This window comes from Nonomuraea sp. NPDC049709, assembly GCF_040674815.1.
Taxonomy (GTDB): domain Bacteria; phylum Actinomycetota; class Actinomycetes; order Streptosporangiales; family Streptosporangiaceae; genus Nonomuraea.
Genome location: NZ_JBFANM010000037.1, coordinates 1 through 57,209 on the forward strand (window position 1 = coordinate 1; position 57,209 = coordinate 57,209).

A 57,209-nucleotide genomic window follows, 5' to 3' on the forward strand; every position below is an offset into this window, starting at 1 on the left:
GAACTCACCCGCACCTACGTGGCCGCCTTCCTCGACCAGCACCTCAAATCGCGACGACAGCCCCTCCTGGACAAGCCCTCCGCGCGCCACCCCGAAGCCAAGTTCTGCCCCGCGAGCTGCGCCCCCCCGCCTGAGGCCACGGGCACCGTCTTCTGCTGATCCACCGTGACCAGGGCCTACTCATGGAGGTCAGCGGCGTTGCGCTCGGCTTCCCGGTGCCTGGACGAGCTTCCGCGCACGGCGCCGGGCGGTGCGGGCCGGCCTCCGGGAAGGCCTGTCCGCGGTGTGGCGCGCGGACAGGCGGGGGTGCTTCAGACGAGCGGACCGAGCTTTCGCTCCATCACGCATCGGTTCGGGAACTCCGCCCGGTACGACACCGGCATGTCGTACCAGTATCCGGCCACCTCCACCCGCACCGGATCGATGTGGAGCGGGCAGGGCCCGGGATCGACGTTCAGCGCGTCCATGTGGCCGTCCACGTCACGCAGGACGGCGCAGGCCGCCTCCGGGCGTGGATGCAAGCCGCCGTCCGGGTCGCAGGTCAGACGCATCGAGTACGCCCCGTCGGCGATGGGAGTGACGGTGATGAAGAGCTCGGCTCCCGTGGCGGCGCCGGCGGGGAGCGCCGTGAACGGCATGGCGAGGGTCGCGGCCGCGCACAGTCCGAGCGCGGCCAGCCTGCGGGCGGCGGTCAGCAGGAGCGTCATGGGGATCCTCCCTGGTCAACGGACGTCCCGGGCCTGGGACGACGCACCCACCATGACTACAGTCGGTGATGTCCATGTGACTACTGGTGCTGCGGTCAGCTCGGGGTGCTCGGGTGGCTACAGAGAGCTGTCCGCGCAGGTCATGGACCTGGAGTGGTCGCCGGGCCTGTCGTGCCGGGGCGGAGGGGCGTGCGTAAATGGGGGGATGAGCAGTCAGGATGAGGCGGCGGCCGTGGCCGGTGTGGTGATCAGGGAGTTGCGCGAGATCGGCGAGTTCGAGCAGGTCTACCGGCTCTTCGACGAGATCTGGCATCCGCAGCCGACGAATGTGCCGGTGACGCTGGAGTTGATGGTCGGGTTCGCGCGCACGGGCAACTACGTCGCGGGGGCGTTCTCCGGGGAGACGATGGTGGGGGCGTCCGTCGGGTTCCTGGCCAGGGAGCGGGCGTTGCACTCGCACGTGACCGGGGCCGTCGCCGGGCAGGGGGTGGGGTACGCGCTGAAGCTCCACCAGCGGGACTGGTGCCTGGAGCGGGGGCTGGAGAAGATCACCTGGACCTTCGATCCGCTCGTACGGCGTAATGCCCGGTTCAACCTGGTCAAGCTGGGCGCCCGACCGGAGGCGTACTTGACGGATTTCTACGGCGTCATGGCGGATGCGATCAATGAGGGGGACGCGTCCGATCGGTTGCTGGCGGTGTGGCACATAGGGGAGGGGCGTGGAGAGGGTTGCCCGGACGTGGGGGCGGCGCGGCCTGTGCTGGAGGAAGGGGAGGACGGCGGGCCGGTGCTCGTCGGTGGGGCCGGTCCGGGGAGTGCGGTGAACGGAGAGCCGGGGGCGCGGGTCCTGGTGGGGACGCCGCACGATGTCGAGAGGCTGCGGCGGGCGGATCCGGGGGCGGCGAAGGCGTGGCGGATGGCCGTCCGGGAGGTGCTCGGCGGGGCGATGGAGGCCGGTGGGCGCGTGGTCGGATTCACCGATCGCGGAGAATACGTGGTGTCGATCAACTAGCTATTCCACTAGCGTTTCGGGTCTCTGTAATGTGACGGATAGGTAAGTCGAACAAGGGAGATCCGCATGGCGGAGTTCACCCCCACCGTTCCTTCGCGCGTCCTACCCCCCGTCGCCGTCCGCGACCTTCCCGAACCGCCCCGATCGACCTGGCGCATCATCGGCCCCGGCCTTGTCGGTGCCGGTGTGGGGCTGGCGTCGGGCGAGTTCATCCTCTGGCCGTACATCGCCTCACAGGTCGGCCTCATCTTCATCTGGGGTGCCGCGATCGGCATCATCACCCAGTGGTTCCTGAACATGGAGATCGAGCGCTACACGCTGGCCACCGGCGAGACGGCGCTCACCGGGTTCAGCCGGATGTGGAAGCACTGGGGCCTGGTCTTCGTGCTGATGACGCTGGCCTCCAACCTCTGGCCGGGCTGGGTGACCACGTCCGCGACCATGGTCACGTACCTGACGGGCACCGGCCAGGGCTCCGTGCGGTGGATCGCGATCGCGATGCTGATCATGATCGCGCTGGGGCTGACGCTGGCGCCCGTGATCTACACCATGCTGGAAAAGGTGATCTTCGTGAAGATCGCCCTGGTCGCGACGCTGGCCGTGGTCGCGGTCCTGGTCGCCATCAGCGCCGAGAGCTGGCTGGAGCTGGGCAAGGGCCTGACCGTCGGCGCCCGGTTCCCGGTGCCGCCGCTGGACTTCGCGGTGCTGATGGGCGCCATCGCGTACGCCGGCGCGGGCGGCGGCCAGAACCTCTGTCAGAGCAACTGGATCCGCGACAAGGGCTTCGGCATGGGCCTGTACGTGCCGCGCCTGGTCAGCCCGGTCACCGGCCACGAGGAAGCGGTGTCCTCGACCGGCTACCAGTTCGCGCCGACGAAGGAGAACCTGGCGCGCTGGAAGCAGTGGTGGCGCTTCGCGAACGTCGAGCAGGCGTGGACGTTCGCCATGGTGTCGTTCGTGACGATCGCGCTCATGTCGATGCTGGCCTACTCCACGGTCTTCGGCCGGTCGGGGCTGGAGAACAGCATCGCCTTCCTCGAGGTCGAGGGCCAGGTGCTGCAGGAGACGGTCGGCACGTGGTTCGGGCTGCTGTTCTGGGTGATCGGGGCGCTGGCCCTGTTCGCCTCGGCCATGGGCATCGTCGACTACACCTCGCGGCTGGCCTCCGACACGATCAAGACGGTCTACCTGCGCGACAAGTCCGTCTCCGTCAACCGGGTCTACTTCTTCGTGGTCTGGGCGATGGCGCTGATCGGGACCGGGATCCTGCTGGCGGGCCTCGACCAGCCGCTCATCCTGCTGGTGTTCTCGGCGTGCTTCGCGGCCGTGATGATGTTCGTGTACTCGATCCTGCTGATCATCCTCAACCGGCGGGCGCTGCCCGAGGGCATCAAGGTCCGCTCCTACCGGCTGGGGGCGCTGATCTGGTCGGTGGCGTTCTTCGGCACGCTGACCGTGATCGTGCTCATTCAGCAGGCACAAAGGCTGTTCGGCGGATGATGTACAGATGATCAACGGCGCTCATCTGATCATCTACAGCCGGGACGCGGACGCCGACCGGGCGTTCATCCGTGACGTTCTCGGCTACCCGCACGTCGACGCGGGAGGTGGCTGGCTGATCTTCAAGCTGCCTCCCGCCGAGGTGGCCGTCCATCCCACGGACGGCGCCGACATCCACGAGCTCTACCTCATGTGCGACGACCTGGACCAGACGATGGCCGAGCTGGGGGCCAGGGGCGTCGAGTTCGCCGCGCCGGCCAGCGAGGTGAGCTGGGGGCGGGTCACGGCGATCAACCTGCCGGGCGGCGGGCGGCTCTGCCTGTACGAACCGCGCCACGAGACGGCGTACGACCTGGAGTGACTTGACCTCAATCGAACTTGAGGTACCAGACTCGGCGCCATGAACGTGGTCGAGGTAACGAAGTTCGGCGGCCCCGAGGTGCTCGTGGCCGGTCAGGCACCGGATCCCGTCGCGGGGCCGGGTCAGCTGGTGATCGGCGTGTCGGTGGCGGACGTCATGTCCATCGACGCGCAGTTGCGCGGCGGGTGGGGGCGCGAGTGGTTCCCCGCCGAGCCGCCCTTCGTGCCGGGCACCGGGGTGGCCGGGCACGTGTTGTCCGTGGGCGACGGGGTGGACGCGGGGTGGGTGGGCCGGCGGGTCGCCGCGCAGGTCCCCGGTGGCGGGTACGCCGAGCGGGTGGTGGCGAGTGCCGAGACGGTCGTCGGGGTGCCCGATGGGGTGCCGTTGTGGCGGGCGGCGGCGCTGATCCAGGTGGGGCCGGCCGCGCTGAGCCTGGTGGAGGCGGCCGGGCTGGAGCCCGGGGCGAGAGTGCTGGTCACCGGGGCCGGTGGGGCGCTGGGGCTGGCGATCGTACGGCTGGCGGCCGCGGCCGGTGCCCGCGTGACGGCCGCGGCGCACGGCCCGGCCAAGCGCGCGGCGGCCCTGGAGGCGGGCGCGGTGGAGGCCGCCGACTACCCGGATCTGAGCACGGGGGCCGCGGACGGACCGGCTCCTGAGCCGGGTTCGGGGCGGTTCGACGTGGTGTTCGACGGGGTCGGTGGTGAGGTCGGCGGGACCGCGTTCGAGCTGCTCGGGCGCGGCGGGAGGTTCCTCGCCTACGGCGTTCCGAGCGGCTCGACCGCCCTGGTCGACCCGGCGATGGCCGAGCGGCGCGAGGTGCGGCTGGTCGGCATGGAACAGGTGCAGTTCGCTCCCGCCGAGTTCCGGCGGCTGGCCGAGCTGACCCTGCGGGAGGTCGCGGCCGGCAGGCTGACCGCCGCTGTCGGCCTGGCCGTGCCCCTGGAGCGGGCGAGCGAGGCGCACGCCGCGCTGGAGGCCCGGGAGCTGGTCGGCAAGGCCCTCCTGCTGGTCACCGCCCAGGCCGTCCGCTACCGCAGGCACGGCGGCCCCGAGGTGCTGGAGCTGGACGAGGTCCCGCTCCCCCAGCCGGGCCCCGGCCAGGTACGGGTGGCGGTCAGGGCGGCGGGCGTGAACCCCATCGACCGGAAACTGCGCACGGGCTTCCTCAGCCCGCCGATCGAGGGCCCCCAGGGCACGGGCATCGAGCTGGCCGGGACGATCGACGCGCTCGGCCCCGGGGTGACCGGGTGGCGGCTGGGCGACCCCGTGTTCGGCCAGGTGGCGCAGGGCGCGGCCGCCACGCATGCCATCGCCGAGGCGGACGCGCTGGTGCCCAAGCCGGACGACCTCACGTACGAGGAGGCCGCCGCGCTGCCCGTCGCCGTCGAGACGGCGAGCCGCACGCTGCGCGAGCTCGGCCTCCGGGAGGGGCAGACGCTGCTGATCCACGCCGCCGCGGGCGGCGTGGGCCTGGCCGCCGCGCAACTGGCCCGCGCGCTCGGCGCCACGGTGGTCGGCACGGCCGGCGAGCGCCACCACGCCTTCCTGCGCGGGCTCGGCGTGCACCCCGTCACCTATGGCGAGGGGCTGAAGGAGCGCCTGCCGGAGACCGTGGACCGGGTGCTGGACGCCTCGGGCAGGGGCGAGCTGGAGCTGTCGGTCGAGCTCACCGGCGACCCGGAGAAGGTGGTCACGATCGCGGACCCGGCCGGGGCGGGCCGGCTCGGGGCACGGTTCTCGACGGGCAGGGGGGTCGGCGCCGTCGCCGCGGCGCAGGCGCTGCGCGATCCCGTGGCGGCCGCCCTGGGCGAACCGGCGGCGGAGAACGGGCGAACGGCCGCGGGTGTGCGGGTGCCGGTAGCCGAGGTGTTCCCCCTGGAGCGTACGGCCGACGCCCATCGCCGTAGCGAGGACGGCCACTTCCTGGGCAAGCTGATCATCATTACGGAAGCGTCCTTGCCGCATTAGCGGGCACACTGGTGCGCATGCTGGAAACCTCGGCTCGCCTGCTGAAGCTCCTGTCTCTCCTCCAAGCGCACCGGGACTGGTCGGGACCCGAGCTGTCCGCCCGGCTCGGCGTCTCGACCCGGACGATCCGCAACGACGTCGAGCGCCTGCGCTCGCTCGGCTACCCGGTGCACGCCACACCGGGCGTGGCGGGCGGCTACCGGCTGGGTGCGGGGGCCGCGCTGCCGCCCTTGCTGCTCGACGACGAGGAGGCCGTGGCGGTCGCGGTCGGGCTCGGCCGCGCGGCCGGGGGCGGCGTCGAGGGCATCGAGGAGACCTCCGTACGGGCGCTGGCCAAGCTGGAGCAGGTGCTCCCGTCCCGGCTGCGGCGGCGGGTGAACGCGCTCAACACGTACACGGTCCAGATCCCCGGCAACGCGCCCGCCGTCGCGCCGGACGTGCTGACCACGATCGCGAACGCCGCCCGCGACCACGAGCGCCTGCGCTTCGACTACACCGGCCACGAGGGCGGGTCCACCGTGCGGAACGTCGAGCCGCACCGCCTGGTGCACCGGCACGGACGCTGGTACCTGGTCGGCTACGACGTCGACCGGCAGGACTGGCGCACGTTCCGGGTCGACCGGGTCAGCCCGCGCACGCCGTCCGGCCCCCGGTTCACCCCGCGCGAGCTGCCGGGGGACGGCGACGTGGCGGCGTACGTGGAGCAGGGCGTCAACACGGCGATGTGGCGCCACCGGGCCACGGTGCTGCTGCACGCCTCCGCCGAGCGGGTCCGGGCGCTGCCGCTGGGCCTGGAGATCGAGCCGGTGGACGAGGCCACGTGCCTGCTCAAGCTGGGCGGCGACGACCTGAACGGGATTGCGGTGTGGATCGGCTTCATCGGCGTGGACTTCGAGGTACTCGACCCGCCGGAGCTGGCCGAGCACGTACTGCGGCTGTCAGAGCGCTACCGGCGGGCGGTCAGCGGCCGGTAAGGCGCCGGTCAGCGCGCCCGGGCAGGCTCGGGGACATGAAGAACATGACGCACGTGGCGGGGAGCAAGGACGACTTCCAGCTCGTCACCCACCTGACGCTCACCGGCAGCCAGGTCGAGATCGGCCGGACGCTCACCGAGGAGGCCCGCCGGCTGGGCTGGGCCCCCGCACCGGCCGATCCCGTCGTGAACCGGGCCCGGCGCTCCTGGTTCGAGCGGCACTGGCCGCAGCACCACGCCCGCATGGACGGCGCCGCGGCGGCCCTCGGCCTCGACCCGGACCAGGACGAGCTGGCCCTCGACGGCCTGAGCTTCATCCCCGAGGGCTCCGGATGCTCGGCGATGTGGGTCCCGCCGTCGGCCGCCACCGACGGCCACGGCCGGGTGGGCCGCAACTACGACTTCTTCCCGACGACCGCGAGCGAGATCATGGGCGGCACGCCCCGGCCCGGCGAGCTGCCCATGTCGTCCCGGCCGTACGTGATCACGACGATCCCCGACGAGGGACTGTCCTCGACGGTGATCACGATGAACGACCTCGACGGCTGCATGGACGGCATCAACTCGGCGGGCCTGGCGGTCATGCTGCTGATCGCCGACTTCGAGACCGCGGCGCCGCCGGAGGGCCCGATAGCGCCGCAGGTGGGCCTGGCCAGCGTGCAGCTGCCCAGGTTCGTCATCGACACCTGCGCGAACGCCGACCAGGCCAAGCAGGCGCTGCTGGGCGCCAAGCACTACGACTACGGCACGCCCCTGCACTACCTGATCGCCGACGCGCACGGGCAGGCGTTCGTGTGGGAGCGGGGCAGGGACGGCAGCGAGCACATCATCGAGTTCGGCGACGGCCCGCTCTGCGTCACCAACCACCTGCTGCACCGCCACCCCGACCCGATGGACCTGCCCCGGGACAGCGAGTCGAGCTTCGAGTCCTTCGCCCGGCTGCGCTCGCTGTACGAGCGCAGCAAGGGCGCCACCCTGTCACCGCGGGAGCTGCGCGACAGCCTGCGGGCGGTCCGGCCGGCCGAGGATCCGGCCGTGCCGTTCCGCACGCTGTGGACCACGGTCTTCGACACCGCCGACCGCACCCTGTCCACCCGCTTCTACCTGGGTGACGGCGACCGTTACAGCGAGGAGCTGGTGTTCCCCGCCTCCGCCAAATAGTCCTCGCGCACCTTCGAGCGCGACAACTTGCCCGTGGGGGTACGGGGCAGCACCGCGCGATATTCGATCACCTTGGGCTGCTTGAACCGGGCGATGCGCGGCCCGCAGTGCTCCAGCAGCTCGGCGGTCAGCTCGGGGCCGGGCGGGTACCCCTCGGCGGGCTGCACGAGCGCGACCACGTTGTGGCCCCATTCCGCGTCGGGCACCCCGATGACGGCCACGTCGGCCACCGCGGGATGTTCGAGCAGCGCGGCCTCGATCTCGGCGGGGTAGATGTTCACCCCGCCGGAGACGATCAGGTCGGTACGCCGGTCGCACAGGAACAGGAAGCCGTCGGCGTCCAGGAAGCCGATGTCGCCGGGCGTGTACCACTCCCCCAGCATGCTGGCGGCCGTCTTGGCCGGGTCCTTGCGGTACTCGAACGAGCCCATGCCCGACTTGACGTAGATCATGCCGGGCTCGCCCGTGGGCAGCTCCATGCCGTTCTCGTCGCAGATCTTGGCCTCGAACGTGGGCGCGGGCCGGCCGACGGTGCCCGGCTTGGCCAGCCAGTCGTGCGGCTTGACGGAGAAGGCGATCGTGGACTCGGTGGAGCCGTAGTACTCGTACAGCACCGGGCCCCACCAGTCCATGATCTGCTGCTTGACCGCGACCGGGCAGGCGGCGGCGGTGTGGATGACCTGGCGCAGGCTGGACACGTCGTACTTGCCCCTGACCTCCTCCGGCAGCTGCAACATCCGGTGGAACATGGTCGGCACCATCATCGCGTTGGACACCCGGTACCGCTCGATGAGCTCCAGGATGTTCAGCGGCTCGAACTTGGGCGTGATGACCACCGTGTGCCCCAGGTGCAGGGCGAACTGGGCGTGGGCGCACGGCGCCGAGTGGTACATCGGCGAGGTCACCAGATGCACCTCGTCGCCCGCCTTGAGGTCCACGACCTCGCCGAAGAACCACGTGTAGAGCGGCACGAGCGCCTCCGGCTCGGCGCCGGCCAGCGGGCGCTGCACGCCCTTGGGGAAGCCGGTGGTGCCGGAGGTGTACCACATGACGGCCCCGGAGGTACGGTCGCCGGGCGCGTCGGAGGGCTGTCCCGCCGCCAGGCCGTCGGTCCCGATCTCCCCTCCGGGCACGGCGTGGTCGGGGCCGGTGACGACGACCTTGGCGTCGCAGTCGCCCAGGATGTACGCCACCTCGGAGGCGGTCAGGTGCCAGTTGATCGGCACGTAGTAGAGCCCGATCTGCCCGGTCGCCATGACCATGACCAGGGCGTCGATCCCGTTGGGCAGCACGCCGGCCACGACGTCACCGGTGCCGAGCCCGCGGGCCCGCAGTCCGTGCGACACCTGGTTGACCCGGGCGAGGAGGTCGCCGTACGACGTCTCGGTGCCGTCGGTGTCGATCACGGCGAGGCGGCCGGGATCGGCGGCGGCGATGGCGTAGAAACCCGGCAGCTCGCTGATGTCCATTCAGAGCTCCAGCAGTTGTGCGAGTCGGGCACGGTGGATCCGGGGCGGGCCCAGCAGCACTTCGTCCGCCTTGGCCCTCTTGTAGAACAGATGCGCGTCGTGCTCCCAGGTGTAGCCGATTCCGCCGTGCAACAACAAGTGGTCGCGGGCCACCTCGAAGCAGGCGCGGCCGACGTACACCTGGGCGAGCGCGGCGGCCTCGGGCAGCTCGTCAGGGGACTCGTCGGCGGCCCAGGCGGCGTACCGGACGATGGACTCGGCCTGTTCGAGCTTGCAGTGCATGTCGGCGAGCTTGTGCTTGACGCCCTGGTAGGAGCCGATGTAGCGGCCGAAGGCCACCCGGATCTTGGCGTAGGCAACGATGGCGTCCAGCGCCGCCCGCATCACCCCGAGCTGCTCGGCCGCCAGCGCCACGCAGAGCCGGTCGAAGACGCCGGTCTCCGGCGCCGCCCCCAGCACCCGCGCGGGAGCGCCCTCCAGCACCACCGTCGCCTGGCCGCGGGTGAGGTCGAGCGTCTCCAGCGCGGTCCTGGTGACGCCCGGCCCGGCCAGCTCGACCGCCACCATGAGCAGGCCGTCGGCCCCGCGCGCGGGCACGACCAGCACGTCGGCGTCCATGCCGGAGAACACCTGGGCCAGCGTGCCGCTCGCGGCCGTGCCGTCGAGGGAGACCTCGGTGCCGTCGATCGTGGCCGCCACGCGGCCCTCGGCGATGCCGGTGCACAGCTCCTTGTCGGGCACGAGGGACAGCGCGAGCGCGGTGAACGCGGTGGCCAGGAAGGGGCCGGGCAGCAGGGCGGCGCCCGTCTCCTCCAGCGCGACCGCCAGCTCGGTCATCCCGGCGCCGGCGCCGCCGTACTCCTCGGGGATGACCAGCCCCGACAGGCCGAGCTCGCCGTTGAGGCGGGAGTACACCTGCGGGTCGTAGCCCTCGCGGGCCTTGCGCAGGGGCGAGGCGGTGCGCAGGAAGGCGCGTACGGTCTCGCGCAGCTCCTGCTGTTCCTGGCTGAGTACGAGCTTCACGCCTGCGTCCCCACCTTCAGGTCCTTGAACGGCACGGTCTTGTCCACCCGCGGCTCCGGCGGCAGTCCGAGCACGCGGTCGCCGACGATGTTGCGCATGATCTCGTTGGTGCCGCCGCCCAGCGCCATGCCGGGGGCCATGGAGATCGCGCGGGCGAGGGGGTGGCCGGCCAGCGCGGCCTCCGGCCCGACGAGCTGGGTGGCCAGGTCCGCCTGGAACAGGGTCAGCTCGGCCAGCAGCAGCTTGGCGGCGCTGCCCCGCGCGCCGGGGAAGATCCCGGCCTTGGTCTCCTGGGCCAGCCGCTGGTTGAACAGGGCCAGCGCGCGGCTGCGGATGTGCAGCTCGACGAGCTGGTCGCGGACCAGCGGATCCGCGGTGTCGACGGCCCGGCGCAGCGCCTCCAGCGAGGTGGGGTTGTCCTTCTGCCCGCCCATGCCGACGCCCGCGGAGATCGACAGCCGCTCGTGCAGCAGCGTCGTGACGGCCACGCTCCAGCCGTCGTTGACCTCGCCCACGCGGTGCTCGTCGGGGATGGTGACGTTGTCGAAGAAGATCTCGTTGAAGTTGGCCCTGCCGGACATGTCCTTCAGCGGGCGGACCGTCACGCCGGGGTGGTGCATGTCCACCACGAACATGGTCAGGCCCTTGTGCTTGGGCACCTCCACGTCGGTGCGGGTGAGCAGCAGGCCCCAGTCGGCGTGGTGGGCGACCGAGGTCCACACCTTCTGGCCGTTGACGATCCAGTGGTCGCCGTCGCGTTCGGCCCTGGTCTGGAGGCTGGCCACGTCGCTGCCGGCGCCGGGCTCGGAGAAGAGCTGGCACCAGATCTCCTCGCCACGCAGCAGCGGCCGGACGAACCGCTCCCGCTGCGCGTCGGTGCCCCGGTCGACGATCGTGGGCCCCGTCATGCCGAGGCCGATCGAGAAGACGTAGGTAGGCAGGGTGTAGCCGGCGGCCGCCTCGGCGAAGGCGCGCTCCTCCGCCTGGGTCAGCCCCTGGCCGCCCCACCGTTCCGGCCAGGTGATGCCGGAGTAACCGGCATCGTAGAGCTTGGCCATGAAGTCCTTGGCGTGGGCGATCCCGTCCGTCTCCGGATAGTCGTCGGATGGAGCGTTCTCCTGCAGCCAGGCCCCGGCCGCACGCCGGTAATCAGCAAGATTCACATCGACTCCTCGGCATCAGTGACCACTTACTCTAGTCAGGCCACCGCGGCCCGCATAGAGCATTGCTCTGGAGGTCTTTAACGTGGTTTGTCATGGAATCTCCGCAAATTCGAGCCGGATGCACCTAGTGTGATCACCTGATCGCCAGGGGGATGGGTGTGATCGCACGGCTGGGCCGGTCCATTCGCGCGCGGCTGGCGTTGTTCGCCAGTGCCGCCATGGTGCTGCTCTGCCTGGCGACCGGCACGCTGCTGCTGTGGGCGGTGCACAGCACGGTCGTGGACATCCGGACCCGAGAGGTGGTCAGCACCGCCCTGCGCGTGGTCCACCTGATCAAGGAGCACGACCTGCCCCGCGTGATCTCCTTGGAGTTGCACGGCCTCCAGGTCGTGGACGCGAACGGCCGCGTGGTGTCCTCGACGCCCAACCTGGCGAGCTCGCCGCGCCTGACCTACGCGAATCCCGAGCCGGCCGACGCCAACCGCATCGGCTCCCTCTGCGACCGGCCGGAGTTCGGCGGCGAGTGCCAGATCATGATCGCCTTCCGCGTGTACGAGCCGGACGGCGACTTGATCGTCTACGCCTTCGGCCCCATGCCGCCCTGGTACATCAGCCCCGCCGTGGTCATCCTGCTGGCCGCGATCTGCGCGGCGGTGGTGGTGCTGACCTGGTTCGGCGTCTCGCGGGTGGTGGCCAGGACGCTGGCGCCCGTACACCGGATCACCGAGAAGCTGGCCGAGATCACCGCCGGCGACGGCACGCTGCGGGTGCCCGTGCCCGAGAACGCCGAGGAGATCAGGGCGCTCGCCCAGACCGCGAACCAGACGCTCGCCCGGCTGGAGCAGGCGGTGGAGCAGCAGCGCAGGTTCGCCTCCGACGCCTCCCACGACCTGCGCAGCCCGATCACCGCCATGCGCGCCGAACTGGAGGCGGCCCTGCTCGACCCCGAGCAGACCGACTGGCACGCGGCCGGCGACAGGCTGCTGGGCAGCCTCGAGCGACTGCAGCACATCGTCGCCGACCTTCTCACACTGACCAGGCTCGACGCGGGCGAGCCCGGCCGGCTGGAGCCCGTCGACCTGGCCGAGCTGGCCGCCTCCGAGACCGCCAGGCCGCGGTCGAAGCAGATCGTGACCACGCTGCAGCCCGAGGTCGTCGTCACGGGCGACCGGCTCAGGCTGGCCCGCCTGCTGACGAACCTGCTGGACAACGCCGAGCGGCACGCCGAGGGCACCATCCTCGTCACCGTGCGGCGGGACGACCTGGCCGTGCTGGAGGTGCTCGACGACGGGGCCGGCATCGCCCCGGAGCAGCGCGAGGTCGTCTTCAGGCGCTTCACCCGGCTGGACGCCTCGCGCAACCGCGACGCCGGCGGCACCGGGCTCGGCCTGCCGATCGCCCGCGAGATCGCGGAGGCGCACGGCGGCACGCTGCGGCTCGAGGATTCCGAGAAGGGCGCCCGTTTCGTCCTGCGGCTGCCGGTAAGGAATGAGTGAGGCGGATCTTGGGACCCCCACCGAAAGCCGTTCGGCGCCGCTGGTTACCATGATCAACGTGACTGTCGGTGAAGAGTGGAGCCAGACCGGTATGGGGGCTCCACCCACCAGAACAACCGGCGTCCGGTTTGTCCTATAAATAATAGTGATCAGAAGTTAGAGTTACTCGCTGTGACAACTGGTTTCAGCCGATTACGGCGCGAGGATTTGCTCAAGACGGCCTGCGAGGTGATCGCGGAGCGGGGATTCGGGCACACCAGAACTCTGGACATCGCCAGGGCCGCCGGTGTCAGCCAGGCGCTGCTCTTCTACCACTTCGAGACCAAGGAGCGGCTGCTCGCGCAGGCCTTCGGCTACGCGGCCCGCCTGCACCTCGACGCGCTCGCCGACGTCGAGCGGTCCACGGGCACGCCGCTCGACCGCCTGCGCACCCTGCTCAGGCTCTGCTCGCCGGCGATCCCGACCGAGGGCTGGCGGCTGTGGATCGACGCCTGGTCCGAGGCGATGCGCAGCCCGGAGCTGGAGGAGACGTCGCGGCGGATCGACGCCAGGGGCCGCACGCTCATGCGCGGGATCATCGAGGACGGCGTGCGGTCCGGCGAGTTCGAGTGCGCCGATCCCGACGCGACCACGTGGCGGCTCTTCGCGCTCATCGACGGGCTGGCGGTCCAGACGCACACGCATCCCAAGGTGTTGTCACGGCGCCGGGTGAACGTGCTGATCCGTACGGCGGCGGCGTACGAGTTGGGGGTGCCCGCGGAAAAGCTGTGATCCTCACCTTCCCAGTACTATTGGATTCTCCGTACAATTACTGGGCGAGGAGAGGAGTGCACGCGATGACATCCGCACCGAGCTCTACCGCCGCCAGGGAACGCGACGAGCAGGTCGCGAGCAAGAGCGCGTACCGAGCGGTCATCGATCGCCTCTCGAAGGCGTCGGTGGACAAGCACTGGGAGCCCTACCGCGACATCCCGTGGGACGACCCGGAGTTCCACGTGGACCCGGTCGACCCGCGGTGGGAGCTGCCCGATGTCGACAAGCTGGGCGGCCATCCGTGGTACCGCAGCCGCTCCCCCGAGGTGCGCGCGCGGATCGGGCTGTGGCGGGTGGCCACCGCCATGAAGATCGGGCTGCAGTTCGAGAACCTGCTCAAGCGCGGGCTGCTCAACTACGCCTACCGGCTGCCGAACGGGTCCCCGGAGTTCCGGTACGTCTACCACGAGACCATCGAAGAGGGGCATCACGGGATGATGTTCCAGGAGTTCGTGAACCGTACCGGCATGCCGATCCGCGGCATGCCCGGGCCGCTGTCGGTGATCGCGCAGGTCGCGCCCTGGATCCCGCTGATCTCGACCGAGCTGTTCTTCATTTTCGTGCTGGGCGGCGAGGATCCGATCGACCACGTGCAGCGCAAGGTGCTCAAGGACGGACGGGCGCACCACCCGCTGGAAGAGACCATCATGCGCATCCACATCGCCGAGGAGGCCAGGCACATCTCCTTCGCCCGGCACTACCTGCGCAACCGGGTGCCGCGGATGCCCGCGTACCGCCGCCTCATGCTGGGCATCGCCTCGCCGATCATCCTCGGCGTGATGGCGCGCATCATGCTCGCGCCGCCGGGGCCGATGATCCGGCGCTTCAGGATCCCGGCGAACGTGGTGGCCGAGGTCTACCTGCGCAATCCGGGCGCCAAGCGGGAGATCCGCGACTCGGTCGGCAAGACGCGCGAGCTGTGCGCCGAGATCGGGCTGATCAACCCGCTCACCCGGCGGATCTGGCAGGTCATGGGGATCTGGGAGGGCGCCGCGCGGTCAGCACCTCGGTGACCGCCACCAGCTCCCACGTGCCCGCGGGGTTCTGCGCGAGCAGCTCCCGCCTGGCCGCCTCGACGAAGGCCGGGACCCGGTCGCCGAGGCGGGCGGGCGCGGTGTAGGAGTAGGACAGCTGCAGGCCGATCACGGCGTCGAGGTCGTACGTCAGGTGTTCCACGTAGCGGGCCGCGTCCAGGTCGCCGAAGGGGGAGGTGGCCAGCACCTCCTCGTGGTGCTCGCCGGTGGCCTGGTAGGAGTTGCTCGCGGTGAACGTGTTCACGCCGAACTCGTCGCGCACCCGTCGCATGGCGGGCTCCCAGGGCTGCTCCCTGTCCTCGCGGGTCGGGCCGAGGAGCGCCACGACGCCGTCCGGCGGCAGCAGCTCGTCCAGCTCCGCCAGCACCGCGCGGCGGTCCATCCAGTGGAACGACCTGCCCATCACGACGTGGTCGAACGCCGGCAGCTCGCGCAGCCTCGTCGAGTCGCCCTTCAGCCAGCGGATGTTCGCCCGATCGGACGCCTGGCGCCGGCCTTCGGCGAGCATCTCCTCGTCGGGGTCCACGGCCAGCACCTCGCGTACGCGCCGGGCCAGCGGGATGGCCACGGTGCCCGGGCCGCAGCCGAGGTCGAGCACCGTGCTGTCGCTCCCGAACGTCATGGCCAGGTGTTCGATCGCCGGATCGCCGTGTCCTGACCGGTATTTCGCGTAGTAGGGCGCCGCGCCGCCGAACAGGTCCTCCATGGATGGGACCATATACAGGTTCTGGACGTGTTCGATGGAAGGTTCTGATCTGTGAGGCGGCTACTCACGGTCCTGCTGCTCGCCTGCGCCGCGGTGGGGGTGGCGTACTCCCCGGCTCAGGCGCACAACGTGCTGATCGGCAGCGACCCGAAGGACGGCGCCACGCTGGCGGCCTCGCCCGAGCGGGTGACGCTGGTGTTCGACCAGGCGGTGCGCCAGGGGTACGCGTCGGTGGGCGTCACCGGGGCGGACGGGTCGGCGTGGGCCGACGGGAGCGCCGTCGTCGCGGCCGAGCGGGTGTCGGTGAAGGTGAAGCCACTGCCGGCCGGGGGGTCCTACGTGGTGGGTTACCGGATCCTGTCGGCCGACGGGCACCCGGTGACCGGGAAGATCCGCTTCAGCCTGGCCGCGGACGCCTCCGGGGTGGCGGCGGGGGCGGCCGGCGGCGGCACCAGCGCGGAGGCCGCCGAGGCGGCGGCCAACGGCGGGGCCGGGATGGCCGTGGTGTGGGTCGTGGGAGCACTGCTGATCCTGGCCGCCGGCACAGCCGTCGCCCTGCGCCGCTCCGCCCCGGGCTCCCGCACCGGAACGGCCGAGTCCGAGACGGGCCAGGCCGAGACGGGCCAGGCCGCGACGCCTGCGGCCGGGACCGCGGAGACCGAAGGACCGGCGGCCGAGGGGTCGACGGCTGGGAGATCGGCGGCCGCGGCTCAGGGCGAGGATGACTCCTCCCGGGCCGAGGGGGCGCGGGCGTGAGCGTCGCCGCTCCTTCCCTCGCCCGGCAGCGCGTCGGCGGGCGGCTCGTCGTGGGCGCTTTCGGCGTGTGCGCGGTCGTCGCGGCCGTGGCGGCGAGCTCGTTCACCGCCCAGGAGTCCGTCCCCGGCATCCCGATGCCCGGCCCGGTCGTGTCGATCGGGCTGCCGATCGTGCGGGTGCTGCTCGACCTGGCCGCCGTGGCCGTGGTCGGGCTCAGCCTGCTGCCCAAGCTGCTCGGCTTCGACGCCCCCGACCGTACCGAGCCGGTCCTGATCAGGGTCCGCCCGCTGGCCGTGATCGCCGCCTGGGCGTGGGCGATCTGCGCGCTGCTCACTATCGTCTTCCAGACCGCCGAGCTCAATCCCGGCAGCGTGCCGACGTTCGGGATGATCGCCGGTTACGTCGGGAGCGTCGGCACGGGCCAGGGGCTGCTGTTCAGCGCGGCATGCGCGCTGGCGGCGGCCGGCATCGGGCTGATGGCGGTGCGGTTCGGCGAGAAGGTGCCGGCCGAGCTGCGGGTGATCGTGGCGCTGTTCGGGCTGCTGCCGATCCCGGTGACCGGCCACGCGGTGAACTCGGTCTGGCACGACCCCATCATGATCTCGATGGAGATCCACGTCATGGGGGCCGCGGCGTGGACGGGCGGGCTGGTGGCCACGGCCGTGTTCGTGGCCCCGCACCGTGGCCTGCTGGCCGTGGTGCTGCCGAAGTTCTCCAGGATGGCCACCGTGTGCCTGCTCATGGTGGGGCTGTCCGGCCTGGTCACGGGGCTGGGGACGATGGCGCTCACGCCGGGCGTGACGCTGCCGGACGCGATCGTGACCAGCCACTACGGGCTGCTGGTCGTGGTCAAGACGGCGCTGGTGGCGCTGCTGGTGCCGCTGGCGGCGCACATCCGCTTCCGGCTGCTGCCCGCCGTACGCCGGGGGCGGGCCACCGCGCTGGTGGGCTGGGCTGCGGCCGAGGTGGGGGTGATGGGGCTGGCGTACGGCGTCGCGGTGGCGATCACCCGCGCCTCGATAGCCTGACAGCCCCGACCCCGGCCCCAGCCCAGCCCCGGCCCCAGCCCCCGGCGCCGGCCGGTCTCCATGCCCTCCGGCACCCCCCGGACGCCCCGTGCACCGAGCATCCTGACTGACCGACCGGACGCCGACGGACCGGAGGCCGACCCATCCGAGCGTGCGGTCCCGGCCGTACGCCGGCCGGCCGGACGCCAACCACCCGGGACAGCAACCGGCCGGGTGGGCGGCGCGGTCGGGTGGGCGGCGCGGTCGGGTGGTGAGGGGCGTTTCTAGGTTGTGGCCGGGGCGGCCACGTGTGGGGGTGGGGAGGTGACCGGCCGGAGGCCGCGGCGGGCGGCGATCCATTCGATGGCCAGCCAGACGACGAGCAGCCCCATCCCGGCCCACACCGCCGACGACGTGGCCGGCGGGGGCGCCCCCAGCAACCCTTCCTGCCCCTTGAGCGCGCCGTACACCGGCCCCATCACCGCGCTCTGCACCACCAGCGCGCCATAGGCGGCGGCCGTCACGACGACCGCGCCGAGCACCGCCCGGGCGGCGGGCATCCGTACCAGGAACGCCACGTCCACCAGCACCCCGGCCACGACCAGGAAGAACGGCACCGCGGACGGCGGGAACCCGGTGAAGGTCAGCAGCGGCCAGATCAGCGTCCTGAACCCCACGTAACCGGCGGCGACGAGGGTGGCCGCGCCGAACCGGCCGATCAGCATCCTGGCCGCCACCAGCACCGACAGCCCGGCCACCACCGCGTAGACCGGGTAGAGGTAGTCAGGCACCGGCAGCGTGAACCCGGCCATCATCGTCCGGTCCACCGGCCGGTCCATCTGGTCGGCCGCGAACTGGAGCAGGATCTGCTCGGCGTAGGTGGCGTTGTTGTCCCAGGCGCCGAGGGACAGGATGCCGTACTCCTGGTGCTGCTCGGGGAAGTGCACGTTCTCCAGGAAGAACGCCAGGAGCGCGCCCAGCACGACCGTCCGCTCGCGGCCCGGCGGTGCGCCCATGAACCAGCCGCGGACGACGCCCGCGATCATGAAGAACGTTCCAACGTAGAGCATGATGTGCGACGGGCTCCACGAGGTGATGTCGAGCCCGTTGACGCGGTGGTTGATCAGGTCGAGCGGCACCGCGACGAGGAAGATCCCGGTGCCCCACTGGATGAGCCTGAGCGCCGCCTTGTCCACGCCGTAGCCGGTGTAGCCGTGGATGAGGGTCAGGGCGACGGCGAGCGCCGTGCCGGCGGAGTTGAGCAGGTGGGGCGGCGCCAGGTCGTCGCGCAGCCACTTGAAGTGCCACGAGACGTCCCAGGCGGAGCCGAGCAGCTTGAGCGTGAGCGCCAGCAGCCAGCCGAAATAGAGCACCCTGAACAGGTCTTGCGGCGTCTCGCGGCCTGCCTGGCCTCTGGTCCAGTACGGCAGGGCCCACGCGGCGGCCTTCTTGAACGATGCTGGAGACTTCACGGCAGAGAATCTTACGGTCTTCCGTACCCCTGACCCGCGACGACCCGGTCCCCAGCCCCATGGGCCGCTGTGACTGCCACTATGCCGCCCATGTCGTTCGAAATCCGCCCCGCCCTCCCCAAGGACTCCGCGGCCATCGAAGCGGTGCGGATCGCCACCTGGCGCGTGGCCTGCAGCGGGGTCACGCCGGAGGCGTACCTGGCCGGGCTGGAGGTGCTGCCCGCCGAGTTCTCGACCGGCATGGGACGGGCCCTGATGACCGCCACCACGGAGGCGATGGCGGCGGCCGGCCGCGCGGAGGCCGGGCTGTGGGTGCCGGGCTGTGGGTGCCGGGCTGTGGGTGCCGGGCTGTGGGTGCCGGGCTGTGGGTGCCGGCGCGCAACGCCCGGGCGCGGCGGTTCTACGAGCGGTACGGGTTCACTCGGTCGGAGCGGGCGAAGGTGTTGCCGGATCCGCCGCTGGAGGCGGTGCACCATCGGCTGAGGCTCGCAGGGAGAACATGAGGGGGAATCCGGGGGCCTCGCCGGGCGAGCGGTACACGCCTCCGTCCTCGACGAGCGTGGCGAAGCGGCGGAACAGCGTGTGGTCGTGCTCGTGCAGGAACTCCACCCGCAGCCCGGCCGCCGCGACGGCGCTGACGATCTCGCCGAGGCCGTGCCGGAACTCCATCGTGGTCCGGTGTTCGAGGGGCTCGGCGCCGGTGTAGGTGTACGGCACTTCCCAGATGTGGGGGCCGCGGTGGAAGTAGTCGTACGTGACGGTGGTGCCCGTTTCGCTATCCAGGATGTCGGCGAATGGGTGGAATTCAGCGACATAGAGGAATCCGCCCGGTTTGAGGAGGGCGGCGACCGTCTCGGCCCAGCGGGTGAGGTCCGGCAGCCAGACGAGGGCGCCGATGCCCGTGTAGACGATGTCGTAGGTCTCACCGAGCGCCTCGGGGGCGTCGTACACGTCGGCGGTGACGAACCTCGCCGGAATGCCGCATTCGCCGGCGATCTTCCTGGCCTGCTCGACGGCGGGATCGGAGAAGTCGAGGCCGGTCACCTCGGCGCCGAGCCTGGCCCAGGAGAGGGTGTCGAGCCCGAAGTGGCACTGCAGGTGCACCAGGCGGCGCCCCGCCACCTCACCGACCTCTTCGACCTCGAACTCCCGCAGCCGGCTCCGGCCCGCCTTGAAACCGTCGACGTCGTAGAAGGCGCTGCTCACGTGGATGGGGACGCGGGCGTTCCAGTTGGCCCGGTTGACCTGCAGGTAGTCGTCCATGGCCGTGATCGTAGGCACGCGACCGGCGTCGGCGCACCAGCATTTCCACGTGTCCCACGGTCTCCTTCACCGGCTTCCCGGCCGGCCTTTCAGCGGCGGCGGCGGAGTCGTACGGGGAGGTGTTTGAGGCCGTTCTGGAAGTTGGAGGTGAGCCGTCGCGGGCTGCCGGCGAGCTCCACGTCCCAGGCGAGCAGTTCCCTGAAGATCGAGCGGAACTGGGCGCGGGCCAGGTGGGCGCCCAGGCAGAAGTGCGGGCCGAAGCCGAAGCTGACGTGGTCGTTCGGGGTGCGGGCGATGTCGAAGCGGTCCGGATCGGGGAAGACGGACGGGTCGCGGTTGGCGGCGGCGTGGTAGACGACCACCTTGTCGCCCGCCCGGACGGGTTGCCCGGCGAGGGTGAGGTCGCGGGTCGCCGTACGCCGGAAGTGCATGACCGGGGGCCAGAAGCGGAGCATCTCCTCGATCGCGAAGTCCAGCAGGGAGGGGTTCTCGCGCAGGCGGGCCAGCTCGGCGGGGTGCTGGAGGAGCGTGAGCAGGCCACCCGGGATGCCGTTGCGCAGGGTCTCGTTGCCGGCGACGGCGAAGAGGAAGAACATGTTCTCGAACTCGGCCTCCGTCAGGCCGCCCTTCCGCATCGCCGACATGACGGATTCGCCGTCCGCGGGGGTCTCGGCCAGGGCGTGGGCGTACGCGAACATGTCGGTCAGGGCCGCCCTCGATCGCGGGTTGACACCCGGCCGGAGCTCGGGCCTGGCCGCGAGGGCGAGCCGGCCCATGGGGCTGAGGGACTCGACGTCGGCCGTGGACAGGCCCGCGTAGTCGTCGTCCTGATAGCCGATCACGCGCGACGCCCAGTCGTACAGCAGCCGCTTGTCCTGCGCCGGGACGCCCATGACGTGGGCCAGCGTCCATACGGGCAGGTCGGCGGCCACCTCCACGAAGTCGCACTCGCCCTCCTCGAACAGCGCCGCCGCCCGCTCCGCGATCGTCCGCTCCAGGGCGCGCACGGCCCGCGGGGTGAACGCCGCCGCCACGATCCTACGCAGCCTGGAGTGGTCGGGCGGGTCCATGTTCAGCATCTGGACCTGGACGAACTCGAGGTCGGCAGGGGTGTCGGGGTCGCGGATCTGGGTGGCGCCGAGGTGCGAGGAGAAGTCCTGCGGGCTGCGGAGCACGTGCTTGACGTCGGGATGCCGGAAAACCGCCCAGTAACCGGGCCCCTCTCGCCAGGGTCCCAGCGGTGGTTCGGGGATCCAGCAGACGGGTGATTCGGCTCGTAGCCGGGCGAACAGCTCGTACGGTACGGCTCTGTCGTAGGTGGCCGGGATGAAGATCTCCACCACCGACCGCCCTGCCGCCCGGTGACCGCCGTCGATCTCCGACATCTCACCCTCCCGCTCTCACCTCGGACACATCCACCGGCTCGTACGAGGACAGCCGGCCGGACCCGGACAGCCGGGGCGGCACCGGCCGCCTTTCCACAGGCTCTCGCAGACCGCGACGCCTTATCCACAGGAGCCTCGCGCGGCCGCCCGCGCACGAACTCCAGCGTGCATGATGGCCGCGTGACTCCAGAAGACGCAGAGGCGATCCTCCAGGAATACTTCGCCCCCTGGATCCAGCAGCTCGGCCTGCGGGTCGAGGAGGTGGGCGACCGCCACGCGATCGTGCGGCTGCCCTGGTCCGACGACCTGGCCAGAGAGGGCGGCGGGCTGTCCGGCCAGGCGATGATGGCAGCCGCCGACACGGCCACGGCCATCGCCATCGCCTCGGCGCGCGGCGAGTTCGTGCCGATGACCACGGTTCAGCAGTCCACGACGTTCCAGCGCCCGGTGGTGGGCAAGGACGTCCTGCTCGACGTACGCATCACGAAGCTGGGCCGCACGCTGGCCTTCTCGGAGATCACCCTCACGCCGGAGGGCAGCCCCGAAACAGCGGCCCACGCCACGACGGTCTACGCGATCCTGGCCTGACCGGGCAGGCGAGATAGGCATGGCCCTTATCTCGCGGGTAATCGTCAAGCCGCGCTATCCAGAGGAGACTGTGGCAGCAACGTCCACCGAAACAGACTTCAAGGACAAACCATGACGACTCGCGAGACCGTGCAAGAGCTGCTGCGCCGTATGGGTGAGGGCGACTTCGACCGGATCGCCGAGCTGTTCGCGGAGCGGAGTGACTGGCGGTTCAACTGGCCCGCCGAAGGGCACCCGTCCGTGCCGTGGATCCGGCCGCGTTCGACCCGCCATGACGTGGCTGAGCATTTCCGCATGCTGGACGCGTACCACGTGGGTGAGCTGAACGGCACGTCGGTGACGCGGATCCTCGCCGACGGGGACGACGCGGTCGTCCTCGGCGACATCGTCCAGACCGTGAAGGCCACCGGCGCCGCCTACACCTCCCCCTTCGCCCTGCACCTCACGGTCGAGAACGGCCTGATCACCCGCTATCACATCTACGAGGACAGCCTCACCGTGGCCCGAGCCCTCTCGGGCACGGACGAGGACGAGCGGCAGGCGTCATGATCCGCCGGTTACCCGATCGGCCGGTTCCAAGATCGCCCAGTTCAGCCCTCTAGGGCACCTCTTCGCAGGTCCGGCGCGAGCGCCGTCTCAGGGATCTCTCAGGTGCGGAAAGTAGGCTCACCGCATGAAGCGTGTGGCCGCACTGGTTGTGGCACTCGCCCTCATCGGGGTGACGACGTGGCTCGTGTGGCCGTCGGCTCCTGCGGTGCGGGGCCAGGACCAGAAGATAACCGTCGTCGACGGACCAGCCGACGACCAACGGGTCGAGCTCGATACGACGTTCTTCCCGCCGCCCGAAGGCGGGAAGGCACCTGCCGTATTGCTCGCCCACGGTTTCGGCGGCAGCAAGCAGAGCATGAGGGATCAAGCGGTCCGCCTGGCCCAGCAGGGCTATGCCGTGATGACGTGGTCGGCACGCGGCTTCGGCCGTTCGACCGGCGAGATCGCGCTCAACTCGCCCGACTACGAGGTCAAGGACGTCAAGCAGCTGATCGACTGGCTGGCCAAGCGGCCGGAGGTCCAGCTCGACGCCTCGAACGACCCGCGCGTCGGCATCGCGGGCGGCTCCTACGGCGGCGCCATCGCCCTGATGACGGCGGCCCACGACCAGCGGGTCGACGCGATCGTGCCGCAGATCACCTGGTCCGACCTGGCCGACGCGCTGTTCCCCAACGCCTCCACCCAGCCCGCCCAGGCCACCACCGCTGACAGCACCACCGCCGACGGCAACACCGCTGACGGGACCACCACCGGCGCCGATTCCGGCGCTGCCACCCCGGCCGGTCAGGATTCCGGTGCCGCGGGCGGGGTCTTCAAGCGCATGTGGGCCGGCATCTTCTTCGGCCAGGGCGTCTCGCTGGACACCATGTCGCTGCTGGGCCGGCGGGAGGCCAGCGCGCCGCTGACGCCCGAGCAGGCGCGGTGCGGCCGGTTCCTGCCCCCGATCTGCGACATCTACCAGCAGGTCGCCAAGGACGGCAGGGCCACGCCGGAGGCCGTCGAGCTGCTGCGCAAGTCGAGCCCGATCACCGTGGCCGGCCAGATCAAGGCGCCGACCCTGCTGATCCAGGGCCAGCGCGACTCGCTGTTCCCGCTCAGCCACGCCGACGCCAACGCCAAGGCCATCGCGGCCGCCGGCACGCCGGTGAGCCTGGCCTGGTTCGACGGCGGGCACGACGGCGGCAACGGCGAGGTCGACTGGCTCTTCGACCAGTCCTCGGCCTGGTTCGCCCGCTACCTGAAGGGTGAGGGCTCGGCCGAGGCGGCGCCGCCGGTGAGCGCGTTCACGGTGACGCGTGACGGCGGCCGCGACCCCGGCACCCGCCAGCGCATCCGCCTCCACCCGGAGGCCGCCTCCTATCCGGGCCTCGCCGGGACCGACACCTCCGACGTCGAGCTGAGCGGCCCCGCACAGAACATCGTCAACCCGCCCGGCGGCGCCCCCGCCTCCATCTCGACCGTGCCGGGCATCGGCGGCCTGCTGGGTGGCCAGAGCACCGGCGGTGTCTCGATCGACATGCCGGGCCAGAGCGCCACGTTCGAGTCCGGCCCGCTCACCGCCCCGCTCCAGCTCACCGGCAGCTCCACCGTCAAGGTCAAGGTGTCGGGCAAGGGCGAGGCGACGCTGTTCGCCAAGCTGTACGACGTGGCGGACAGCACCCAGATGCCCATCCTGCCCGCCGGGCTGGTGGCACCCATCCGGGTGACGATCCCCGAGGGAGCGGGCAGCGCGGAGGCCACGGTCAACCTGCCCGCCGTGGACTACCGCTTCGCCGTGGGCCATCGGCTGCGCCTGGTCGTGACGACGACCGACATGGGGTTCGCGACGCCTGCCGAGCCGGCCACCTACCAGGTCGCGCTGGCCTCTCCCACCCTCGCGGTCCCCACGGTCCGCACCCTGGCCGCCGCTCCGACGGGCGTGGCGTGGTGGGTGTGGGCGATGCCGCTGGCCGCCGTGGTGGCCGCCGCCATCCTGCTGGCCACGGGCCGCTCCACGGGCCGCTCCCGCCTGCGCCGCCGCCCCGCCCTGGTCACGGCGGGCCAGGAGCTCGGGCAGCCGCACGACTCCCCGACCCTCGTGTCCGCCGCCAACGGCACCACCTCCGGCACCGCATCCCCGGCCACGTCCAACGGCAAGGCCGACGGGGCCTCGGGCCTGGCCGCTGCCAACGGCAGGACAGACGGGACCGCCGCCGAGGGCGCCACCACCGAAGCCACCACCGAAGCCGCCACCGACTCCACCATCACCGGCTCCGCCGCAACCGAGGCCGCCGGCACCGGTTCCACCACCGCCACCGGCGTCGGGGCCGTCCTCGCCGGTGCCACCGGCGCGAACGGCAGTCTCGGAGGTGGCGACGGTGCCTCGGGGCTCCGGTCGGATGGTGGGAAGGGCCGCGACGGGCTCGGCTCCCGACCCGACGAGGTGCCGCTGGAGATCAGTGGCCTGACGAAGGCGTACCGGAACGGCGAGCTGGCTGTCGACGGCCTGTCGTTCCGGGTCGAGCAGGGTCAGGTCCTGGGCCTGCTCGGGCCCAACGGCGCGGGCAAGACGACGACGATGCGGATGATGATGGGTCTCATCCAGCCGGACGCCGGCGAGATCCGCATCTTCGGCGAGCGCGTCACCCCGGGCGCCCCCGTACTGTCCAGACTCGGGTCGTTCGTCGAAGGGCCCGGCTTCCTGCCGCACCTGTCCGGACGCGACAACATCGAGCTGTACTGGGCCGCCACCGGCCGGCCCACGGCGGACGCGCGCTTCGACGAGGCGCTGGAGATCGCGAACCTGGGCAAGGCCCTGGAACGAGCCGTACGCACCTACTCGCAGGGCATGCGCCAGCGACTGGCCATCGCCCAGGCCATGCTCGGGCTGCCGGACCTGCTCGTGCTGGACGAGCCCACGAACGGGCTCGACCCACCCCAGATCCGTGAGATGCGCGAGGTGCTCAAGCGCTACGCGCGCGACGGCCGTACCGTGATCGTCTCCAGCCACATGCTGGCCGAGGTGGAGCAGACCTGCAGCCACGTCGTGGTCATGCGGCGCGGGCAGCTGGTCTCGACCGGTCCGGTGTCGCTGCTGCTCAGCTCGGCCACCGGCGCCAACGGGCACGGGCCGCGCCTGGAAGACGTGTTCCTCGACCTCATCGGAGACAAGTCATGACCGCCGCGACCGGCTACGCGCCGAACCGCACGCTGCCGTTGCGGGTGGAGATCGTCAGGCAGTTCAAGCGGCGGCGGACGCTGGTCATGTTCGGGCTGCTGCTGGCGCTGCCGTGGATCCTCGTGATCGCGTTCCAGTTCGGGCCGCAGCCGAGCGGGCAGGGACAGTCGTCGCTGCGCATCTCGGACCTGGCCACGGCCAGCGGCCTGAATTTCGCCGCGTTCGCCCTGTCGGTGTCGGCCAGCTTCCTGCTGGTGGTGGCGGTCGCGCTGTTCTGCGGGGACACCGTGGCCAGCGAGGCCAACTGGTCGTCGCTGCGCTACCTGCTGGCGGCACCGGTCCCCCGTGACCGGCTGCTGCGGCAGAAGCTGATCGTGGCGCTCGGCTACTCGGCGGCGGCGGTGATCTGCCTGCCGCTGATGGCGCTGCTCGCGGGCACGCTGGCGTTCGGCTGGGACGACATCCAGGTGCCCGGGACGGGTGAGACCATCCCGGCGCTCGACGTGCTGCCGCGCTTCGGGATCGTGATCGGGTACGCCCTGATCAGCCAGCTCGTGGTCGCCGGCCTCGCCTTCCTCGTCTCCACGATGACCGACTCCCCGCTGGGGGCCGTGGGCGGGGCGGTCGGCCTGTGGATCGTGTGCAACATCCTGCAGGCCGTCGAGGCCCTGGGGGTGCTGCGCGAGTTCCTGCCGACGTTCTGGAACAACGCCTGGCTGGATGCCCTGGCGCCGGAACTGGACTGGAGCGGGATGGCGAAGGGCGCCTCGGTTTCGATCACGTATGCGGCCATTCTGATCGCGATCGCGTTCCGGCGCTTCCGCCACAAGGACGTGGTCAGTTAGGGCGTCGGCGGGTCCGGGCCCGGACGGTCGTACGGGTCCGGACGGCGGCCCGGGTCGGACGGCGGCCCAGGTCCGGACGGTGGCCCGGGTCGAGACGGTGGCCCAGGTCCGGACGACCGCCGCCCAGAGGGCCGCCCCCTCGGAGACTGCCGTGCCGAAGTCCGGCTCCGCCGGGCCCTCTGGGAGGGGCACCGTCGGCACCTCGCCCCGCCAGCGCCGGCGCCACCACGAGGCGTGCGTGTCGACGCTGATCCGGTACACGTACGGATCGGGGTCGGCCTCGATCCTGCTCCACACCGCGCACGCCTTGGCCCGGGCCGTCTGTACCAGATCCTCGGGCCGTGGCCCAGTCGCGGGTCAGCAGGTACGCCGTACGGCAGAGCCGGTCATGCCGTTGCCCGGCATGGTCGGCGAACCCATCGCCCATCGTGTCCTCCAGCCAGCACCGCTCTCACGACGTACTACTGGCCGGAAACGCGATCAGGGTGACAAAGAGGTCAGGGTGACGAAGAGGTCAGTTCGTCCAGTCGAAGGCCTTGGTCACGGCCTTCTTCCAGCCCGCGTACCCCTGCTCCCGCTGCTCCTCGCTCCACCCCGGCTCCCAGCGGCGGTCCTCCGCCCAGTGGGCGCGCAGCTCGTCGGTGTCCCGCCAGTAGCCCACGGCCAGCCCGGCGGCGTACGCGGCCCCGAGCGCCGTGGTCTCGGCGACGACCGGGCGGCTGACGGGCACGCCGAGGATGTCGGACTGGAGTTGCATGCACAGGTTGTTGGCCGTGACCCCGCCGTCCACCTTGAGCACGTCCAGGACGACCCCGGAGTCCTGCTGCATGGCCTCCACCACGTCCCGGCTCTGGTAGCAGATGGCCTCCAAGGTGGCGCGGGCGAGGTGGGCCTCGTTGTTGTAGCGGGACAGGCCGACGATGGCGCCGCGGGCGTCGGCGCGCCAGTAGGGGGCGAACAGGCCGGAGAACGCCGGCACGAAGTACATGCCCCCGGAGTCCTCCACCTGCCGGGCCAGCGGCTCGCTCTGGGCCGCGGACGTGATCAGGTGGAGCTGGTCGCGCAGCCACTGCACGGCCGAGCCGGTCACCGCGATCGAGCCCTCCAGCGCGAACACCGCGGGCTCGTCGCCGAACTTGTAGGCCACGGTGGTGAGCAGGCCGCTCTCGGAGCGCACGCGGTCGGTGCCGGTGTTGAGCAGCAGGAAGTTGCCGGTGCCGTAGGTGTTCTTGGCCTCGCCGGGCGCGAAGCAGACCTGGCCGACGGTGGCGGCCTGCTGGTCGCCCAGGATGGCGGTGATCGGCACCTCGCCGCCGAACGGACCGTAGCGGAAGGTGGCGCCGTAGCCGGTGGGGTCGGCGGACGGGCGGATCTCGGGCAGCATCTCGCGCGGGATGCCGAAGTACGACAGGAGCTCGTCGTCCCAGTCCAGCGTGTCGAGGTCCATCAGCATCGTGCGGCTGGCGTTGGTCACGTCGGTGATGTGCACGCCGCCGTTGACGCCGCCGGTGAGGTTCCACAGGGTCCAGGTGTCGGTGTTGCCGAAGACGGCCTCGCCCCGGCCGGCCGCCTCGCGGACGCCGTCGACGTTCTCCAGGATCCACTGGATCTTGCCACCGGAGAAGTACGCTTCCGGCCGCAGGCCCGTACGGTCGCGGATGACCTGGCCGCGGCCGTCCCGGTCGAGGGCGGCGGCGATCTGGTCGGTGCGGGTGTCCTGCCACACGATCGCGTTGTAGTACGGGCGTCCGGTGCGCGGGTTCCACACCACCGTGGTCTCCCGCTGGTTGGTCACCCCCAGCGCGGCCAGGTCGTTGTCGTGCAGCCCCGTGCGCTGCAGCGTCGTCTGGACGACGGCGGCGGTCCTGGTCCAGATCTCGATCGGGTTGTGCTCCACCCAGCCGGCCCGGGGCAGGATCTGCTCGTGCTCGAGCTGGAACTTGGCGTACTCGGCGCCCTCGTGATCGAAGATCATGAAGCGGGTGCTGGTGGTGCCCTGGTCGACGGCGCCGACGAAATCAGGCATGGCGTTCTCCTCGGATCGGACGTCAGTCGGACGGCTTCACGGTGTCGCGGTCCTCTCCCTGGGGGAGGAAGGGGGCGATGCACACCTGGTACAGCCAGGCCCCGATGACGCCGCCGATCAGCGGCCCGACGATCGGGACCCAGAAGTACAGGTCGCCGTACTGATCTCGCCACGCGCCGCCGTAGCCGGTGAGGAAGCTGGCCAGGCGGGGCCCGAAGTCGCGCGCCGGGTTGATGGCGTAACCGGCGTCGGCGCCGAACGACATGCCGATCGCGACGATGAGCAGGCCGATGACGAACGGCCCCATGTTCGCGCTGGGCGCCATGTTCGCGGTGTCGGACAGGGCGAAGATGACGAAGAGCAGGATCGCGGTGCCGATGATCTGGTCGCGCAGCCCGCCCCACTGCGACACCGGCAGGGTGCCGTTGCCGGGCAGGGTGGAGAAGACGATCTGGGTCTTGATCGTACGTCCGGGGTCGGCCATGGCCAGGATCTCGGCGTAGTTCCAGCGCACGATGAGCGCGCCGATGAAGGCTCCGATCGTCTGCGCGATGGCGTACGGCATGACCTTGCGCCACGGGAAGCCGCGGAACAGGGCGAACCCCACCGTGACGGCGGGGTTGAGGTGCGCGCCCGTGGTGCGGCCGGCAACGTAGACGCCGAGCGCGACCCCGATCCCCCACGCCCAGGCGATGCTGTCGTGGTCACCGAGCTCCGCCGCCACCACCTGGGCGACGACCCCCGCCCCGAACAGGATGAGCACCATCGTCCCGGCGCACTCCGCGATGAGCTCGCCGGCCAGCCCCATCCGACCCAGTCGTCCGGCCACCTGTCACCTCCTTGCAGCGTTGTGTGCCATTCCCGATTTCGGGGACTACATACGGACTGTAAGAGATCGGTTGCTTAAAGTAAGAATCGCGCCGTGGAGATGAGCGGCGGGCTCGACGCCGGGAAAGCGGCTGGAGACGCTCGATCGGCTCGCCGCGCAGACCTTCGACGTGCTGGTCATCAGCGGTGAGGGTGTGACGGGCGCGGGCGTCCGCGCTGGAGGGGCGTACGCCGCCCGAGGTCCGGCACCCGCCCCGTCGTCGGTCAGGGGCCCGCAGGATGGTGCCGGGCCCGCGCACCGACGTGCTGGCCGGCGGAGGTGCTCGGCTGGGGCGGGCCGGGTGGAGCAGGAGATCTCCCGCTGCCGCAGCCCTGGTGGAGGCCGAGCGCACCGCTCTCGCCCAGGCGGAACCTCCGGCCCGGACGCGGCGACGGCCCGAGCCGGGCAAAACCCGCAGGCCGATCAGGTCTCACGGGCCGTCGGGTCTCGCAGGCAGGTCAGACCACGCAGGCCGTCAGATCACGCAGGCGGGTCAGACCACGCAGGCCGTCAGATCACGCAGACCGGGCAGACCACGCAGGCGGGTCAGATCTCGCGGGCCGGTCAGATCTCGCGGACGAACGTCACCAGGCTGGTGCCCGGGCCGTTGTAGCCGGGCACGGGGTCGCCGGCCTCGAAGCCCATGCGGCGGTGGAAGGCGATCGAGGTCTCGTTGACCGGCGCGGTGACGGCCCTGACGACAAACCGGCCGTGCCCCCGGGCGAGGTCGAAGAACCGCTCGTACATGATCCGGGCCAGGCCGCTCTTCCGGGCGGCGGGAGAGACGCCGACGAAGTGGATGTACGCCTCGTCGGGCAGCGACGGCGACGGGAACCCGATCAGGAACCCGGCCAGCGCGCCCGTGTCGGACGAGGCGATCAGGCTCGTGCGGTGGAAGTGGTCGAGGAAGAGCCGGGGCAGGGCGGGCAGGACCGGACGGCCCCACCAGTCGTCGACCACGGCCGCGATGGCGTCGTAGTCGTCAGGGACGGCGAGGCGCAACATGCGCACGACAGGTGTCAGTCCCAGTGCGGGGGCCTGTTGTCGAGGTAGAAGGCGTCGGTGTCGCGCTCCCGCCAGTCGCCCCAGCCGAGGTCGGTGTCGTCCGCGGTCTGCTCAGGTAGAAAATCTTCCACGCCGTACATACTACCGAGGCGGACAAACCGATACCCAGCGTGTCCGCAGGTCCAAGGACAGGCCGCGGGCGCCGCTGTACGATGCGAGAGCAGGTGTCGCCGATCCCCCCGTGAGGCTGCCCATGGCCACCCCGTCAGGCTGGCGGAGAGAAGGCAATCTACCGGCGGAGCTCACCAGCTTCATCGGACGGACACGTCTCCTCGCCAACCTCAAACGGCACCTGGGCGAATCCCGCCTGGTGACCGTCACCGGCATCGGCGGTGTGGGGAAGTCACGCACCGTGCTGCGGCTGGCTCATCAGGTGCGCTCCCACTATCCCGACGGTGTCTGGTTCGCCGACCTGGCCCGGCTGCAGGACGCCGGCATGGTCAAGCACACCATCGCCTCCGCGCTCGGCATCGCCGACCAGTCGTCGCGGGCGGAGTCGGAGTCGCTGTCGGAGTGGGTCGGCGAGCGCGACATGCTGCTCATCATCGACACCTGCGAGCACCTGGTGCAGGGCTGTGCCGAGCTGGTCCACGAGCTGCTGGAGGCGGCGCCCAACCTGAAGGTGCTGGCCACCAGCCGCCAGTCGCTGCACCTGCCCTACGAGCACGTGGTCCCCGTGCCGCCGCTGCAGGTGCCGGGCGACGATCCGGCCGAGAGCCTGTTCACCAACGAGTCGGTGCAGCTCTTCGCGGCCCGTGCCGGGGCCAGCGTGCCCGACTTCGTGCTCGATGAGGACAACATCGCGCCCGTCGCCGAGCTGTGCCGCAGGCTCGACGGCATCCCCCTCGCCATCGAGCTGGCCGCGGTGCGGCTGCGGGCCCTGTCCGTGGAGCAGATCCTCGGGCTGCTCGCCGACCGGTTCAGCCTGCTGGCCGGGGCCAGCCGGACCGCGCTGCCCCGCCACCAGACGCTGCGGGCGGCCATCGGCTGGAGCCACGAGCTGTGCGAGCCCGCCGAGCGGCTGCTGTGGGCGCGGCTGTCGGTGTTCGCGGGCGACTTCGAGCTCGACGCGGCCCGCTTCGTCTGCTCCGACGGGCGGCTGCCGTCGGAGGACATCACCGACCTCGTCACGGGGCTGGTGGAGAAGTCGATCCTGCTGATCAGGAGCAACCACGCCGGGGTGCGCTACAAGCTGATCGACACACTGGCCGAATACGGCGAGGAGTGGCTGGAGAAGCTCGGCCAGAAGGAGCAGATGCGCCAGCGGCATCTGGAGTACTACCTGAGCCTGGCCCAGCGCAGCGAGGACGCCTGGTCGGGGCCGCGGCAGATCTACTGGTTCGTCCGGATGCGGCAGGAGCACGACAACGTACGCGTCGCGCTGGAGCACGCGCTCAACTCGCCGGGCAAGTCCGCGCTCGCGCTGACGCTGCTGTCGTCGCTGTGGTTCATGTGGGTGTGCTGCGGGTTCGCCCGCGAGGGGCGCCTCTACCTGGAGCGGGCGCTGGAGGCCAACCCCACCGTGAGCAAGGAACGGTGCAAGGCGCTGTGGGTGCTCTCCTACGTCAAGAGCGCCCAGGGCGACAGCGCCGGGGCGCTCCAGGCGGCCGAGAAGTGCAGCACCGAGGCCGTCCGGGTGGGCGACTCCAGGGCGGTGATCCTGGCCTCCAAGATGCAGGGCACGGCGGCGCTGCTCCAGGGCGACCTGCAGAAGGCGAGCGCGCTGCTGGGCGTGGCGATCGAGTTCAACACCGACAACAAGGAGCTCAACCCCGGCCTGCTGCCCGCCATCGTCGAGCTGTCGCTGGTGCTGACCGCGCAGGGGGAGCTGTACGAGGCCGAGTCGCTGCTGCAGGACTGCCTGCAGGTGTGCACGGAGCGCGGCGAGCTGTGGCTCAGCTCGCACGCGCAGTGGGCGCTGGCCGGCACCCGGCTCGCGTCGGGCCGGCACGAGGAGGCGTTGCAGAACACCAGGGAGGCGCTGCGCATCAAGCGGCACTTCCACGACACGCTCGGCATGCTGCTGGCGCTGGAGACGGCGGCGCGGATCTTCGCCGCGTCCGACCAGGTGCCGCTGGCCGCGCGGCTGCTCGGGGCGCTGCAGCAGAACTGGCGGACGGCCGGCCTGCCGCAGCTCGGAGCGCCGTGGATGACCGGGGAGCACGACGCCTGCGTACGCGAGTGCAAGCGGCACATGGGTGAGCTGGCCTACAAGGACGCGTTCGAGGAGGGCGCCCGGCTCGACCTCGACGAGGCGTCCGGAATCGCGCTCGACGATCCGGACGCCCCTGACGAGAGCTGAAACGGGACCTTTGGAAAGCGGGACCTTCTAGACGGCCTGCGGCCAGCGGGTGCCGTCAGGCCAGGCGTGCACGTAGCGCGCGCTGCCGAGCGAGAACTCTATGTGGCCGCGCACCCAGTGCTCCAGGCCGCGTACGTACTTGCGGACCGGGAGGGGAGCCCACTGCTCGAGCGCCGTCCGGCGGTCGAGGAACGCGGCGATCGCGTCGTTGTGCATCTCCGAGACCTCGCGCAGCGCGTCCTGGAGGATGAGCGACTTGTGGGTGGCCAGTACGGTGACGAGGTTGTGCCGGGCCTTGTCGTTGCCGCGCTCCTTCGCGTATGACAGCAGGTCGTTGTCCCAGCCGATGAGGTCGCACGCCAGGTCGGAGAGCATCCGCACGTCGGGGTGGTGCCATTCCTCCGCCTCCAGCCGGTAACCGCCTCCCGCGTCGATGAGCGCGAAGCAGGTGTAGGTGGCCCCAGTGATGCGGCGCATCAGCACGTAGTCCTCGGGAGTGGGGATGAGGTCGGCCTCCCGGTTGGCCGCCTCCCAGATCTGGGCGAAAAGGTATTCCTTCACCGTGGTCCGCCACCGGTCCACCTGCGCGGGGGTGGCGTACTCCGAGATCCGGCGGAGGAGCTCGCTGAGGGCGAGGCCGAACGGGTCGTCGGCTTCGGCCTCCCGGCGCCCGTCGAGGATCTCGAGGAGCGGCGGCAGGGCGCGGGCGAGTGCGGAGGCCCGGTGCCCCATCAGCTCGCCTTCGCAGAACGCGTCGTCGAAGGCGAACAGCCAGTTGTACCAGTCGTTGATCAGCCGGAGGCTGTCACGCGGCACGGTGGGGTTCGTGCGTGCCGCGAGCAGGCCGATCTTGGAGCGCCGGAAGTGCTCGATCGTGTCGGCGCCGTTGAGCATGTGTGAGGCGGCCAGCCATGCGTGGCTCTCCGCGTCGACCTCCGAGGCATGAACGTTGATCTCATTCGGGAACGGACATGGCAGCGGAGGGATGTGGAGTGGTCGCCTACTGAAGGAGTGCGCAGAAGTAGCCACGCCATCCAGCATGACTATGGACTGTTCGAAAGGCCACACTCGACAACTTCGAGCCCTTTAATGCTTATTTCATACTATGAATCACTTTGCGAGAACCATTGGATAAACTCGTCATTCGCGAACATTAGCGCGGTGTCCCGCGCGGAGGGCTGCCCGGCATCGGGGTCGGCACCAGCCTCCATCAGGGCCCTGACCACGGCGGACTCCTTTTTGAACACGGCACCGGCGAGCGGCGTCTGCCCACGGTCGTTGACCCGGTTCGGATCGGCTCCGCGTGTTACAAGCATGCGTACGGTCTCAGCGTGACCGTAATAAGCCGCCAGCATCAGCAAAGTGTCACCTTTGCCGTTGGTCAGGTTGGCCGGCACCCCGGCCTCGACGTACGAGCGCAACGCCTCGGTGTCGCCCGCCCTGGCCAGGTCGAACATCCTGGTGGCGAACTCCTCCAGCTCCGGGTCCCCGTCCATGACCCCATTGTCCCTCGATAGGGTGCCCTGCACGGAATCGTTCCGACGCGCCGTAGGTTCTGGAGAAGAGTACCTAGGGAAAGGCTGTCCAACCGTGTTCGACCCGAAGGATCTCTACAAGCTCGCAGAAGACGCGCCCGAGCTGCCCGATCCGGTGTTGCTGTACCACTTCGACGGTTTCGTCGACGCCGGCGGCGCTGGACGTCTCGCGCTGGGCCACCTGCTGGCCGAGCTGGAGCACCGGGTCGTGGCGACGTTCGACGTGGACCGGCTGCTCGACTACCGGTCCCGGCGGCCCATCATGACGTTCGACACCGACCGGTGGGTGGAGTGCGAGAGCCCGGAGCTGGCCGTCCATGTCGCGAAGGACTCGACGGGGACGCAGTTCCTGGTGATGAGCGGGCCCGAGCCCGACCGGGAGTGGGAGCTGTTCACCAGGGCCGTGGCGGCGCTGGTCGAGCGGCTGCGGGTGAGCAAGATCGTGACGTTGCACGGGATCCCGATGGCGGTCCCGCACACCCGGCCGCTCGGCATCACGATGCACGCCAGCAGGCCCGAGCTGATCAATTCGCAGACCAGCGCGTTCGGGCGGGTCCAGGTGCCGGGGAGCGTCGCGGCGCTGCTGGAGCTGCGGCTCGGGGCGCAGGGGCACGACGCGCTGGGATACGCGGTGCACGTGCCGCACTACCTCTCGCAGGCCGAATACCCGACCGCCGCCGTGACCGGCCTGGAGGCGGTGACGAGGGGGACGGGGCTGGTGTTCCCGATGGACGGGCTCCGCGACGCCGCCCGGCGTACGACGACGGAGATCGAGGAGCAGATCCAGGCCTCCGCCGAGCTGTCCACCGCGATCAGCGGGCTGGAGCAGCAGTACGACGCGTTCGCGGGCGGCGCGGAGCGGGAGAACCTGATGGCCGAGACGACGCCCATGCCCACGGGCGACGAGCTCGCCGCCCAGTTCGAGCGCTTCCTCGCCGAGCGGGACGACGAGTAGCGCCCGCCGTCCGTATAGCCTGGATCGATGAGTGACATCCGGGTCGGGCTGGTCGGCTACGGCACCGCGGGGGCCTACTTCCATGCCCCGCTCATCCACGCCACCCCCGGCCTGTCGCTGGCAGCCGTCGTGACCAGGAATCCCGATCGCCAGGCCGAGGTCGCCGGGAGATACGGCGCGGCGGCGGTGGCCGACGTCCAGCAGCTGTGGGAGCGGTGCGACCTCGTCGTGGTCGCCTCCCCCAACCGGACCCACGTCGCCACGGCCGCCTCCGCGCTCACCCAGGGCCTGCCCGTGGTCGTGGACAAGCCGCTGGCCCGGACCGCCGAGGAGGGGCGCGAGCTGGTGCGCCTGGCCAAGGAGCGGGGCCTCATGCTGACCGTGTTCCACAACCGGCGCTGGGACGGCGACTTCCGCACCGTGCGGCGGCTGGCCGGCGAGGGGCGGCTGGGCGAGGTGCTGCGGTTCGAGTCGAGGTTCGAGCGGTGGCGGCCGGTGCCCAAGGGCGGCTGGCGCGAGGCCGGCGGGCCGGAGGAGGTCGGCGGGCTGCTCTACGACCTGGGCAGCCACCTCGTCGACCAGGCGGTGCGGCTGCTCGGGCCGGTGCGCGAGGTCTACTGCGAGAGCAATGTCCGGCGCCAAGGGGTGGGCGCGGACGACGACACGTTCATCGCGCTGACGCACGCCGGCGACGCCCGGTCACACCTGTGGGCCGGCTCGATGGCCGCCCGGCCGGGGCCCCGGTTCCGGGTGCTCGGCTCTTCCGCGGCCTTCGAGAAATACGGGATGGACGTGCAGGAGGAGCGGCTGCGGGCCGGCATGACGCCTGACTCGCCGGGGTTCGGCGACGACGAGGAGGAGCGCTGGGGCGTGCTGGGCACGCCGGACGAGCGGGAGATCGTACGCACCGAGCCGGGCTCGTACCTGGACTTCTACCGGGGCGTGGCGGCGGCGCTGCGCGAGGGCGCGGCGCCGCCGGTGGATCCGGAAAGCGCGGTCGAGGTGCTGGCCGTCCTCGAGGCGGCCCGGCTGTCGGCCACCCAGCGGATCGTCGTCCACCTGAGCTGACCGCCGCGCGGGTCAGTCGCGCAGGCGGGAGCGCATGGCGGCGGTGTCGGCGTCCGTCCAGCCGTGCCGGGCCAGCCACCCCATCGGCCCGCCGAACCGGTCCTCCAGCACGCCGAGGAACTGCTCGATGTAGCGGGCCCTGGGCATGTGGTCGTCGGCCGGGCGGGAGTCGAGGTCGCCCCGGTAGGTGTCGCTGCCCCGCAGCCGCTTGAGGATCAGCTCCAGCCGCTCCCCCGTGGCCACGTAGTCCTCGACGATCGCCGCCCGGGTGGCGCCCGCGATCTCCAGCGCCAGCGCCGACAGCACCCCGGTGCGGTCCTTGCCCGCCGCGCAGTGCACCAGCGAGGCCCCGTCGTCCATCGCCATCACCCGCAGCGCGGCCACCACGGCGTCCGGCCGGTCGCGCAGGTAGCCGAAGTAGAACCCGGTCACCCGCAGCTCCTCGTCCAGCACCCGCTCGGCCCAAGGCAGCACCCGGTCGCCGTCGATGCTGTCCGCCTCGACGTCGGTGTGCCGGCCGCCCTCCGCGAACAGCGTCAGATGGTGGTGCCGCACCTCCGGCACCTGGGTCAGCGGGCCGGGGCCCTCCAACGAAACCTCGGCGGTGGAGCGGAGGTCCACCACGTGCCGCAGTTTCAGCTCGCCCACGAGCAGGGCCACGTCCGCGGGGGTGAGACCCTGCAGATTGTCGGCGCGGAAGATCCGCCCGTGACGGGTGCGGCCACCGTCACGAGTCGGCAATCCGCCCAGGTCACGCGCGTTCACCGCGCCTTCCAGGTCGATCCACCTCGTCATCTCGCTCATTATTACGACCCTATATGTCCGCCAAACATGAGCGAATTCGAGGTTCATAACGCAGCATGAACGTATGGATCCACGAGCTCTGCCTCCACGGCTGGTGATCGATCCTTCGCTGCACCCGGAGATCTCGGTCGAGCTGCGGTCGAGCCCGCACATTCTCCGCCTGGCTCGTTCCGGCGCGCGCATGGACACCACCCACAACCCCGCCCTGCTCTTCGTCCTGCCCGCCTTCCTGCTGCTGATCTACATGTTGACCGGCAGCCCGGGCCTGTTCGTCGCGGGCATGGGCGTCGGCCTGATCGTCCTGATCCGGTGGATGGCGATGGACACCACATATCGGTCCACCAGGCGAAGACTCCGGCTGGCCCAGTCGCACGCCGAGCACTACATCCTGCCGGAGGACCTGGACTATCCCTGCCAGATGTTGTTGCGGCGGGCGCAGAACGCCGTCGAAGCGATCATGAACTCCAAGGTCCACAAGGCCGGCCTGATCGACAGCATCGAGAACACCGTGTCGCTGCCCGAGGAGATCTGGCAGATCGCCCAGCGGCTGCGGCGGCTGTCGTCGATGCACGCCGAGCACGGCAAGCTCATCCCGCGCGAGCTGCCGCCGGGCATGGAGGACGCGTTCAAGCCGTACACGAGCGCGCTCGACGCCGCCTGGACGTCGCTGTCCCAGCGCGTACGCCACCTGGAGAAGTACGCCAAGCAGGTGCTCAAGGCGGACAAGGTCTACCACGCCCACACCCGGCTGGAGCGGCTGGCCGCCAAGACCCCCGAGTACCAGCAGCTCCTCGCCGAGAACGTGCGCGACGAGCTGGCCCACCAGCGCATCAGGGAGCTGTCCGACCAGGCGGCACACGTGCGCAAGCTGTTCGAGGAGAGCATCCTGCAGGCCAGACAGGCGGCCGGGGAGCTGCTACGCAGCCCGCTCACCTAGGTGGCGGGCGTCGCGCGCCGCAGGAGCTCCAGGGTCCTGCGCATACCGGCCTCGTTCCCGAGGCTGCGGTAGATCTCCCTGGCCTGCTCCAGCGGCTCCACGGCGGCCTCGTGCCCGCCCGCGTCGAGGTGCGCCTCGCCCAGGTAGCGCAGGCTCATCGCCATCCACCACCGGTCCTCCAGCTCCTCGAACCCCTGCATCGCCCGCCGCAGCTCCCGGTCGGACTCCTCGATCCGCCCAAGCCTGGCCAGCGCCCGCCCGGCCGACACCGCGTTCCTGGCCACCCCCCATGAATCGCCCAGCGCGACCAGGATCTCCTCGGCCCGCCGGACGTAGTCCAGCTCGCGCAGCCCGTTGGCCGGATCGCCGACCTCCCCGGCCGCCCGCAGGCAGCGGGCCTCCTCCCACAGCTCGCCGCGCTGCCTGAACATCTCGGACGCCCGGTCGAGGCTGAACCCGGCCCTGGCGAACAGGTTGGCGGCCAGCCGGTGGTCACCCGCGCGATACTCGCCGCGCGCCTGCGCCGCCAGCACCTCGCCGTAGACGCGCAGGGTCTGGGCCTCGGAATAGCGGTTGCCGGCCCGCTTGAAGATCTCCAGCGCGTCCTCCAGCAGCTCCCTGGCCTCCTCCGGCCGCCGCTCGGCCATGCGCATCTCGGCCAGGTTGCGCTGGGTGCGGGCCATCCACCAGGGGTCGTCCTCGCCCTTGAACGCGGTGATGGCCCCCATGAGGAAGTCCTGCGCCCGGTCCAGGTGGCCGTCGCTGAACAGCGTCATCCCGATCGTCCGCATGGCCCTGGCCGCCCACCACGACTCGCCCAGCTCGGTGCAGATCTCCAGCGCGCGTTCGGCCTCGTCCAGCGCCCGCCCGCGCACGCCCAGGCCGCCGTGCACGGCGGCGCTGTCGAGCAGCGCGATGGCCAGCGAGCGCCGGTCGCCGGTGTGCGCGGCGGCCTCGCAGCCGATCCGCGCCACCGCCGACCAGTCGGCCCAGTACGCCCGCAGCGAATGGCACAGCGAGCAGAACGCCCTGGCCAGCCCCCACGTCAGCTCCCACAGCCGGAGCTGCTGGGCCAGGTTGATCATGGCGAGGAGCGAGAGCCGCTCGGCGTTGAGCCAGTCGCCGGCCTTGACCTGCCCGTCGGCGCTCGACCGCCGGCCGCCCCGGCTCCAGTCCTGCGGCCAGCGGTTCTGGGCCGCCTCCTCGGCGCGGCGGCGGTAGCCGTACAGCACCCGCTCGATCGCGGCCCTGCGGCGCTCCTCCCCGTCCTGGCCGGCCAGCTCGGCGGCGAACACCCTGACCAGGTCGTGCAGGCGGTAGCGCATCGCGCCGGTCTGGTCGGTGCCCGAGCACTCGGCGAGCTGGGCGTCGATGAGCGCCTCCAGCTGGCCGGCGCCGTCGAGCCCGGAGATGTCGAGCAGCTCGCCGGCCACCCAGCCGGGCACGTCGGGCGCGGTCAGGGCGCTGAGCAGGCGCAGCAGGCGGCGCTGCATGCCGGTGCAGTCGTCGTAGCTGAGCTGTACGGAGGCGCGCACGCTCTTGTCCACCGTGGGCGCCACCTCGAGCTGGTCGAGGCGGCGGCGCGTGTCCGCCAGCCGGCCGGCCATCTCGCGCATCGTCCACTGCTCGCGGGTGGCGAGCCGGCCGCCGCAGATGTTGATGGCCAGCGGCAGGTAGTCGCAGAGCCGTACGACCTCCTTGGCGGCGTCCAGGTCCTCGACGATCCGGGCGCCGCCGGCCAGCCTGGCCAGCAGCTCCACGCCGTGCGCCTCGCTGAACACGCCGAGCCGCGTGTCGTGCGTGCCGTTCAGGAACAGCGGCGCCCGCGACGTGACCAGCACCGCGCAGCCCGGCTCGGCCGGGATCAGCGGTTTGACCTGGGCGGCGTCGTGGGCGTTGTCCAGGCCGATGAGGATCCTGCGGCCCTTGGTCCAGGTCAGCCAGAGCTTGCGCAGCTCCTCCAGCCCGCCGGGGTCGGTGGTCAGGCGCACGTCCAGCGCGCGCAGGAAGCCGATCAGCACCTCCTCGGGCCGCACGGGCGCGTCCACGCCGCCGCGCAGGTCGGCGTAGAGGCGGCCGTCGGGGAACCAGCCGGCGACCTCCTGCCCGAACCTGGTCATGAGCGCGGACTTGCCGACGCCGCCCCGGCCGTACACGGAGACGACCAGCGGCGGTGAGAGGTCGGAGGACCTCCTCCGGGTGGTGAAGACCTCGCGGAGCTCGGCCAGCGCCTCGGCGCGGCCGGTGAAGTGCTCGGGGACGGGCGGCCACTGGTCGGGGGCGACCGAGCCCGGCTCCGATCGGGCCTGGCGCCTGTTGCTCCGCGACTCGGTGGTGGCCCAGGTGGTCAGCCCGACCAGGAGGGCGGCGGCCATGGTCACGCCGATCTTGGCGGCGGGCGGGATCTCCCACTCCACGGACGCGGCCAGCACGCTCGCGGCGGCGGCCGCCAGGCCGGCGGAGACGGGCGCCGCCCACGGCAGCTTCCGCCGCCGTCGCGGTTTGTCGGGTAAGCCCCCTGTCACCTTGTCGGGCAGGTCCCCTGCCAACGAACACCCCCTTCCCGGGGTGATTCAAGCCGATGGGGCACGGCCTGCGCCAGCCGTACCCCATCGTCGGTTTCAGAGGCCGATCACGTGACAGGTGGCCGTCATGGTCTTGGTCGGGTCGCTCTCCGAGGTGGCGGTGAGCTTGACCCTGGCCAGCCGGTCGCCGCCGGCCTCGCGCACGGCGTTGACGCTCACGAGCGACTGCTTGCCGAACGCGACGGAGGCCAGGGCGTTGGGGAGCTGGGCGGTCCAGCCCTTGCCCTGGACCTCTGCCTTGAGGCGGTAGAGGTCGGAGTTCAGGTAGGCGCTGACGTCCTCCGGGTGCTGGCCCTGCGGCGGGGCCGCCTTGCCGGTGTTGAACAGCGGGAACTTGCAGGTGGAGAGGTTCTTGCCGGTGGGGATGCCGGCAGCGGGCAGGAGCTTGAGCCCGCGGCGCTGCGGGCCCGCGCCGTCGAGCGAGCGGATCGCCACGGTGTAGGACAGCTCGCCGTCACGGTTGCGCTTGAGGTCGGTGACGTAGAAGTGCAGGCGGTTGGCCTCGTCGACGTACTCGTACTCGCTGCCGGAGTCGGTGCCGGCGTGGAAGAGGGCGTCGGAGAGCTGGCGGTAGTCGCCGATCGTGATCGGCACCTTGGTCCCGTCGGGCAGGACGTAGTCGGTCATGCCGATGTCCGCCGGGTTGGCGTCGATCACCCACTCGAACGGGGCCGGGTTGTCCTGGTTCTTGGTCTTGGCCAGCAGGACACCGGAGTCGGGGGTGAAGGAGTCGCTGCCCATGCGGTCCACGACCTCGACGGTGTAGTTCTCGTAGGCGCCGCCGTCGCAGAGCGGGTCGGCCCGGTCGCACGCGCTCTTGTCGCCGGTGTCGAAGGAGATGTTGACGCCGGACAGCTCGCTCTGGCCCGGCTGCACCGCGCGGGCCAGCACCTTGGCCGTGACCAGGCCGGACTCGTCGAGTGCCTCGCGGGACAGGCGCAGGACGTTCTGCTCGTCCACCATGTTCAGCTTGATCTTGTTGCGGAGCATGTGCTGGGCGCCCATCGACGCGCCGGCGGTGGGCGGGATCAGCCAGCGCGAGTGCGGGCCGCCGGGGCCGTTGAAGCTGCCTCGGCTGAGCATCTCCCAGATGCCGGTGTACGCCCTCTTCGGCGGGACGGCGTACGGGTTGTTGTAGTTGTCGGCGATGCCGAAGATGTGGCTCAGCTCGTGGGCGTAGACCGCCATGCCCGAGCTCTCGGCCTGGACCGAGTCGACGCCGAAGCGGGCGTTGGGCCAGAAGTTGGAGCCGGCCTGCCAGGAGCTCCACTCGACGTAGCGGGTCCTGGACCAGTTGGGCAGGGCGGGGTCGGGCGGGCCCCACTCGTCGGGCACGTCCTCCTTGGTCGGGAACTTCATCATCCCGAACTCCTGCCAGGTGGACGACTCGTCCTGGCCGGCGCTGAGGTAGAAGACGAAGTCGAACTGGGCGGCCACGTCCGGGCCGACGGCGGCGAGCCAGGCGGCGTTGCCGTCGGTGCGCAGGTTCTTGTTGCAGGTGTCGCCGGCCGGGCACGCCTCCCGCTGGTACTCCATGGCGTACTCGTGGTCCTTGCCCGGCATCGTGTACGGGCCGAAGCCGGTGAGCTCCACGCCGATCCGGCCGCCGGAGTCCTCCATCCAGTATTCGTGGATGGTGTGCCCCTTGTTGAGGTCGTTCGGGGTGTTGAGGAAGTCCTGGTAGAACTTCGCCACCTGGTCACGCGGGATGTCGTGGGCCTCGGTGCTCGGGTTGGCGTAGATCGTCGAGCCCTTGGGCTGGGTCACCACGAACTGCTGGTTGGGGTAGTCGAGCAGCACGAGCGCGCCCTTGAAGGTGCGCTGCGAGCCCTTGACCGAGGGGTCGTTCCAGTTGGTGCCGGGCGGCTTCTTGTAGTCCGCCCACGTCATGTGGTCGGGATTCTCCCAGTTCTGCGGGTCGATGGGCTTGAGGTCGCCCGGCGGGCGGGTGCGCATGGCCTGGGCCTCGGCGGGTGAGTCGAGCTGCCAGGGTTGCGTCTGCGGCCAGTGGTTCTGCCGCCACGGGTGCTCGGGATCTGTGGGGGGTGCTGCGGAAGCAGGGGTCGCCATCAGGCTCACCGGGATCAGCACGATGGCCGCCAGCAAACCCTTCAGCAGCTTCTTCGGGGCATTCACGGATTGACGGTATAGACGTTATTGACGGAGATCACCGAGCAGTTGTAGGGAAGACCTGGAGTGGCGTTTCCGTCACTTGTTGAAATTTCCAGGTAGGGGTGGGTCTGTGGCGGATCTCCAGCGCATCGTGGACGAGCTCGCCGCCCGTCTTGACCGGCCACTGCTGCTGGAGGACCGCGTCCAGCGCGTGGTGGCGTACAGCGAGCAGAGCGGCGCCATGGACGACGTGCGCCGCGACTCGATCCTGCGCCGGCACACCGTGCCGGAGGTACGGCAGTGGCTGCGCGAGTCGGGCATCCAGGAGGCCACCGACCCGCTGCGCACCCCCGGAGCGCCGCACCTGGGGCTGCTGCCGCGCGTGTGCGTCCCGATCCGGCACGCCGACGGGCTGCTCGGCTTCCTGTGGTTCATCGACGCGGAGCCGCCCATGCCGGACGCGGCGGTCGCCGAGGCGGAGGCGGCCGTGCCGGGCCTGGCGCTGGCCCTGTTCCACGAGAGCCTGGCCAGCGGGCTGGCCTCGCACCGGGAGCTGGAGGCGGTCACCGGGCTGCTGCTCGGCGAGCGGGACCCCGCCGCGAACGCCGCCAAGCAGCTCATCGAGGCGGGGGCGTTTCCGCAGTCGCAGGCGGTGACCGTGCTGGTGGCCAGGCCGCGCACGGCCGAGCCGGACGACGCGCTCAGGCTGGCGCTGGAGCAGGGACTGCTGGCGCTGCGGCGGCGGCTGAGCGGGCATCATCCGCTGCACCTGGTGCGCTACGACCACGCCGCGCTGCTCACCGCGGGGCCGCCGGTGCCGGCCGACGAGCTGCACGCGGCCATGCCGGTGCCGGTGGTCGTGGGGATAGGGCGGGCCAGGCCGGCGCTGGCGGAGGCGGCGGAGTCGTACCGGGAGGCCAGGCAGGCGGCCGAGGTGACCGCGCGGGTGCCGGGGCTGGGACGGACCGCGGAGTGGGCGCGGCTGGGCGTGTACCGGATGCTCACCCAGCTGCCCGACCAGGAGTTGCATCCGGGGCTGGAAGGGCTGCTCGGGGACGCGCAGTACCTGCCGCTGCTGGAGACGCTGGAGACGTACCTCGACCTGGCGGGCAGCGCGGTGGCGACCTCGCGGGCACTGCGGCTGCACCGGACGTCGCTCTACTACCGGCTGCAGCGGGTGGAGGAGCTCGCGCGTACCGACCTGAAGGACGGCGGTGAGCGGCTCGCCCTGCATCTGAGTCTCAAGCTCGCGCGGCTGTCCGGGCGCTACTTACCTAGGGATTCGCATAGTTCGTCCTGATTGCGTCATTGTCCGGGATTCGCGTTTAATGCCCTGAGGGCTAGATCCGACGGGGAGTTCTGATGCCGTCTGCCAAGCGTGCCGGGCCGGGTCTGGGCCGGCGCGCGCCCGCGCCCGTCGTGATCCATTCCGCGCCGCTCGTGCTGCCCGTGTGTGCCGACCCCGTCCGCGACGGGGCGGTGGTGACCAGGGGCGAGCGCGTGCTCGCCGTGGGCCCGCGGGCGGAGCTGCTGCCCTCCTTTCCGGCCGCCGAGGAGCTGCGGTGGCGCGGCATGATCGTCGCGGGCCTGGTGGACGCCTGCTCCGCCGTCCCGTCCACCGCTCCCGGCGTCACCGCGCGAGGGCGCGTGGTCTCCGGCCCGGCCGACCCCACCAACTTTCCCGGCATCTCGTACGTCGAGGTGACCAGCGAGAGCGAGGAGGAGTGGGAGGAGAGCGAGCGGGACACGGTCATCACGGCGATCCGGGAGATCGACCGGCCCTGCGCGGTCGGGATCGCGGCGCGCACGCGGCATCCCCAGGTGCTGGAGGACGTGGCCGTGCTGGCCAGGACGTTCGGGCTGCGGCTGCTGGCCGATCTGGACCGGCACTCCCCCGCGGCGCTGGACGACGCCGGGGTGCTCGGGCCCCTGTGCCACGTGGTGTGCGCCAGGCCGCTCGACCCCGGAGAGCGCAAGCTGCTCCGGCTGCGCAGGACCGTGGTGGCCCTGTGCCCGCCGGGGCCGGCGCCGCCCGCGGACGCACTGGCCCTGCTGGAGGAGGGCAACACCGTGGCCTTCGGGACCTGCGGGCACGTGCGGGGACCGGACGAAGGGCCGTTGGGGCCGGCCGCGGCCGTCCGCCGGCACGTACGCGAGCAGGGGCTGCGCCCCCGAGGGCTGGACCGCAGGCTGGTGGAGGCGGCCACGCTGGGCGGGGCCACGGCGCTGGGCATGGACCGGGGCCGGGGCCGGATCGGGGCGCTGGCCCCCGGCACGCGCGCCGACTTCGCGGTCTACGACGCCCGCGGGCGCTACCCGTACGCCGCCCTGCTGGCCCAGCCGCCCTGCCTCGGCACGGTCGTCGGCGGCACGATCACCTGACCCGCCCCGTCCCCCTCGTCGCCGACACGATCCCCTGATCGCCCCTGTTCAGCGGACCTGTTCAGCGGAACTGGCCGTCCACCAGGCTCAGCAGACCCTTGAGCTGCTCGCGCTGCTCGTCCGACAGGACCGCGAACAACTCGTCCCCCGCCTCCCTGCGTGCGTCTCGGGCGCGCTCCGACAGGGCGCGGCCCTCGGGTGTGAGCACCAGCAGGGTCGAGCGGCGGTTGGCCGGATCGACCTCCCGGCGCACCAGCCCCGCCTCCTCCAGCGCGTCCACGACCGGCGTGAGCGAGCGGGGCACGATCCGCAGCTCGTCGGCCAGCCGCACCATCCGCAGCGGCCGCTCGGCCTCGGCGATGGCCCGCAACGCCCGCGCCTGGCCCGGGTTGAGCCCGAGCGGCTCCAGCCGATGAAGGTATCCATGCCGCAACCGCCTGCTGACCAGGAACAGCAGCTCGGCGAGCGCCTTTTCTGCCATGTCGGTAAGTTTAGCCGGAACAAATATGAGTTAGCCTCTGTTTGAGTGGACATCTGAAAGGAGACCCACTTGGCGGAGGAACCACGCGCGCCGCTGGGGCGCATCATCAAACTGTTCGGCGCCTATCGTGCCCGCCTGGCCGTGGTGGGCTCGCTCATCCTGTTCTCCTCGCTGGTGTCGCTGGCCTCGCCCTTCCTGCTGCGCGAGGTGCTGGACGTGGCGATCCCGGCCCGGGACACCGGGCTGCTCACGCTGCTGGCCCTGGGCATGATCCTCGTGGCGGTCACGACGACGGTGTTCGACGTGCTGCAGACGCTCGTCTCCACCACCGTGGGCCAGCGGGTCATGCACGACCTGCGCATCGCGGTCTACGGCCACCTGCAGCGCATGTCGCTGGCGTTCTTCACCAGGACGCGGACCGGCGAGGTGCAGTCGCGCATCGCCAACGACATCGGCGGCATGCAGTCGGTCGTCACCTCGACGGCCGCCGCCATCGTCTCCAACCTCACCACCGTGCTCGCCACCATCGTCGCGATGCTCGCGCTCGACTGGCGGCTGACGGTGGTCTCGCTCGTGCTGCTGCCGGTCTTCGTGTGGATCAGCCGCAAGGTCGGCTCCGAGCGCAAGCGCATCACCTCCGAGCGGCAGCGCAAGCTGGCGAGCATCGCGTCCATGGTGCAGGAGTCGCTGTCGATCAGCGGGATCCTGCTGGGCCGCACGATGGGCCGCTCGGCCGAGCTGACCGAGCGCTTCGGCCGGGCCTCCGACGAGCTGGCCGAGCTCGGCGTGCGCACCAGCATGGCCGGGCGCTGGCGGCAGTCGTCCATCCAGCTCGTCATGGCCGCGATGCCCGCGATGATCTACTGGGCCGTCGGCCACACCGGGTCCGTCTCCGTGGGCACGCTGGTGGCGTTCACGACGCTGCAGGCGGGCCTGTTCCGGCCGGCGGTCTCGCTGCTGCGGCTCGGGGTCGAGGTGCAGACCTCTCTGGCGCTGTTCGGGCGGATCTTCGAGTACCTGGACCTGCCGGTGGACCTCCACCCCGGCCGGCGGGAGCTGGAGGACGTGCGCGGCGAGGTCCGCTTTGAGGAGGTCGACTTCTCGTACGGCGACGCCCCCACGCTCACCGGCGTGGACATCACCGTGCCGGCGGGCACCAGCCTGGCCATCGTGGGCGAGACGGGCTCGGGCAAGACCACGCTGAGCTACCTGCTGCCCCGGCTCTACGACGTCACCGGCGGGCGGATCACGATCGACGGGGTGGACGTGCGGGAGCTGACGTTCGAGACGCTGAGCGACGCGGTCGGCGTGGTGTCGCAGGAGACGTACCTGTTCCACGCCTCGATCGCGGACAACCTGCGCTTCGCCCGCCCGTCGGCCACCGACGCGGAGCTGGAGGCGGCGGCGCGGGCCGCGCGCATCCACGACCACATCGCCTCGCTGCCCGACGGCTACGACACCGTGGTGGGCGAGCGCGGCTACCGCTTCTCCGGGGGTGAGAAGCAGCGCCTGGCCATCGCCCGCACGCTGCTGCGCGACCCGCCGGTGCTGATCCTCGACGAGGCCACCAGCGCCCTGGACACGCAGACGGAGCGGGCCGTGCAGGAGGCGCTGGACGCGCTGGCGCGGGGCCGGACGACCATCACGATCGCCCATCGCCTGTCCACCGTCCGCGACGCGGACCAGATCGTCGTGCTCGACCACGGACGGGTCGTCGAGCGCGGCACCCACGACGAGCTGATGGCCCGCGGCGGCCACTACGCGGCCCTGGTCAGCCGCGACCAGCCCCTGGAACTCGTCTAACCCACTTCTAAACGTGTCTTGCCTCACATTCCGGCCAGGCCGGAATCCGGTCCCGGGAGAAGGGTGTTTGTCCCCCCGGCGCATCCCCAAGGCAAGGACCCGTTTTGTCTCCCTCCTCCTCCACGTTCAGAGCCCTGCGTCATCACAATTACCGGCTCTGGGCGGGAGCTGACATCGTTTCCGTCACCGGCACCTGGATGCAGGTGCTGGGCGTCAACTGGCTCATCCTCACGCTCACCGGGTCGGCGACCAGCGTCGGGCTGAGCCTCGTCATGCAGGCGCTGCCGACACTGCTGCTGGGGATGTGGGGCGGGGCGCTGGCCGACCGGCTGCCCAGCCGGCCCGTCGTGATCGCCGCCCAGGTGGCGCAGGCCGCCCTCGCGGCCGCGCTGGCGGTCATCGCGTTCACCGACGTGCGTTCCGTGCTGCCCATCTACGGCGTGGCGCTGGCCGGGGGGGTGGTCACCGCGCTCGGCGGGCCCGCGCTCGGCCGGTTCGGCGCCGAGGTCGTGCCGCCCGCCGACCTGCCGAACGCGATGGCGCTCGGCTCGATGCTCAGCTCCGCCGGCCGCATCCTGGGCATGAGCCTGGCGGGCGCGCTGCTGCCGATCACGGGCAACGGCGGGCTGTTCGTGATCAACGCCGCCAGCTTCTTCGTGGTGATCGCGGCCGTCGCGGGCATGCGGCGCGCGGAGTTCCACGTGCTGGCCGCCGCCGAGCGGCAGCCCGGCGCCGTGCTCGACGGCCTGCGGTACGTGCTGCGCACCCCCTGGCTGCTCGTGGTCCTCGCCCTCTGGTTCGTCTCGGGCAGCGTCGGCCGCAACTACCAGGTCACCATGGCGGCCATGAGCGCCGGCCCCCTGGAGTCGGGCGCCGGCGGGTACGGCCTACTGTCCACGGTCTTCGCCGTCGGCACGGTGATGGGCGGTTTCCTGGCCGCCACCCGGCCCCATCTGACGATCCGGCTGCTGCTGGTGATGGCGTTCGTGACCGGGGTGGCGCAGGCCCTGAGCGGGCTGATGCCGTCGCTGTGGGCGTTCGCGGCCATGATGCTGCCGATCGCGGCCGGCGCGGTGGCCCTGGACACCACCGTCTCCGCCAGGGCGCAGCTCGACAGCCCGGAGGCGATGCGCGGCCGGGTGATCGCGGCCCTGTCCATCGTCAGCGCCGGGGCGGGCGCGCTCGGCGGGCCGCTGCTCGGCCGGCTCAGCGACACGCTCGGCCCGCGGGTCGCGCTGGAGATCGGCGGCGTGGCCTGCGTGGCGGCGTCGCTGCTCGCGGCGGTGGCGCTGGCCCGGCTGTCCGGCCGGACGATCAGGCAGGCCGTCAGGGTGCGGCCCCGCCTCGAGAACGCCTGACCTTACCGGGAATTCTTCCTTACCCCTCTTTGGTTGCATACGGGTGAGCAGGTAACCTACAACTGAAGTCGGAGGTTACCTGCATCCGAGCATCCAGCGAGGAGGGTGGAAAATGTTGTTGACCTCGATCGATCCGTTCGTCCAGGAGTTCGAGCGGCAGTTCAACCGCCTGGCCCGCCAGACCTTCGACAACGGCGCCGCCGCGATGCCGATGGACGGCCTGCGCCGTGCGGACGACGTGCTGCTGCGGTTCGACCTGCCCGGCATCGACCCCGACTCCATCGAGGTGACGGTCGACCGCGGCGTCCTCAGCGTCAGCGCACGGCGCGAGGAGGAGGTCACGGAGGACGAGCGGCTGTTCGTCCGCGAGCGCACCATGGGCACGTTCACCCGGCGTGTCTACCTGTCGGAGCACCTCGACAGCGACAGGATCGACGCGGGCTACGCCAACGGCGTGCTCACCGTCCGCATCCCGGTCCTGGAGCGGGCCAAGCCGCGCAAGGTGGCGATCCAGCGCGGCGACACCAAGGCCATCAAGGCCTGACGCGCGGTCCGGGGGCGGGCACCCCCGCCCCCGAGCCACGAGGAGACCAGCGAGATGCCGGACCTGCCCTTCGACGACGAGCACGCGCCTCTCTACTCGCTCGGGCAGGTGGCGGAGATGCTGCAGGTCCAGCATGCCTTCCTGCGGCGGCTCGACCAGCACGACGTCATCAGGCCGAGCCGGTCGAGCGGCGGCCAGCGACGTTACTCGCGGCGCGACATCATCATCGTCCAGCACGTGACGCGGATGGCCGAGGAGGGCATGACGCTGATCGCCATCCGCCGCATCCTGGAACTGGAGCGGGAGGTCGCCACGCTGCGCCACCAGCTCAAGCAGGCGCTGGCGCGGCTGCGCGACCAGGGGTGAGCCCGAGCGGGTGCCGGGCGGGGGCGCGTACTCTCTTGGACGTGCACAACACCAGATACGCGCCCTCCGGCATGGTGTGCAGCGTCGACCACCTGGCCTCGGCGGCCGGGCTGGCGACGCTGGACCGCGGCGGGTCGGCCGCGGACGCGGCCATCGCCGCCAACGCCGTGCTCACCGTCGTCGCCCCCCACATGTGCGGCCTGGGCGGCGACCTGTTCGCCCTCGTCCACGACGGCGGCGTGAGCGCGCTCAACGCCTCCGGCCGGGCGGGATCCGGCGCGGATCCCGCCCGGCTGCGTGCCGAGGGCCACGCGCGCATGCCCCACCTGCACGACATCAGGTCGGTGACGGTGCCCGGCTGCGTGGACGGCTGGCTCGCGCTGCACGCCCGGCACGGCCGCCTGCCCATGCCCGATCTGCTCGCGCCGGCGATCCGGCTGGCCCGCGACGGGTTCCCCGCCTCGCCGCTGATGGTGGCCGGCGCCAGGAACGCGGCCCGCCGTCCGGGCGGCTCCGACTTCGCCCCCGTACGCGCCGCGGGCGACCGCCTGACCAGGCCCGGCGTGGCCCGCGCGCTCCAGGCCGTGGCCGGGCGCGGCCGGGACGGCTTCTACCTCGGCGAGTTCGGCCAGGGACTGATCGAGCTGGGCGCGGGCGAATACACCGAGGCCGACCTGGCCGCGCCCGGCGCCGACTGGGTCGAGCCGCTCAAGGCCCGCTCGTCCGGCCACGACGTCTGGTCGATGCCGCCCAACTCCCAGGGTTACCTGCTGCTGATGTCCCTCGCCATCGCCGAGGGGCTCGACCTGCCCGCCTCCCCGCACCATCCCGCCTGGGCCCACCTGCTGGCCGAGGCCGCCAGGGTCGCCGGGCACGACCGGCTCGACGTGCTGCACGAGGACGCCAAGGACCTGCTCGACCCGGCCGGGATCGCCGGGCGGCGGGCGCTGATCGACCCCCGGTCCCGGCTGCGGCTGCGGGGGCAGACCGAGCGGGGCGACACCACGTACCTGTGCGCGGTGGACGGCGACGGCATGGGCGTGTCGCTGATCCAGTCGAACGCGTCGGGGTTCGGCAGCATGGTGTTCGAGCCGCGTACCGGGATCAACCTCCACAACCGCGGCATCGGCTTCTCCCTCAAGCCCGGTCACCCCGCCGAGTACGGCCCGGGGCGGCGCCCGCCCCACACCCTGACCCCGGCCCTGATCACCCGCCCCGACGGCACGCTCAGGTCCGTGGTGGGCACGATGGGCGGCGACGCGCAGCCCCAGATCCTGCTGCAGGTCATCACCCGGCTGCTGCGGCACGGCGAGGAGCCCGGGCAGGCGATCTCCGCCCCGCGCTGGCGGCTGGGCACCGGCGGCACCGGGTTCGACACCTGGGAGGCGCCCGACGACGCGGTCCTCGACCTGGAGGAGGGCGGCGGCTGGGCCGACGGCCTGACCGCGCTCGGGCACCGGGTGGCGGCGCTGCCCTATGGGAGCTCGTTCGGCCACGCGCACGTGATCGACCTGCGGCCGGACGGAATGCTGGCGGGTGCGGCCGACCCGCGCTCGCTCGTCGGCTCCGCGATTGGACGGTGACTGTCCGGGTAGCACGCGTCACCATGGCTACCGATGTCATCACTCTCATCACCCAGGACCACAGAGTCGTGGAAGGCCTCTTCGAGCGGCTCAAGAAGAAGCAGGGCGATCAGAAGGCCACCGTCGCCGAGCTGCACGCCCTCCTGATCGCGCACGCGCGCGCCGAGGAGGACCGCGTCTATCCGGGCATCGACGCGCACCACAGCGTCGAGGAGCACAAGGAGGCGGAGGTCCTCCTCGACGCCCTCGTACGCGCGGAGCCCGGCACGGCGGAGTTCGCCAAGACGCTCGACGAGCTCATCGCCTCCGTCACGCACCACGTCGAGGAGGAGGAGACCAAGCTCCTGCCCTCGCTGAAGAAGTCGGCCGGCGCGAAGGAGCTGGAGCAGCTCGGCCGGGCGTTCAAGCAGCGCAGGGCCGAGGAGCTGCAGGCCCTCGCCGGCACGGGCGACGGCGCCACGAAGGCCGAGCTGTACGAGCAGGCACAGAAGGCCGACATTCCCGGCAGGTCCCATATGGGCAAGGAAGAGTTGGAGCAGGCCCTAAGGCACGCCAAGTCATAGGATTCCGGGCCGTTCCCTGGGTAGGGGGCGCGTATGACCGAAACACCTCCGAACCGGTACGGCATGAGCGACGAGCAGGAGATCGAGGTCGAGGAGTGGACCGACGATCTCGGTCTCACTCATGAAGTCGCCGAGGACGACCCGCAGCACAGGGACACGCTCGACGAGCGCCTGCGCCGCGAGGCCCCGGAACGGCTGCGCGAACCCCGCTCCAAGCACCGGCTGACCCAGCCGGACGAGGGGCTCGAGCCGGACACGGACGACGAGGAGATCGGCGAGGACTGGGGCGACGACTCCGACGACCTGTCAGCGGAGGAGCGGGCGGTCCGCATCGATCCCGACGAAAATCTCACATGAGCCGTCCCAGGGCGGGCAGAAGAGCATGCAGGTCGCCGGCGATCACGTCGGCGGCCGCTGCTTGGGGGCGCTCGGCATGCAGGTAGCCCCACGGGCCGCGGCGCAGCAGCGCGGTCCGCATGCCCGCCGCGGCGGCCGGCAGCACGTCGTTGTCGAGCCGGTCCCCCACGTAGAGGATCTCGGCGGGCTCGCGCCCGGCGACCGCCGCGACCTTGGCGAAGAAGCCGGGATCCGGCTTGGACACGCCCCATCCCTCGGAGGTGTGCACGGAGTCGACGGGCAGGTCCATGGCGACCAGCGCGTCGAAGGCCCGCCGCGGCTGGTTACCCGCGATGATCACCTGGTACCCGGCCGCTCGGAGGCCGGCCAGGGCCTCGCGCACGTCGGGGTAGAGGTCGTCGGCGTCGAAGTGGTTGCGCAGGCCGGTGGGGTCGTCCCGCTCCCAGGCGGCCTCCTCGGCGGCGAGGTCGAAACCCGGGCGGACGAGCCGGAAGGCGTCGCCGTGCGACCGGTCCAGGGCGGCCATGCCGCCGAGCGCGCCCATCAGCACGAAGGGGCTGACGCCCAGCCGGCCGGCCCAGCGGGTCCAGATGCGCGTCTCGTCGATCAGCGTCTCCCCGACGTCGAGCACCACTGTTCTGATCATCGATCCCCCTGCTCGGCAAACCCTGTTTCACCTCATTCATCCGGGCACTAGACCACAGCCCGGACAAATATCTGCAAGGGGGATTTTTCCATGCAACCAGAGCGCGACGCGAAGGACCGTCAGCTCGACGAGCACCGTGTGCCCCTCGACGATCTCAACATGACCACCGACCAGGGCGTTCCGGTCGACGACACCGACAACTCGCTCAAGGCGGGCACACGCGGGCCCACGATCATGGAGGACTTCCACTTCCGTGAGAAGATCACCCGCTTCGACCACGAGCGCATCCCCGAGCGGGTGGTGCACGCCAGGGGCGCGGGCGCGTACGGGGTCTTCGAGCTGTACGAGCCCCTCGGCGACCTGACCACCGCGGCGTTCCTGAACGACACCACGGTGAAGACGCCGACCTTCGTGCGCTTCTCGACCGTGGCCGGCTCGCGCGGTTCGGCCGACACCGTACGCGACGTGCGCGGCTTCGCCACGAAGTTCTACACCACGCAGGGCAACTTCGACCTCGTCGGCAACAACTTCCCGGTCTTCTTCATCCAGGACGGCATCAAGTTTCCCGACTTCGTGCACGCCGTCAAGCCGGAGCCGCACAACGAGATCCCGCAGGCGCAGTCGGCGCACGACACGTTCTGGGACTTCGTCCAGCTCCAGCCGGAGTCGCTGCACATGGTCATGTGGCTGATGTCCGACCGGGCGATCCCGCGCAGCTACCGGATGATGCAGGGGTTCGGGGTGCACACGTTCCGGCTGGTGAACGCCTCGGGGCAGGGGACGTTCGTCAAGTGGCACTGGCGGCCGGTGCTGGGGACGTACTCGCTGGTGTGGGACGAGGTGCTGCGCATCCAGGGGAACGATCCCGACTACAACCGCCGTGACCTGTGGGAGGCGATCGAACGCGGCGCCTATCCCGAGTACGAACTGTGCGTGCAGCTCGTGCCCGAGTCGCGCGAGCACGACTTCGACTTCGACCTGCTCGACGCCACGAAGATCATCCCTGAGGAACAGGTGCCGCTGCGGCCCATCGGCAAGATGACGCTCAACCGGAACCCGCAGAACTTCTTCGCCGAGACCGAGCAGGTGGCCTTCCACACGGCCAACCTGGTGCCGGGCATCGACTTCAGCAACGACCCGCTGCTGCAGGCCAGGAACTTCTCCTACCTCGACACCCAGCTCCTGCGCCTGGCCGGGCCCAACTTCCCGCAGATCCCGATCAACCGGCCGATCGCCCCCGTACGCAACGACCAGCGCGACGGCTTCCACCAGCACCAGATCCACGAGTCGCGCACCAGCTACGCCCCGAACTCCATCAGCGGCGGCTGCCCGGCGGCCATGGACGGCTACCGGCACTACCAGGAGAAGGTGGAAGGCTCCAAGATCCGGATGCGCAGCCCCAGCTTCGAGGACCACTACAGCCAGGCCACCCTGTTCTGGAACAGCATGGCGGACTGGGAGAAGCAGCACATCGTGGCCGCGTACCTGTTCGAGCTCGGCCACGTCGAGCGCAAGCACATCAAGGAGGCCATGGTCACCCACCTGGGCAAGATCCACCCGGACCTGGGCGCCCAGGTGGCCCGGGGGCTTGGCCTCCCGGCGCCGGCCGGGGGCGACCCGGTGCACGCGAACGCCTCGCCCGCGCTCAGCATGACCGGCCAGCCGCGCAGCGTCGCCACCCGCAAGATCGCCGTCCTCATGGGCGACGGGACCGACGCCGCCGCCGTCACCTCCCTGCGCCAGGCCCTGGAGGGCCAGGGGGCGATCTGCGAGATCGTGGCCCCGCACGAGGGCGAGGTCGGCGGCCTCCCGGTGGACCGCCAGCTGAGCGCGGCCAACTCCGTCATCTACGACGCCGTGGTGGCGGCGGACGGGGCGGCGCTGGCCCCGCTGGGACGGGCGCGGTTCTTCCTGCTGGAGGCGTTCCGGCACAACAAGGCCATCGGCGCGGTGGGCTCGGGTCGGCAGCTGGTGGAGGCCGCGCAGTTGCCCAACGACGTCGGGGTGTTCGTGGGGGACGACATCGCGACGGCCTTCGCGCAGGCGGTGGCGGGGCACCGCTTCTACGAGCGGGACGTGTCCAGCGTTCCCGCGTGATCAGCTGTACCGATCGGCCGCCTCCGCGCCCGGCGGAGGCGGCCGCTCATCCTCACGGTGTGAGCTTCTCCATCGTCTTCGCGATCCGCTTCTCCGAAACGGGGGTCGGGGTGCCGAGGGTCTGGGCGAAGAAGCTCACCCGCAGCTCCTCGATCATCCATCGGATCTCCACCACGTCCGCGTCCCCGCGCCGCGCCGGATGCAGCTTCTCCAGCAGGTCGTGATAGTCGTCCTCGACCTTGTGCACCCGGTCCATCCACTCCTGGTCCCGCCACGGCTCCTCAGGGAGCTTCGTCAGGCGGCGGTCGATGGCCCGGATGTAGCGCAGGATGTCCGGCAGCCGCCGGTGACCCGTGGCCGTCACGAAGCCCGCGTACACGAGTCTGCCCAGCTGCTCCCTGACGTCGTCGGTCGACGCGCTCGGCCGCAGGGCGTCCAGGCGGGCGCCGGCCTCGTGCCAGACGCTCAGGATCTGCTCCACCCGCGCCAGCACGTCCTTCGCGGTGCCGTACAGGTTCGCCCGGACGTGCTGGTAGAGGCGGTCGAAGCCGACCGGGTCCCAGGCCGGGCCACCGACGTCGAGCATCAGCTTGTCCACGGCCGCGTTGACCACGTCGTCGAACAGCGCCACCGCCCCGCCGTGCGGGCTGCGTGACAGGGCCAGCTTGGCCTGGTTGGACAGGCCGCCGAGCAGCGACTTGGCCGGGTTGGTGACGTTGAGCAGGAGCAGGCGGCGCACGCCCGGCCAGTGGGAGCGGCGCTGCTCGGCCTGCGTCTCGAAGATCTTGATGGAGACCGAGTCGCCGGCGTCCACCAGGGCCGGATAGCCCTTCATCCGGCCCTGCTCGAACACCTTGGGCAGCGTGCCGAAGCTCCAGGTGTGCAGGCCCGTCTGCTCCAGGTCGTCGCCGGCCTGGGAGAGCGTCTGGCGCAGGCGCGGCGCCAGGCGGCGCTTGAGCGCGTCGAGGTCCTTGTCCTCGGCCACCGTGCGCCTGCGCTCGTCGATCACCCGGTAGGTGATCCGCAGGTGGTCGGGCACCTGGTCGAGCTGCCAGGCCTCGCGCGGCACGCGTATGCCGGTGAGCCGCAGCAGCTCGCGCTCCACGGCCGCCAGCAGCGGCTCCCCGCCCTGCTCGACCCCGGCCAGGACCTGCTTGGCGTAGTTGGGGGCGGGCACGAAGTTGCGGCGCAGGTTCTTCGGCAGCGACCGGATGAGCGCGGTGATCAGCTCCTCGCGCAGCCCGGGGATCTGCCAGTCGAAGCCGTCGGAGCTGACCTGGTTGAGCACCTGGAGCGGCACGTGGACGGTGACGCCGTCGGCGTCGGCCCCGGGCTCGAACTGGTAGGTCAGCTTCATCCGCTGCCCGAGCTGCTTCCAGGTGTCGGGGTAGTCGCGGGTGCTGACGTCGGCGCCCTCGTTGACCAGCATCTCCGGCGAGAACGTGAGCAGGTCGGGCTGCTCCTGCGCGGCCTTCTTCCACCACGAGTCGAAGTGGCGGGCCGAGACCACGTCGGCCGGGACGCGCTGGTCGTAGAAGTCGTAGAGCGCCTCGTCGTCCACCATGATGTCGCGGCGGCGGGCGCGGTTCTCCAGCTCCTCGACCTCTTCGAGCAGCCGGCGGTTGTCCTTGAGGAAGCGGTGGTGGGTGTCCCAGTCGCCCTCGACCAGCGCGTGCCTGATGAACAGCTCGCGCGACAGGTCGGGGTCGATGCGCCCGTAGTTGACCTTGCGGCCGACCACGAGCGGCACGCCGTAGAGGGTGACCTTCTCCAGGGCGATCACGGCGCCCTGGTTCTTCTCCCAGTGGGGCTCGGAGTAGGTGCGCTTGACCAGGTGTTGCGCGAGCGGCTCGACCCAGTCGGGCTCGATCTTGGCGTTGACCCGGGCCCACAGGCGCGAGGTCTCCACCAGCTCGGCCGACATGAGCCACTGCGGCTGCTTCTTGGCCAGCGCCGAGCCGGGGAAGACGGCGAAGCGGGCGTTGCGGGCCCCGAGGTATTCCTGGATCGGCCTGCGGCCGTCCTGGCCCCGCTGCTTGTCCATGACGTCCTTGACGCCGATGTGCGACAGCAGCCCGACCAGCAGGGAGATGTGCACGTGGTACGGCTGCGCGTCCTGGCTGTTGGGCTGGGCGCCGAGCGACTGGCGGACCTGGCTGTAGATGTCCTGCCACTCCCGCACGCGCAGGTAGTTGAGGAACTCGGCCTTGCACAATCGCCGGAACGCGCTGGACGACAGCTCCTTCTGCTTCTCGCGCAGGTAGTTCCACAGGTTGAGGTAGGCCATGAAGTCCGACTCGGGGTCGGCGAAGCGGCGGTGCTTCTCGTCGGCCTGCTGCTGCTTGTCGGAGGGGCGCTCGCGCG

At 71.1% G+C, this 57,209-nt stretch carries 49 protein-coding genes and 1 pseudogene (1 of these 50 running past the window's edge); 31 read left to right on the plus strand and 19 right to left on the minus strand.

From position 1 onward, the window contains the following. Positions 1-311 precede the first annotated feature (311 nt). Entirely contained in the window at positions 312-707 is a 396-nt protein-coding gene (locus AB0J69_RS32725; RefSeq protein ID WP_364125145.1) for an SSI family serine proteinase inhibitor, read from the minus strand. 205 nt (positions 708-912) lie between these two features. Here AB0J69_RS32725 and AB0J69_RS32730 point away from each other — a divergent pair, with 205 nt between their 5' ends. From AB0J69_RS32730 to AB0J69_RS32760, 7 genes and pseudogenes are all read left to right on the plus strand, one after another. Further along, positions 913-1,719: a GNAT family N-acetyltransferase gene (locus tag AB0J69_RS32730; protein WP_364125148.1), complete on the plus strand. Its 807-nt coding sequence runs from the start codon at positions 913-915 to the stop codon at positions 1,717-1,719. 66 nt (positions 1,720-1,785) lie between these two features. After that, entirely contained in the window at positions 1,786-3,219 is a 1,434-nt protein-coding gene (locus tag AB0J69_RS32735; RefSeq protein WP_364125150.1) for an Nramp family divalent metal transporter, read from the plus strand. A 7-nt stretch (positions 3,220-3,226) separates the two neighbouring features. After that, positions 3,227-3,580: an extradiol dioxygenase gene (locus AB0J69_RS32740; RefSeq protein ID WP_364125153.1), complete on the plus strand. Its 354-nt coding sequence runs from the start codon at positions 3,227-3,229 to the stop codon at positions 3,578-3,580. Between the two features lie 156 nt (positions 3,581-3,736). After that, a pseudogene (locus tag AB0J69_RS32745) lies at positions 3,737-4,570 on the plus strand (zinc-binding dehydrogenase); the annotation flags it as partial. Positions 4,571-4,585: 15 nt separating this feature from the next. Further along, complete coding sequence (locus tag AB0J69_RS32750; RefSeq protein ID WP_364125462.1) at positions 4,586-5,548, plus strand: NADP-dependent oxidoreductase; 963 nt, start codon at positions 4,586-4,588, stop codon at positions 5,546-5,548. A 17-nt stretch (positions 5,549-5,565) separates the two neighbouring features. After that, positions 5,566-6,522 (plus strand): YafY family protein, encoded by a 957-nt coding sequence (locus AB0J69_RS32755; RefSeq protein WP_364125156.1) that lies wholly within the window; start codon positions 5,566-5,568, stop codon positions 6,520-6,522. 35 nt (positions 6,523-6,557) lie between these two features. After that, positions 6,558-7,682 (plus strand): C45 family peptidase, encoded by a 1,125-nt coding sequence (locus AB0J69_RS32760; RefSeq protein ID WP_364125159.1) that lies wholly within the window; start codon positions 6,558-6,560, stop codon positions 7,680-7,682. On the opposite strand, the gene AB0J69_RS32765 is transcribed toward AB0J69_RS32760, so the two are convergent. The 3 genes from AB0J69_RS32765 to AB0J69_RS32775 are packed head-to-tail and all read right to left on the minus strand — an operon-like array spanning position 7,643 to position 11,337. After that, the gene (locus AB0J69_RS32765) at positions 7,643-9,151 is read right to left on the minus strand and encodes an AMP-binding protein (protein WP_364125161.1); all 1,509 of its coding nucleotides are present in this window, start codon (positions 9,149-9,151) and stop codon (positions 7,643-7,645) included. The two genes, AB0J69_RS32760 and AB0J69_RS32765, sit on opposite strands and share 40 nt — an antisense overlap. Continuing rightward, entirely contained in the window at positions 9,152-10,174 is a 1,023-nt protein-coding gene (locus AB0J69_RS32770) for an acyl-CoA dehydrogenase family protein (RefSeq protein WP_364125164.1), read from the minus strand. Continuing rightward, on the minus strand, positions 10,171-11,337 hold the full coding sequence (locus AB0J69_RS32775; protein ID WP_364125167.1) for an acyl-CoA dehydrogenase family protein: 1,167 nt from the start codon (positions 11,335-11,337) through the stop codon (positions 10,171-10,173). Before AB0J69_RS32775 ends, AB0J69_RS32770 begins: the two co-directional genes overlap by 4 nt. A 158-nt stretch (positions 11,338-11,495) precedes the next feature. Between AB0J69_RS32775 and AB0J69_RS32780 the strand changes: the two genes are divergently transcribed. The 3 genes from AB0J69_RS32780 to AB0J69_RS32790 all read left to right on the plus strand — a co-directional run bounded on the left by AB0J69_RS32780 (position 11,496) and on the right by AB0J69_RS32790 (position 14,659). Next, a complete protein-coding gene (locus tag AB0J69_RS32780; protein WP_364125170.1) occupies positions 11,496-12,833 on the plus strand; it encodes a HAMP domain-containing sensor histidine kinase in 1,338 nt (445 codons plus the stop codon). 171 nt (positions 12,834-13,004) lie between these two features. Next, complete coding sequence (locus AB0J69_RS32785; protein WP_364125172.1) at positions 13,005-13,604, plus strand: TetR family transcriptional regulator C-terminal domain-containing protein; 600 nt, start codon at positions 13,005-13,007, stop codon at positions 13,602-13,604. A 65-nt stretch (positions 13,605-13,669) separates the two neighbouring features. Beyond that, positions 13,670-14,659, plus strand: a complete 990-nt coding sequence (locus AB0J69_RS32790; RefSeq protein WP_364125174.1) for a diiron oxygenase — start codon at positions 13,670-13,672, stop codon at positions 14,657-14,659. Here AB0J69_RS32790 and AB0J69_RS32795 read toward each other — a convergent pair. Continuing rightward, complete coding sequence (locus AB0J69_RS32795) at positions 14,616-15,386, minus strand: class I SAM-dependent methyltransferase (protein WP_364125177.1); 771 nt, start codon at positions 15,384-15,386, stop codon at positions 14,616-14,618. The two genes, AB0J69_RS32790 and AB0J69_RS32795, sit on opposite strands and share 44 nt — an antisense overlap. 51 nt (positions 15,387-15,437) lie before the next feature. Here AB0J69_RS32795 and AB0J69_RS32800 point away from each other — a divergent pair, with 51 nt between their 5' ends. Further along, a complete protein-coding gene (locus AB0J69_RS32800) occupies positions 15,438-16,142 on the plus strand; it encodes a copper resistance CopC family protein (RefSeq protein ID WP_364125180.1) in 705 nt (234 codons plus the stop codon). Beyond that, the gene (locus AB0J69_RS32805) at positions 16,139-17,170 is read left to right on the plus strand and encodes a CopD family protein (RefSeq protein WP_364125183.1); all 1,032 of its coding nucleotides are present in this window, start codon (positions 16,139-16,141) and stop codon (positions 17,168-17,170) included. Before AB0J69_RS32800 ends, AB0J69_RS32805 begins: the two co-directional genes overlap by 4 nt. 263 nt (positions 17,171-17,433) lie before the next feature. On the opposite strand, the gene AB0J69_RS32810 is transcribed toward AB0J69_RS32805, so the two are convergent. Continuing rightward, entirely contained in the window at positions 17,434-18,621 is a 1,188-nt protein-coding gene (locus AB0J69_RS32810) for a hypothetical protein (protein ID WP_364125186.1), read from the minus strand. A 90-nt stretch (positions 18,622-18,711) separates the two neighbouring features. Here AB0J69_RS32810 and AB0J69_RS32815 point away from each other — a divergent pair, with 90 nt between their 5' ends. Next, positions 18,712-19,104, plus strand: coding sequence for a hypothetical protein (locus AB0J69_RS32815; protein WP_364125188.1), 393 nt, complete (start codon positions 18,712-18,714; stop codon positions 19,102-19,104). Here AB0J69_RS32815 and AB0J69_RS32820 read toward each other — a convergent pair. Together AB0J69_RS32820 and AB0J69_RS32825 are read right to left on the minus strand one after the other, a co-directional pair. Then, complete coding sequence (locus AB0J69_RS32820) at positions 19,039-19,884, minus strand: class I SAM-dependent methyltransferase (protein ID WP_364125191.1); 846 nt, start codon at positions 19,882-19,884, stop codon at positions 19,039-19,041. The two genes, AB0J69_RS32815 and AB0J69_RS32820, sit on opposite strands and share 66 nt — an antisense overlap. Positions 19,885-19,973: 89 nt before the next feature. After that, positions 19,974-21,269, minus strand: coding sequence for a cytochrome P450 (locus AB0J69_RS32825; RefSeq protein ID WP_364125194.1), 1,296 nt, complete (start codon positions 21,267-21,269; stop codon positions 19,974-19,976). Between the two features lie 180 nt (positions 21,270-21,449). Between AB0J69_RS32825 and AB0J69_RS32830 the strand changes: the two genes are divergently transcribed. The 4 genes from AB0J69_RS32830 (at position 21,450) to AB0J69_RS32845 (ending at position 26,408) form a co-directional block, all read left to right on the plus strand. Further along, positions 21,450-21,857, plus strand: a complete 408-nt coding sequence (locus AB0J69_RS32830) for a PaaI family thioesterase (RefSeq protein WP_364125197.1) — start codon at positions 21,450-21,452, stop codon at positions 21,855-21,857. A gap of 111 nt (positions 21,858-21,968) precedes the next feature. Further along, the gene (locus AB0J69_RS32835; RefSeq protein WP_364125199.1) at positions 21,969-22,406 is read left to right on the plus strand and encodes a nuclear transport factor 2 family protein; all 438 of its coding nucleotides are present in this window, start codon (positions 21,969-21,971) and stop codon (positions 22,404-22,406) included. Positions 22,407-22,530: 124 nt separating this feature from the next. Continuing rightward, the gene (locus AB0J69_RS32840; RefSeq protein WP_364125202.1) at positions 22,531-25,563 is read left to right on the plus strand and encodes an alpha/beta fold hydrolase; all 3,033 of its coding nucleotides are present in this window, start codon (positions 22,531-22,533) and stop codon (positions 25,561-25,563) included. Next, positions 25,560-26,408, plus strand: a complete 849-nt coding sequence (locus AB0J69_RS32845) for an ABC transporter permease subunit (RefSeq protein ID WP_364125205.1) — start codon at positions 25,560-25,562, stop codon at positions 26,406-26,408. Before AB0J69_RS32840 ends, AB0J69_RS32845 begins: the two co-directional genes overlap by 4 nt. 514 nt (positions 26,409-26,922) lie before the next feature. On the opposite strand, the gene glpK is transcribed toward AB0J69_RS32845, so the two are convergent. From glpK to AB0J69_RS32860, 3 genes are all read right to left on the minus strand, one after another. After that, positions 26,923-28,434, minus strand: a complete 1,512-nt coding sequence (glpK, locus tag AB0J69_RS32850) for a glycerol kinase GlpK (RefSeq protein ID WP_364125208.1) — start codon at positions 28,432-28,434, stop codon at positions 26,923-26,925. Positions 28,435-28,456: 22 nt separating this feature from the next. Further along, positions 28,457-29,263, minus strand: a complete 807-nt coding sequence (locus tag AB0J69_RS32855; RefSeq protein WP_364125211.1) for an MIP/aquaporin family protein — start codon at positions 29,261-29,263, stop codon at positions 28,457-28,459. 603 nt (positions 29,264-29,866) lie between these two features. Further along, the gene (locus AB0J69_RS32860; protein ID WP_364125465.1) at positions 29,867-30,307 is read right to left on the minus strand and encodes a GNAT family N-acetyltransferase; all 441 of its coding nucleotides are present in this window, start codon (positions 30,305-30,307) and stop codon (positions 29,867-29,869) included. Between the two features lie 241 nt (positions 30,308-30,548). Between AB0J69_RS32860 and AB0J69_RS32865 the strand changes: the two genes are divergently transcribed. After that, on the plus strand, positions 30,549-32,669 hold the full coding sequence (locus AB0J69_RS32865; protein ID WP_364125214.1) for a tetratricopeptide repeat protein: 2,121 nt from the start codon (positions 30,549-30,551) through the stop codon (positions 32,667-32,669). Between the two features lie 27 nt (positions 32,670-32,696). On the opposite strand, the gene AB0J69_RS32870 is transcribed toward AB0J69_RS32865, so the two are convergent. Beyond that, positions 32,697-33,563: a hypothetical protein gene (locus tag AB0J69_RS32870; RefSeq protein ID WP_364125216.1), complete on the minus strand. Its 867-nt coding sequence runs from the start codon at positions 33,561-33,563 to the stop codon at positions 32,697-32,699. 209 nt (positions 33,564-33,772) lie between these two features. Further along, positions 33,773-34,165 (minus strand): ankyrin repeat domain-containing protein, encoded by a 393-nt coding sequence (locus AB0J69_RS32875; RefSeq protein WP_364125220.1) that lies wholly within the window; start codon positions 34,163-34,165, stop codon positions 33,773-33,775. Between the two features lie 94 nt (positions 34,166-34,259). Here AB0J69_RS32875 and AB0J69_RS32880 point away from each other — a divergent pair, with 94 nt between their 5' ends. After that, positions 34,260-35,159: a PAC2 family protein gene (locus AB0J69_RS32880; RefSeq protein ID WP_364125223.1), complete on the plus strand. Its 900-nt coding sequence runs from the start codon at positions 34,260-34,262 to the stop codon at positions 35,157-35,159. Between the two features lie 27 nt (positions 35,160-35,186). Then, positions 35,187-36,227 (plus strand): Gfo/Idh/MocA family oxidoreductase, encoded by a 1,041-nt coding sequence (locus AB0J69_RS32885; RefSeq protein ID WP_364125226.1) that lies wholly within the window; start codon positions 35,187-35,189, stop codon positions 36,225-36,227. 12 nt (positions 36,228-36,239) lie between these two features. Here AB0J69_RS32885 and AB0J69_RS32890 read toward each other — a convergent pair whose 3' ends face one another. After that, positions 36,240-37,031, minus strand: coding sequence for a tyrosine-protein phosphatase (locus tag AB0J69_RS32890; RefSeq protein ID WP_364125229.1), 792 nt, complete (start codon positions 37,029-37,031; stop codon positions 36,240-36,242). 64 nt (positions 37,032-37,095) lie between these two features. Here AB0J69_RS32890 and AB0J69_RS32895 point away from each other — a divergent pair, with 64 nt between their 5' ends. Further along, complete coding sequence (locus AB0J69_RS32895) at positions 37,096-37,968, plus strand: hypothetical protein (protein WP_364125231.1); 873 nt, start codon at positions 37,096-37,098, stop codon at positions 37,966-37,968. Here the strand turns inward: AB0J69_RS32895 and AB0J69_RS32900 are convergent. Further along, entirely contained in the window at positions 37,965-40,517 is a 2,553-nt protein-coding gene (locus tag AB0J69_RS32900) for a tetratricopeptide repeat protein (protein ID WP_364125234.1), read from the minus strand. The two genes, AB0J69_RS32895 and AB0J69_RS32900, sit on opposite strands and share 4 nt — an antisense overlap. 72 nt (positions 40,518-40,589) lie before the next feature. Further along, on the minus strand, positions 40,590-42,689 hold the full coding sequence (locus tag AB0J69_RS32905; RefSeq protein ID WP_364125236.1) for a M6 family metalloprotease domain-containing protein: 2,100 nt from the start codon (positions 42,687-42,689) through the stop codon (positions 40,590-40,592). A gap of 106 nt (positions 42,690-42,795) precedes the next feature. Between AB0J69_RS32905 and AB0J69_RS32910 the strand changes: the two genes are divergently transcribed. Both AB0J69_RS32910 and AB0J69_RS32915 read left to right on the plus strand, forming a co-directional pair. Beyond that, positions 42,796-43,965 (plus strand): helix-turn-helix domain-containing protein, encoded by a 1,170-nt coding sequence (locus AB0J69_RS32910; RefSeq protein ID WP_364125238.1) that lies wholly within the window; start codon positions 42,796-42,798, stop codon positions 43,963-43,965. 62 nt (positions 43,966-44,027) lie between these two features. Next, positions 44,028-45,047 carry a hypothetical protein gene (locus tag AB0J69_RS32915; RefSeq protein WP_364125241.1) on the plus strand — a complete coding sequence of 340 codons (1,020 nt, stop codon included), beginning with the start codon at positions 44,028-44,030 and terminating at the stop codon, positions 45,045-45,047. Between the two features lie 61 nt (positions 45,048-45,108). Here the strand turns inward: AB0J69_RS32915 and AB0J69_RS32920 are convergent, their stop codons facing one another. Next, positions 45,109-45,528 carry a MarR family transcriptional regulator gene (locus AB0J69_RS32920; RefSeq protein ID WP_364125244.1) on the minus strand — a complete coding sequence of 140 codons (420 nt, stop codon included), beginning with the start codon at positions 45,526-45,528 and terminating at the stop codon, positions 45,109-45,111. A 69-nt stretch (positions 45,529-45,597) separates the two neighbouring features. On the opposite strand from AB0J69_RS32920, the gene AB0J69_RS32925 reads away from it, so the two are divergent. The 7 genes from AB0J69_RS32925 to AB0J69_RS32955 all read left to right on the plus strand — a co-directional run bounded on the left by AB0J69_RS32925 (position 45,598) and on the right by AB0J69_RS32955 (position 52,102). Next, a complete protein-coding gene (locus AB0J69_RS32925) occupies positions 45,598-47,331 on the plus strand; it encodes an ABC transporter ATP-binding protein (protein WP_364125247.1) in 1,734 nt (577 codons plus the stop codon). Between the two features lie 104 nt (positions 47,332-47,435). Continuing rightward, complete coding sequence (locus AB0J69_RS32930) at positions 47,436-48,689, plus strand: MFS transporter (RefSeq protein ID WP_364125250.1); 1,254 nt, start codon at positions 47,436-47,438, stop codon at positions 48,687-48,689. Between the two features lie 112 nt (positions 48,690-48,801). After that, entirely contained in the window at positions 48,802-49,233 is a 432-nt protein-coding gene (locus AB0J69_RS32935; protein ID WP_364125253.1) for an Hsp20/alpha crystallin family protein, read from the plus strand. 54 nt (positions 49,234-49,287) lie between these two features. Next, a complete protein-coding gene (locus AB0J69_RS32940) occupies positions 49,288-49,599 on the plus strand; it encodes a MerR family transcriptional regulator (RefSeq protein ID WP_364125256.1) in 312 nt (103 codons plus the stop codon). 41 nt (positions 49,600-49,640) lie between these two features. After that, on the plus strand, positions 49,641-51,182 hold the full coding sequence (locus AB0J69_RS32945; protein ID WP_364125258.1) for a gamma-glutamyltransferase: 1,542 nt from the start codon (positions 49,641-49,643) through the stop codon (positions 51,180-51,182). A 23-nt stretch (positions 51,183-51,205) separates the two neighbouring features. Further along, positions 51,206-51,745 carry a hemerythrin domain-containing protein gene (locus AB0J69_RS32950; protein ID WP_364125260.1) on the plus strand — a complete coding sequence of 180 codons (540 nt, stop codon included), beginning with the start codon at positions 51,206-51,208 and terminating at the stop codon, positions 51,743-51,745. A 33-nt stretch (positions 51,746-51,778) separates the two neighbouring features. Beyond that, the gene (locus AB0J69_RS32955) at positions 51,779-52,102 is read left to right on the plus strand and encodes a DUF5709 domain-containing protein (protein ID WP_364125263.1); all 324 of its coding nucleotides are present in this window, start codon (positions 51,779-51,781) and stop codon (positions 52,100-52,102) included. On the opposite strand, the gene AB0J69_RS32960 is transcribed toward AB0J69_RS32955, so the two are convergent. Next, positions 52,095-52,748: an HAD family hydrolase gene (locus AB0J69_RS32960; protein WP_364125266.1), complete on the minus strand. Its 654-nt coding sequence runs from the start codon at positions 52,746-52,748 to the stop codon at positions 52,095-52,097. The two genes, AB0J69_RS32955 and AB0J69_RS32960, sit on opposite strands and share 8 nt — an antisense overlap. Before the next feature lie 90 nt (positions 52,749-52,838). Here AB0J69_RS32960 and AB0J69_RS32965 point away from each other — a divergent pair, with 90 nt between their 5' ends. Next, entirely contained in the window at positions 52,839-54,845 is a 2,007-nt protein-coding gene (locus AB0J69_RS32965; protein ID WP_364125269.1) for a catalase, read from the plus strand. 52 nt (positions 54,846-54,897) lie between these two features. Here AB0J69_RS32965 and hrpA read toward each other — a convergent pair whose 3' ends face one another. Further along, positions 54,898-57,209, minus strand: partial view of an ATP-dependent RNA helicase HrpA gene (hrpA, locus tag AB0J69_RS32970; protein WP_364125272.1) — the 3' portion only. 1,561 nt of this gene lie beyond the right edge of the window; the window shows 2,312 of its 3,873 coding nt (coding positions 1,562-3,873); its start codon lies off the right edge, out of view; the stop codon is at positions 54,898-54,900.

Excerpts from the sequence above, each read along its gene's own strand:
- AB0J69_RS32725 (WP_364125145.1), bottom strand. The coding sequence starts at position 707 with ATGACGCTCCTGCTGACCGCCGCCCGCAGGCTGGCCGCGCTCGGACTG.
- AB0J69_RS32730 (WP_364125148.1), top strand. The coding sequence starts at position 913 with ATGAGCAGTCAGGATGAGGCGGCGGCCGTGGCCGGTGTGGTGATCAGG.
- AB0J69_RS32735 (WP_364125150.1), top strand. The coding sequence starts at position 1,786 with ATGGCGGAGTTCACCCCCACCGTTCCTTCGCGCGTCCTACCCCCCGTC.
- AB0J69_RS32740 (WP_364125153.1), top strand. The coding sequence starts at position 3,227 with ATGATCAACGGCGCTCATCTGATCATCTACAGCCGGGACGCGGACGCC.
- AB0J69_RS32755 (WP_364125156.1), top strand. The coding sequence starts at position 5,566 with ATGCTGGAAACCTCGGCTCGCCTGCTGAAGCTCCTGTCTCTCCTCCAA.
- AB0J69_RS32760 (WP_364125159.1), top strand. The coding sequence starts at position 6,558 with ATGAAGAACATGACGCACGTGGCGGGGAGCAAGGACGACTTCCAGCTC.
- AB0J69_RS32765 (WP_364125161.1), bottom strand. The coding sequence starts at position 9,151 with ATGGACATCAGCGAGCTGCCGGGTTTCTACGCCATCGCCGCCGCCGAT.
- AB0J69_RS32790 (WP_364125174.1), top strand. The coding sequence starts at position 13,670 with ATGACATCCGCACCGAGCTCTACCGCCGCCAGGGAACGCGACGAGCAG.
- AB0J69_RS32795 (WP_364125177.1), bottom strand. The coding sequence starts at position 15,386 with ATGGAGGACCTGTTCGGCGGCGCGGCGCCCTACTACGCGAAATACCGG.
- AB0J69_RS32815 (WP_364125188.1), top strand. The coding sequence starts at position 18,712 with ATGTCGTTCGAAATCCGCCCCGCCCTCCCCAAGGACTCCGCGGCCATC.
- AB0J69_RS32820 (WP_364125191.1), bottom strand. The coding sequence starts at position 19,884 with ATGGACGACTACCTGCAGGTCAACCGGGCCAACTGGAACGCCCGCGTC.
- AB0J69_RS32825 (WP_364125194.1), bottom strand. The coding sequence starts at position 21,269 with ATGTCGGAGATCGACGGCGGTCACCGGGCGGCAGGGCGGTCGGTGGTG.
- AB0J69_RS32835 (WP_364125199.1), top strand. The coding sequence starts at position 21,969 with ATGACGACTCGCGAGACCGTGCAAGAGCTGCTGCGCCGTATGGGTGAG.
- AB0J69_RS32840 (WP_364125202.1), top strand. The coding sequence starts at position 22,531 with ATGAAGCGTGTGGCCGCACTGGTTGTGGCACTCGCCCTCATCGGGGTG.
- AB0J69_RS32845 (WP_364125205.1), top strand. The coding sequence starts at position 25,560 with ATGACCGCCGCGACCGGCTACGCGCCGAACCGCACGCTGCCGTTGCGG.
- glpK (WP_364125208.1), bottom strand. The coding sequence starts at position 28,434 with ATGCCTGATTTCGTCGGCGCCGTCGACCAGGGCACCACCAGCACCCGC.
- AB0J69_RS32860 (WP_364125465.1), bottom strand. The coding sequence starts at position 30,307 with ATGTTGCGCCTCGCCGTCCCTGACGACTACGACGCCATCGCGGCCGTG.
- AB0J69_RS32870 (WP_364125216.1), bottom strand. The coding sequence starts at position 33,563 with ATGCTCAACGGCGCCGACACGATCGAGCACTTCCGGCGCTCCAAGATC.
- AB0J69_RS32875 (WP_364125220.1), bottom strand. The coding sequence starts at position 34,165 with ATGGACGGGGACCCGGAGCTGGAGGAGTTCGCCACCAGGATGTTCGAC.
- AB0J69_RS32885 (WP_364125226.1), top strand. The coding sequence starts at position 35,187 with ATGAGTGACATCCGGGTCGGGCTGGTCGGCTACGGCACCGCGGGGGCC.
- AB0J69_RS32890 (WP_364125229.1), bottom strand. The coding sequence starts at position 37,031 with ATGAGCGAGATGACGAGGTGGATCGACCTGGAAGGCGCGGTGAACGCG.
- AB0J69_RS32895 (WP_364125231.1), top strand. The coding sequence starts at position 37,096 with ATGGATCCACGAGCTCTGCCTCCACGGCTGGTGATCGATCCTTCGCTG.
- AB0J69_RS32915 (WP_364125241.1), top strand. The coding sequence starts at position 44,028 with ATGCCGTCTGCCAAGCGTGCCGGGCCGGGTCTGGGCCGGCGCGCGCCC.
- AB0J69_RS32920 (WP_364125244.1), bottom strand. The coding sequence starts at position 45,528 with ATGGCAGAAAAGGCGCTCGCCGAGCTGCTGTTCCTGGTCAGCAGGCGG.
- AB0J69_RS32935 (WP_364125253.1), top strand. The coding sequence starts at position 48,802 with ATGTTGTTGACCTCGATCGATCCGTTCGTCCAGGAGTTCGAGCGGCAG.
- AB0J69_RS32940 (WP_364125256.1), top strand. The coding sequence starts at position 49,288 with ATGCCGGACCTGCCCTTCGACGACGAGCACGCGCCTCTCTACTCGCTC.
- AB0J69_RS32950 (WP_364125260.1), top strand. The coding sequence starts at position 51,206 with ATGGCTACCGATGTCATCACTCTCATCACCCAGGACCACAGAGTCGTG.
- AB0J69_RS32955 (WP_364125263.1), top strand. The coding sequence starts at position 51,779 with ATGACCGAAACACCTCCGAACCGGTACGGCATGAGCGACGAGCAGGAG.
- AB0J69_RS32960 (WP_364125266.1), bottom strand. The coding sequence starts at position 52,748 with ATGATCAGAACAGTGGTGCTCGACGTCGGGGAGACGCTGATCGACGAG.
- AB0J69_RS32965 (WP_364125269.1), top strand. The coding sequence starts at position 52,839 with ATGCAACCAGAGCGCGACGCGAAGGACCGTCAGCTCGACGAGCACCGT.